Here is a 57,671-nt window from a genome sequence, read left to right on the forward strand (position 1 = left end):
ATCTGCTCGACCGTATATTCGCTGCCCTTGAGGGTGGGGTTATTTTCCACGACATGCGCCCATAGTTGCAGCAAGCTTTCGGCGTTAGCCGGAGACGTCGTAGCTAGCGGCAGCGCAAGCGCTATCAGTAATTGAAGAAAATATTTGTTCATAACTGGATTAATCCTCGATAAAGGAACGCGAGAACGAATCGCTAAGCGGGTCGGCTAGATATTGAAACAGTGTACGTTTGCCGGTGCGGATCAGTACTTCAGCCGGCATGCCTGGCAGCAGTTCCAGATTTAATCGGGTAAGCGTTTCCAGACCTTCGGCGTTTACCTCCACGCGCGCCAGGTAATAGGGGGTGTGCTGTGGATCTTCCGACACCAGGCTATCGGCCGACAACGCCAGCACCTTGCCTTCAATGCGCGGCAAATCCTTGGATCTGAACACGCTGAAGCGAATTTCTGCGCCTTGGCCTATTTTCACTCGGTCGATATCCATCGGAGAAACATGGGCTTCGACCAGCAGTTTTTCGTTTTGAGGCACAATTTCAAGTATGCGCGATCCCGGAGCAATTACACCGCCCAGGGTATGCACTGCCAACCCCAATACCTTGCCTGCATCGGGCGCCTTGATAACGCTGCGCTCAACGGTTTGTTCAAGGGCGTGTATTTTTTCATGCAGTTCGAAAAGATTCATTTGCACTTCCGCAAGTTCCTTGACAACTTCGCTTTGCAATGATTTTTTCAACTGCAGCACCTTGAGTTGGATTTCACTCATCTGCAAATTTACGGCCGCCAGATTAGACTGCAATTCGCCGTTTTCACCTTGACTGCTGGCAAATTTACGCTCGAGATCGCGCACTGTCTGCTTTTCACTATAGCCTTCCTTCAGCAGGGTTTGAAAATCATTCAGCTCAGCTTCGTACGAGCGCATCAGCTGCTCGCGTCCGGTTTTCTGTGCCTGTAAGCCGCGTTCCTTGGCGCGCAGTTGTCCGATTTGTTCCTGGTACAAATGCACTTCGTTGTCCAGCGACTGGCGGCGCGCCTGAAAAGTCTGGTTCTGTACGCGCATGGCTTCGGCTGCACGCGGGTCTCCGCGCGCCTCTAGCAGCTCGGGTGGGTACTTAATGCGGGATTGATCGTCACGTAACGCAACCAAGCGCGCTTCACGCGCCATTGTAATTAAATATTGACCGCGCAATACTTCGAGCTGGGCGCGGGGCTGGGTGTCGTTAAGCGTGACCATGATCTGGCCCTTTTCCACCCAGTCGCCGTCGCGTACTCGTATAGAGTCGATGATGCCGCCCTCCAGGTGTTGTACGGTTTTCCGATAGTTCTCGACGGTAACCTGCCCCGGCGCATGCGCGGCGCTACTTAGCGGCGCGAGTGCAGCCCAGCCGCCCAAACCGCCGAAGATGGCTATTACTAAAAAAATACCCACACGGCGCAGAGTGCTGTCATCGGTTAAGGGTGCGATACTTATTAGATGTTTTTTCATGCAGGCTATGCCCCCTTACTGCTCGGTATGGCTATGGTTGTGGTGCGCGGGAGTTGTTGCTGCCGGGCTGGCTGGGCTGTTGATGGCACCGGGGAGCTGGCGCGCTGCAATGATTGCAGTACTTCATCGCGCGGACCATAGGCGGCCAGCTGGCCATCGCGCATAAAGGCAATCGTATCGACCTGCTCCAGAATGCTGGGTCGGTGAGTTACCATCACCACGGTACATCCTTGCTCGCGCAATCCGTTCAAGGCGCCGGCCAGCGCGGCTTCGCCGTCCTGATCCAGGTTCGAGTTGGGTTCGTCAAGGATGATGATGCGCGGCGAACCGTAAAGTGCGCGCGCCAAGCCAAGGCGCTGGCGCTGTCCTGCGGACAGTTGTGCGCCTTGTCCCTGAATCACTGTGTCGTAGCCGTCGGGTAATTGCAGCAGCATGTCGTGGATGCCTGCCAGACGGGCCGCCTTAACTACCTGTTCGGCGTCGACAGGCCCAAACCGTGCGATATTCTCACTGATGCTGCCGTCCAGCAACTCGACATCCTGAGGGAGATAGCCAATATATGGTCCCAGCATTTCGCGATCCCAATGGCTGATCTCAGCGCCATCCAGGCGTACGCTACCGATGGTGGGCTTGTATAGACCAAGCATCGTGCGTATGAGCGTAGATTTTCCCGCGGCGCTGGGGCCGATAACCGCTACCTGCTGACCAGCTTCTATCTGCAGGTTGATTCCAGCTATCACAGGTTTTTTAGATCCGGGCGGTACGATAGTAACGTTATCCATGCGTATCTGGCCTGTGGGCGCAGGCAGCGGCATGGGCGTTCCGCGCAACGGCGCCGCTTCCAGCAGTTTTTCCAGGCGGCTATAGGCATCGCGCGCGCTGACGAAACCCTTCCAGCTGCCGATCAACAGATCCAGCGGAGCCAGCGCGCGTCCGAGCAGCATGGAGCCGGCGATCATCGCTCCGGGCGAAATTTCCTTTTCTATGGCAAGGTAGGCGCCCAAGCCTAAAATGAGTGACTGAATCACCGTGCGGTAGAGTTTGGAAAGCGCCATGATCAGTCCGGCCTTGCCGCTGGCCTTGCCCTGCATGGTAAGCAGAGTGTCCTGTTTGAGCTTCCAGCGAGCGCGCAGACGGGGCAGCATGCCCATCGCCTCGATTACTTCGATATTACGCAGATTGCGCTGGGTATGCTGGCTGGAGTCCATGGCGGCGTCATTGGCTTTCTTGAGCAGGTCGCGCGTTGCCAACTCGTTCCACAGGTTAAGCCCCATCAACAGAAACGAGGATATCACGGCGACTACGCCGAATGTCCAATGAAACCACCACATGACGATGATATTGAGCGGCAGCCACGGCGCGTCGAAAAACGCAAACAGGCCGTTACCGGTCAAAAACTGGCGCAGCTGCAATAGATCGTTGAGCGGCTGCGCGCTGGCGCTACGGCCGACACTGGGCAGCGCGATGGTGAACATGGCGTCGAAAACACGGGAATTCAACATTTGATCGAAGCGGTTGCTGGTGACCACCAGTATTTGCGAGCGCACCCATTCCAGCGCGCCCATCACCGTCAGCAAAAATACCAGCAGCACGGTTAGCATGGTCAGGGTGGAGACGCTGCTGCTGGCCATGACGCGATCGTAGATCTGCATCATGTAGATCATCGGCGCCAGTATCAGGATATTGATGAAGAAACTGAGAAACCCCGCAGAGAGAAACGATTGTTTGCAGCGCAACAAGGCTACGCGCAGATTGGCGACCTGCTCGCTGGTCTGTTGTGTATTTATCATGGTCATCCGTAGTTTTGATCTTCATGGTTGGGGATAAGGATTCAGATCCTCATGCTTTCTCTTTGTCTTCGCGTATGGAATGAAAAAGGGGCAATCGCTCGCAATGCGTTTTATGTCGAATCCGGACTGAAGATGGGGGTGGAAAAAAAAATTTCAACCAACGTAACCCTTGATCTGCTGGGGTTGATGCTAACCGACTATAACAACAGAAAATTTTAACATGAATACAGGCTGCAAATGTTAAAAATCGTTGCCAGGGAAGCACTGATTTAATCGGTTCGCGGCACGAAACCGTATGATAAATAATTGATATTATGTGGTATTTGTCAGAATATGTCGATTAAATCAGCGGTTGCCTAAGGAGTTACGATTAAACGCGGACTATGGAATTCGTCATGCGGTAACATTATATTGAGCGCCGGGCGTGCCTGGCTACTTATAGAAGTAAAGTTCTTGCCACTGGGTTCCTGCAACCCCCGGATCAAGTCCGGGAATTGCAGGAAGGACGTTTTTTTCCTACCGCAGTGCTCTATAGGCGCGGTTGCTGAGATAAAATATAGCTAAAGCCAGCAGCAATTGTGAGCTGCGTGTTGACCGGATAGATATTATGCAGGAGTAATTAACCATGCTGAATGCCAGTTTCTTCTATAAAGTCAATACCAATCAAGGATACGAGCTGATTGGCTATACCAGCAACGGCTGGCTTGTGGAAAACTTTTACAACGCATCAGGGGCGTTGCTGGAGCAGGACGTGTTTGCCGGCAATAGCGAAGCAAAATTTATAACCAATGCGCAGGGCGGTTATACCGAAAGTATCTTCGTCAATGGCGTGCTGACCGCAAGCGGCACATTTAATGCCAATAACGTTTTGTTGTCTCAGACGCAGTATGCTGCGAACGGACATACCGTAATTGAAACCGATACCTTCAGTTACAATAGCCGGAACCAGCTGACCTCTGAGATTCGCGCCAACGCCAACGGCGTCTTCGAGACCGAAACCTTTACTTATAGCAATAATCAGTTGAGCTCCGTCATCCATAGCAACGCAGGCGGGGTGGTAACGGAAATCGATTATTATTCGAACGGGCATCTGACCCAGGTCATCCACCCGGTTACGCCCACGAAAAGCCCTACGACCGCGCCGACTACAAATCCGTCTACGCCCGTATCAACCGGTTGGAGCAGTACAAGCGGCCTCGGCGAAATCAGCGTGCTGAAAGCTCTGGATCTGGCGACAGGGCAAACGCTTGCCGACGCCGCGCCGGCGCAGCCGGTGGAATGGGGCATCAGTTCGGCGAAATTTCAGGACGCCTGGGCGGCGGGTTTTACCGGCAAGGGTGTGGTAATCGCCGACATCGATACCGGCGTCGACCTGAATAACGCCGCGCTGACGCACAACCTGAGCCAATATGACTGGAACTTCGTCGGCGACAACGCCAATGTACAGGACGACAACGGCCACGGTTCATTTACCGCCAGCGAACTGGCTGCGGCCGCGAATTCGAGCAATAACGTGGTTGGGGGAGCTTACGGCGCGCAGATGATGATATTGAAGGCGCTGGACGCTTCCGGTAGCGGTAGCGACGGCACTATCGCCACCGCGATCACCTATGCGGTAAATCATGGCGCCAATGTCATCAATATGTCGCTGGGCGGCGCATCTCCCGACGCGACGCTGCAAGCAGCCCTGCAATATGCCGCCAGCCAGGGCGTAGTGGTTGCGATTGCCGCCGGCAACAGCGGCGCGAGCTCTCCCGCCTATCCTGCCGCTTACGCGCAAACGGTGAGCGATGTGATTGCGGTAGGCGCCACCCAGCAATCGGGTTCGTCGCTGAGTCTTGCCGGCTTCAGCAATCACGCGGGCAGCGCCACGCCATACAATTTTGTCGATGCGCCTGGCGTTAACCTGCAGGGCTACAACAACAACGGCCAGGTAGTAACGGATTCAGGCACCTCCATGGCGACTCCGCTGGTTGCGGCGGAAGCGGCGGTTGTTGAACAGGCGATCGCGACCGTGCATCCTGAGTATAGCGCTGCCCAGATAGCAGCCCTGGCTGTCAGTGATATTACTCAGTCTGCAACTGCCTTGAGTTTGATCGGCGTCGCTTCGACCACGGCGCACGCCTGATTGTAAACGTTGATCTGCCGGGTTAGGCCCTTATCGGGCTAACCCGGCCTGCGAATCTTATGAGTTTCAGCACAATGACCGCTTCATACACAAGAGCGCAAAATATCGCGGCAGTTTCGGGCAATATTTATGCGCCGGGGGATTATCTGACGATCTACGCGGGCGTCGCGCAAAATAATGCGAACACTTTTGTAATCGGTACGCTGGGCGATGTCAATATCAGCAACGCCGCTTACGGCAACGATACGGCTAGCGGCAATCACACTTTGTATTCGCTGCAAGTAGCCGGTTCGTATAAATCATATACGGTATCCGGATACTACGGCCTGGTCACGCTGGCCAATACGCAAAATAATCAGATCATTCAATTTCAACTGACGCGTCCGATGGACGGCGCGAATAATTCCGGGGTCGATGTGAAATTTGCGGATGGAGATCTGGCATTCACCTCCAACGTCAGCAACGGCTCATGGACGGCCTGGGTCACTCATGGCGGAGGCGCCGGTCAGTGGGGGGTTGGGTCGCAAGCACTGCCGGCGACCCAAATACAAACTCCGCTCAGCTTGAACACGCTCGACGCCGGCACGCTGAATTTATCCGCCGGCAACGCTTCCTGGAGCAGCACTACCGGTTTTGGCGCAATCAACCTGAATAGCGCACTGAGTCTGGCGACAGGGCAAGCCGTTACCCACATCGCCACACCCTCTCCGCAAACGCTTAACTGGGGCGTAGGTGCAGCGAACTTTCAGGATGCCTGGCATGCCGGCTATACCGGAAAAGGAATTACCATTGCCGACATTGATACCGGCATAGACTTGAACAATCCCGCGCTGACACTGCATCTCAGCCCGCTGAGCACCAATATCGCCAACCCGGGCGCAAGCATACAAAACCTCGATAGCGGATCGCATGGTTCATTAGTCGCGAGCCAGATGATCGCAGCCCCGGCCAGCGCCGGTGTCGCCGGCAGCGCCGCCGTGACCGGCGGAGCCTATGAAGCGACACTAATGGAATTACAAACGTCACATTACGACGCGGCATCCAACAGTGCTGTTTTCAATAATGCGGATATAGCCACTGCCATCAATTATGCCGTGCAAAACGGAGCCAATATCATCAATCTGTCGCTTGGAGGCTCCACGCTGGATAGTTCAGTATACGCTGCGATGCAGAACGCATCTAAACAAGGCGTGATTATAACAGTGGCGGCAGGCAACAATGCCCAAAACTCGCCGGACTTTCCCGCCTATTTGGCAAAAAGCATGGGTAATGTCATTGCCGCCGGTGCAACGCAATACTCCGCTAACAATACATCGGGTATCACGCAAGCCAGTTTCAGTAATCAGGCCGGCATGAGCACCGCTTATGATTATGTGGATGCGCCTGGCGCCTATCTGCTGGGTTATGGAACCATGACCTCCGCAGGGCAAACGGCGCCGGTAAAGGTTGCATCCGGCACCTCGTTAGCTGCGCCCCTGGTGGCGGCCGAAGCGGCGATTCTGGAGCAGGCGATCAAGGCGATAACCCCCGGCATCGACCCGCTGGAGCTCGCCGCTGAAGTGATACATGACATTACCGTGGGCCTGGTAGGCGTCGCCGCCAATATGGGAACTGCGGCAACGAACCCCTATGCGTAAACGGCGATACTTCGCGTGCTCGGGTTTGATGTAAGGCGTTGTCCACGAAAAACACGAAAAACACGAACAAATGGTCAGGTTCTGTTGATATAACGCAATCTGGAATCAATGGGGTAGCGTCATGCCGTCAGGGAATGACGACGGCATCAGGTCGACAGCGATGTTGCTCTGGCCTCTTCTTCCCAGGCGTCCGGGTTCCGGCAATCCATGCCAGAATGACGGTTTTTCTTTTAATCCCCTCTCCCTATGGAGAAGGGCAGGGGTGAGGGTGTAAAGCGCTTGTTGCATGCGTCAAAGCTTTTGATAACTCAAACGCTTTTACCCTCACTCTAGCTCAGTGTTTCCGGGCTATTCCGCCCGGAACCCTGCGGGCGAGCTGCGCTCGACCAAATACGTTCCTGACGTATTTGTCCCACAGGAGAGGGCATCTGTGTGGATACCTATGCCTGGCGGGAGAGATGAGGGTTGCTGTTCGCTACGCAATTTACACGGTAACGGCTACTGTTGCGAACTATCTTCGTGTCTTCGTGCACATGTGTCTAATCGCTGTACGAACCTTTCAAAAAGCCCTGTATATACCCAGCAGGAAGGGTAAATGGCGCTGACGCGGCGCTTGACGGGCCATACAAACGCATGGTGATGCCGGTATGGGCGTGGTCGTCTAGATATTTCCTGCTCAGCTCGATATCCAGCATTTCGTCGTACCCGCAGAACAAGGTGCAGTTGACATTATGCATTACCGCCAACGCATGGAATTTTTCCCCGGCCAGGTCGAAAGCCTGATCGAAACCGCGCCAATCGCCGTCGTAGTAGTCGGTGATACGCAGAAAATAACGCGTAGGCCGATTCTGCTCGGTGCGGGCATGTAACTCAATATCTTCCACTTCCGGCGCGTCGCTGCCGTTATCCGCAGCGTTGCTTATTACCGGTCCATGGAAATACATGATATTCTTGAATGGGTCGCGTTCGACCGCCACCTCTTCGTTTACCTCGAGCGGGTCGTTAGGGTCCACTCTGAACACCGAGGAGCAACTTGCCGTAGTCAGCAGCAAAATTCCACACAATAAAACATTCAAACTGGAGTCTATGCGCATTAAATATCCCTGATCCGGTAAATACATAAAGTATAACAAGCCCGCAATCACGAGGCAAAGTCACAAGCGCCGCATGCGCGAAAGCAGAACCCAAAGCTTTACCTCAACCGTTCTGGTTCACGCTCCTCCCGCTAAACAGCCATACAGGACCTCAACCACTCGATCCTGCTGCGTCTGTGTTAAACCTATCCATAACGGCAAACGAATCAGACGTTCCGCGACTGAACAGGTAACGGGTAAAGCGCCCGTGGCTCTGCCATAACGTAAACCCGCAGGCGAGTTATGTAGTGGAACGTAATGAAACACCACGCCAATACCTGCGCTGCCAAAAACCTGCAGTGCCGTCTGCCGGTCAGCGCCGGGATTCAGCAGAATGGGGTACATGTGCGCGTTATGCCGGCAATCTTCCGGCACGAAAGGGCGTCGGAGCAAACCGCAAGCTTCCAGCGGCTGCAAGCGCTGGTGATAATACTGCCAGCACGCCAAACGGCTCTCGGTAATGCATGCCGCGTGTTGCAACTGCGTCAAAAGAAAAGCAGCAATCAGCTCGCCCGGAAGAAAAGATGAGCCATGATCCTGCCAGGTATACTTGTCGATCTCGCCACGGAAAAAACGGCTGCGATCCGTGCCTTTTTCACGAATGATTTCGGCGCGCTGAACCAGCGCGGGATCGTTGATCAGCAAAGCTCCGCCTTCACCGGAAATCAGGTTCTTGGTTTCGTGAAAACTGTAACAGCCCAGATCCCCTATACTGCCGAGCGCCTTCCCGCGATAGTCGGTCATAACTCCCTGGGCGGCATCTTCAACCACCTTGAGGGCATGACGACGGGCAATTTCCATAATGGCGTCCATATCGCAGCTCACGCCGGCATAATGCACCGGCACAATCACGCGGGTTTTCGGGGTTATCGCAGCTTCAATCAAGCGTTCATCGAGATTAAGCGTATCTTCGCGAATATCGACAAACACCGGCACGCCGCCGCGCAGCACGAAGGCGTTGGCGGTAGACACGAAAGTCCAGGAGGGCAGGATCACTTCGTCGCCGGGCTGAATATCCAGCAACAATGCAGCCATCTCCAGCGCTGCGGTACAGGAATGCGTCAGCAGTGCCTTGACGCAGCCGCTGCGCTGCTCCAGCCACTCATGACAGCGCCGCGTAAAAGGGCCGTCGCCGGCCAGGTGCATATTGGCGTGCGCCTCGGCTATATTGGACAGCTCCTTGCCGGTCATCCACGGACGGTTAAATGGGATAAACTCAGCGCTCAACGGAGCGCACCTTTACTGGCTTGCGGGCAATCAGCAAACGCGAGCCGCCGACTGGTAAATCCAGCCCTGCACGTATCAAGGCGCGTTCGCACGCGAGTATCCCTTCGAAAAGCCGGTTCAGCAACGGATTGAGACGCAACTCATCGCGTGGATCGAACGCAGTATCGCGGCGCGCGCGCAAACGCGACAGCAGCATAAGCGGCAACAGCAAACTCACGAACGAAGTGCTGCGCTCAATTTCAAAGCCGGCTGCATTCAGTTGTCGATGTAAATCCGGCGCATGATAGCGACGCTGATGGCAAGCGTGATCATCCACGCTGCTCCATAGCCAGCGGTGTTGCGGCACGGTAATTAAAACGCCGCCGCCCGGCTTAACCGCCCGGTACATGGCGTGTAACACGGCATCGTCTTCCTTGATGTGCTCGATAACATCGAATGCCGCCACTACATCGAATGCTTCATTGTAGGGTATCGCGCGGGCATCCATCTGTACCAGCATGGCGGATGGAACCCGTTCAGCTGCAACGGAAAGGCCTGCGGAAAATACTTCGCTGCCAACCATGCGCGCGCGCGGAAACGCGTCAGCGACGGCGGAAAACACAAAACCGGTCCCGCACCCCACTTCAAGATACGATTTCAATTGGGAGAAATAGCGGTGCAAAGCCCACAATATCAATGCGTTTCTGGCGCGAAACCAAAAACTTCCGGCTTCTAGTAGCGCCAATGTCTCGAAATACTCGGCCTTGAAGCCTTCCGATTGTTGAGCCAAAGCGGGTGCCCAAGCAGGAAAGCCCGCCAGTTGCGGCACTGTAAACCCGCAATGCGGGCATGATGGCTCGGTGGCAGGGTAAAGCTGGTTGCATGTGGGGCACTGAATCATGGATCGGTATCCAATTTTCTTTCATTCTGCGGAAAAACAAAATAACGGAAACAGACAAACAAAAAAACCGCCACAACAGGTATGGCCGCCGCTTGCACCAGCTGATGCGGATAATTCAGACGGTCGGTGAATACCAGCAATAACGACAGGTTGATGCCATAGCCCATCAGGTGCGCGGAAGTATAGCGCACGGCGCTGGCAAGCGGGTTGCCGCGATGAGTAAAAGCCCATTGCCGGTTCCCGATATAGCCGATGCTGGCCGCCAGCAGATACAAGACCGACATCGTAGCCTTGGGAGCAAAACCCAGCGAGGTAATCAACAGGTAAACACAGTATCCGGCACTATTGCTGAATAGGCCGACCAGAGCATAGCGCAGAATCTGTTTACCGACGATATTAATCAACCCAGCACCACCAGCCAAAATCCGCTATGTCCATAATTTTTCCGTGGTATGTCAGAAGTCGCTGTCCTGCATGGTTGAAAACATGAAGATCTTCCGTCGCCAAAAACTCCCGGTTTTTAGCGAACAGCAACGGTGTTAAACATAATGTTGGCGTGCTATCTATCCGTGGTCGATTTTCGGAATAGTCCTAGAATTCATAGGGATGCTGCGCTTTTGCTTCACCTAAAATGAACGTGAGTTTCTTATGAAATCATACTGTTGATTCTAGCTCAGCACGGATTCAGGTAGATGCCAAGCACGCACGCGCAAAGTCCTGTGATGGATATTGATATTGGCTGGGTTATATTGGAATATACCATCAATCTATCCATTATACGCGATGTTACAGGCTCATGCCAACCCCTGGTCAGATACCGCCCCGCCAGGACAATGCATGAACGCCTTTATTTGTCTATGCGTAATTCATTAAGCCATCCAAAACCTAATCTCCAATGACATTCTGGTTTGGTTGTCATTCAAGTTGTATCCGCCACCATGGATCAAGTAGGGTGAAAAAATCATAACTTCGTTTTCCTTGGGGTCGGGCCTTGTCAATTTCGGGATCTCGTTTTTAACAAAAATAACCCCGGGTACCGTGTATTGGGTTTCATTTATAAATGCGCCATCGGCGGTTCTTGTTATGTCGGATTCCTTAAGAAAATGGCTGCCCGCAACTAAAGGTAAAGAGCTTCTAATGGTGCTGCCGCAAAGAGGCGCATATATATTGACTGCATTTCTCAAACGATCCAGCCAAACATCTCGATGAGGCGGGTTGTTGTCTTTCATTTTGTTTGGACGAACTATTCTCATGAAATAATGATTAAAATTGTCGTGTTTCGCCTGGGCGGATACCTTATTTCCCAGAATTTCTGAAATCCTGTCGTTCACAATGTCGAAGTTTATGGGGAAATCAGAAACGTGCCATCCATGATGAATCAAGCTTGCTACCTTAAGGTGCAACTCGTCATCGACATAGGCGTGATATGATTCCAGCTCGAAATTATCGTCTATTTTTCCACCGGCCCTTACTATAAGCCTGGCAAGCTTGCCTTGTATACCTTTTTTTATTAAGGCAAAACTTTCCTGGTCAAGGAAGGGTTGGATGGTATATCCCAAGCTGTTCCAAGGCGTATCAAGAAGAAGGTTGATATCATTTTCTAATAAAACATCATTATCTCCTTGAAAAGTGTCGCCCTGAAATTCAAATGAGAGAGTATGATCTTCTATTTGATAAGTAACCTGGCTATTTGTTTTCATAATGACTTAATATCCTGAATATCCATAACTAAACTGACGAGGAAGATCGCCGAGGGCGAGGTGCCTTCCGTTATTCCGGAGATAACAGCCTTCGAAGGCGTGAGCCGCTTTCGTTCGGCGATGGGTTGGACAGACACAGATGCTTAGCATCGGGGAAAAGGCCGCTTACAAGAAATTCTACCACGATTTGTGGTGCGCTCTATGAATTAAGAGTACCCCGTATCGGGAGAGGTTTCGTGAAAATCGGGTTTTTCTCCGCCCTGTTGGATCAGCGCGAACACTGACAGTGCTTATTTAAAAAGTGATTCTATTTCAGTTGTTAATTCCTGGTTCATGTTAATGCTTAAAAAACCCAGATTCTCCACTAATTGTTCTATTTTGCTGACATCCGAAAGAACACTGCTCACAATGGAGTTGCTTAGGCACCATTTTAATGCCAAAGCTGATGGAGAGTAATTGAGCTTTTTTGCAAGGTTGGAAAATTCTTTTGCCTTGTTTAGCTTTTCCTCGTTAAAGTCCCACATTTTCTGTTTTAAAAATTCGTTGCTTGCTCTGCTTTCCCTGTCAATGCTTTTTGTATTGTATTTGCCGGAAAGTATCCCCTGACTTAACGGGTAATATCCAATAATGCCTATATTAAGTTTCGAGATTGTTTCTTTTAGATTTTTGATATCGTCGTTAAATAAATTATAGGCATACTGGCCTGCAATAGGTAGGTCGCACCCTAGCTCTCTTGCCTTGAAATAAAATTCGCACAATTGATAAGCTGAAAATGAGCTTATGCCCCAATATAATATTTTACCATTGTTAATCAGGTTCTGGATTGTAGTGATTGTTTCTTCGGCTGGGGTTGAGTCATCATACCGATGGCAATAGAAAATATCCAAATAGTCGGTATTCAGTCTTGAGAGAGAGGTGTTTACCGAGTGGATAATGTTTTTTCTGCTTAAGCCCTTTTCGAGAACTGAATCCCCTTTTTTAAAAAATGCTTTTGACCCGATTATTAATTTGCTTCTTTCCTTGCTGGATAAAAACTTGCCTAAAAATATTTCTGATTCACCGTTTTCATATACGTCAGCCGTATCAAAATAATTTACACCGGATTCGTAAGCGCAATCAAAAATCTTAAGTTTTTCTCCGGCTGAGCTGGTATTCATTGCTCCCATGGAAAGCAAGCTAATGGTAAGTCCGCTGTTTCCTAATTTTGTATATTGCATTTTTACAGCATATAATGGAGTTAATATTTTGTCGGCTTCATAATAAATGCATCCACCGTAAAGCTGTTCAGCTCCTCTTGTAGTTCGGGGTAGGGCTTCCAGGATACAATGTACTCGCTCAGCGCCTCAAAAAAAACCGGTCACTTAATTAAACGCGGAATAAAGCGTTTCCGTTCATGGTTCGATAAGCTCTCCAGCCGCATGCGCCGCGCTACGCCCACGAACGGAAACAACCACTTGCCGTTCGTCCTGAGCCTGTCGAAGGACTCGATCAGCGCTTCCCTAAAGGGATGGGCTGCCTTTTGCCTGCGTTTGATGCGGTCAATCCAGCACCGCCAGTCCAAATCCGCTGCGTCCGTAGCCGTTGCCATTGTACAGCATGAACCGCTGCCCCTCATGATCGAAAACATGGGGGTATTCGATCATTTCCGCATCCCAGCCGGACAGCGAGACATCAATACCTGAGCGATGATCCTGGCGCAGCCAGTGCCTGCCGTCGGCGGACTCGGCATAGCCGATACGGTAACTGCCCTTCCCCCGGTGCGAATACCACATTTTCCAGGCGTCAGCGTCGTGCAGCACTGAAGGGCGAGAAATGGCAACTTCATTCTCGTTTGCATAATCAATGGCAATATGTCCGTTGCGCTGCCAATGAATGCCGTCATCCGACGTCGCGTATTTAATATGATAACGATGCACAGGGCCACCCAGGTGCGGTTCCCAGCCGGTACACGAGACATACCAGATGTGCCACTCTTCACCTTCCTTGATCACACAGCAGCTGGCGCAAAAATGCGGTTCGTGCAGGCTGCGGTCAACGACCGCGCCTGGTGCGTAACGAACAAACGGCGCATTGCCGTCGCTGATTGCCACTCCTATGGCGTTGCGAAAGGGTACTGTCACTCCCAGGTTCCAGCCGACGTAATACAGGTAACGCCGCGCTCCGGCCTGGGTGAGCCAAGTCGCCATCGTACCGCTGTCGTCGAACATGCCCAAACCGCCTGGGGCTAATACCGGGCGTTCCGAAACTTCGAGCACGGTTTGCGGCTGCTGCAAATCGATTACGACGAATCCGGTATGGGCGCGGTTGGAAGCGTCGCGGGCGCTGAAATAGATACGGTAAAAATCGTCTGCAATATGTTCGCCAATGGGGACGGATGCGTGCGTTTGCAGCCAGGGACGCTGGCCTTCCGCACAGAATAGCAGGCCAAATTTACGCCACTTCATGGTTATATTTTTTTCAGGCGGTTGCTGGGTACTCGGGAGCGCTCAGTTGCGTTGCCCATATACACGCCGTATGGCTCGGCATCGGACAACAGCAATGCACCCGCGCCAATAACGCACTTTTCTCCTATCTTGATATGTCCGCGTAGGGTGGCGTTAATACCGATAAAGCAGGACTCGCCGATCTCGACTCCTCCGGCAATCACGATATGCGAAGCCAAAAAACAATGATCGCGAATAATGCTATGGTGACCGATATGGTTGCCGCTCCAGAGCGTTACGTTACTTCCTATCCGGACAAAAGGCTGCACGGTATTATCTTCCAGGATAAAGCAATTGTCGCCGAAGCGGCCTTCATTGAGCAGGCTTGCGCGCGAACTCAGGTAGCTGGCCAGCCGGTAGCCCTGCTCTTTTGAGGCGAGATACTTCTCTCGCCTCAACTGATTCAAACCGCTGTAACCCGTAGCGATAAAAAGATCATGCGTTTGTGGCGGATATTCGGCGGGTAGTTGCTCGAAGGCCACCAGAGGCAAACCGCAAAAAGATGCGCTGTTGACCCATGCGCCATCCACGGCAAACGCAGCAACGGTATAAGGGGAGTCGTGAGTAAAGTAGTAATGCGCAATTTCCGCGCTTTCGCCTGCGCCAAAAATGACCAGCGGGTTGCTCACAGCGCCTTCCTTACCAATAGGGTAAAATCGTACAGTCCATAGTCGTGCAACAGAGCGACATTGCGCGAATAATGACGCTTGCAATAGTCGAACAGAAAGCAAGGGTCGGCATAATAGAGATCGGGACGCATTTTTTCGCGATCCGAATAGATTGTCAGGCAATTGAAGGCAAACCCGCGCGTACTGCAACGGTCGAGCGCCGCCAAAGTCCGCAGAATATAATCGCGCCACGCGTCGTCGGGGCATGCGAGCCTGATATTAAAAATACCGCTGGTGACGCTGTAATCGGCAATCCGGTCGGGTTCGGAGGCGAGAACGAAGCTCGCGCCGATAGCTGCGGCATGACTGGCTCGCGCGCTCTCGATCATTCCGGCAGCAATATCATAACCCCGGTACCGGATATCCGGGTATTGCGGCGTCAGGTAGTCGAGGAGCGCGCCATAGCCGCAACCGAGATCATTGACGGAAAATGCGCCCGGCAAGTCAAACAACCTGCACAGCTGGGCAAAACGCAGTTTTTGGCTGTCTTCTCCATTCCAGTCCACTCCGCGCGGGGTCGCTCCATGACGATTTAGTGCGTCGCTGTAATAATCGGACAGTTCGGCGAGCGACACATCGCCGCTCGGCAGCCTACCCATTTCTACGTTGTCCATATATTTTTCTGATGATGGTATAAGGGCGGCGCTTGGTTTCCGAATAAATGCGTGACAGGTAAATGCCGATGACGCCGATGAAGAAAATCGTGAGTCCTCCCAGCAGCCAGATGGATGCCATGACCGAAGTCCAGCCGCTCAACGGGCGTGCAAAAAACTGCCAAAGGATTATCAGGTAGGCGAAATAAACGGCTGCACATAGCGAAATAAAAAGGCCGAGGTTAAAAATGGCAATTAACGGAGCGCTGCTGAACGAGGTTACCGAGTTGACCAGCATGGCAAGTTTATGTCGCAGACTGTAAGTGGTCGCGCTGGTGCTATGCTTGACTACGGCATAAGGCTGCTGATCGAACCCGGTAATGTACCATAGACCGGCTATAAACACTTCACGTTCGTCATGCCGCACCAAGGCTTCGACGTAACGGTTGCGCATCAGGCGCGCGGTGATAACGTTTTCAGGCAAATCCATCCCGGTAAGCAGTTGAACCAAACGATAGAACCACCGGCCGCTCCAGCGTTCGAACCAGCCTCCCCGCCGTTGGCTCTGCACGCCGTATACTACATCGCATGAGCATTGCGCCATGTATTCGGCAAAAACGGGCAGCCATTCCGGTTCTTCCTCCAGATCGCTGTCTATTAAAAACACATACTCGCCTTGAGCATGGGCCAAACCGGTCATCATGGCCTTGTGGTGGCCGAAGTTACGAGATAAATCAACCACGACAATATGCGGGTCGAGCCCGGCCTGGCGAACGGCCAGTTCGAGACTGTTATCAGGCGATCCATCGTTGACCAATATGATCTCGTAGTCGTCTCCTGCCCATTCCCTTGCGCTCTGTGTGACCCTGTGGTGAAAAGCCAGCAGATAGGGCGCGGACTGATATAATGTGGCAACAACAGAAAGTTTCATAGTGCGGTTGTAAGCGCTTCAGGTAACGAGCAGAGCAGACTATGTCCGCGTACTATGACCTAAGTCTGGTTTCAAGGATATCTTATTTTGCCAGGTATCGTCAATATCGTTCGCCATTCAATCGGAACTGCGATTGCCTGTTCGAGTATACACTGATTTAATTAGTGTCGGCAGATTTCCAGTTTAATGGGCTGGAAAACAAACAACGGGAAACATCGATTGACAGGGTGGTGAAAAACTCGATTTTCATACCACCCATTGTGTTTTTATCAAGTACAGGGACACAAGGCATAGTGGGTTATGGGGGGCTTCACCACCCTGTTAAACCAGCGCCAATTTCAATTTCCTGAAGCTTTTATTTCATCGACGCAACGGTTTTTTCCCACACAAGCGCTTGATTCTTTGGAATCCATTGCCCCGTGCGAATATTGCCAACGTCCCAGTCAGGTAGTTTTCTAATGGCGCCGCACATGTTGCCCGCTTTAAAACCATGGGCGCGCAAATTTAAATCCAAATTGCCCTGGATAAGAAAATTAAAATCCAGGTTTGCATATCCATTGGTTTTTTCCTTTGAAGATAGAGAGTCGGGATTCGAAGGAAAAACATGTAAGTAAAATGGCGTCGCAATGCTTTCTGATGAGCAATTATTGTTCAAGTATGCGACGTAATCCTTATTTATATATATATCGTAACCTTTGCCGCTATCAGCCCTGGCAAGACCGTTTTTCTGTAAAAAGTTATTAAACAAAAATGCAATGGCATTCTCGTTGCTTTTTCCATCGCTGAAACCGGTCAGTAAGAACATGTCAAAATCTCTGGTTGGACTTTTCGCGAAAATGGATTTCGTCTTTTCCAATTGCCCGTTGACTCTTAATTCCGGCAGGAATCTATAAGCCGCCCGCGCAACATAAGTGCAGTTGGAATCAGTGGCGAGACACTGATCCAGCTCACTGGAAATTCTTTCAACGTTCAGGTTTTTGGCAAGATCATTCATGAGCATTCTTTCCGGCGCGGTGGATGATTTTATAATATCCTTCCGTATCCAAACCCCGACTGGCAGGGTTTTGCGGCCGCAAGGCTCATATGTAACCAGACTTTCACGAATTGGCTGATATTTTTCTTTGAATCTCGCATCAGCAAAGATGGATTCGTAGTACACGCATGACCAGTACTCATGGCTTTCTATCATATCGGGCGCCGCAAAATCAAAAAAATAATCCGCAACCAATGGGCCGTTTTTTAATTTTGCCATAATCTGGGAGCCCAGCATGCCCAGGTCGACTATATTGAACTGCTTATACCAGCTCATCAAGCCAAGGTCAGGATTTGAAATGGTGGGTCTCGGTATAGCTTCCCTGTCTGCAACTTCCTTGAGTTCTTTTCTAATGGAATTAAATTCCTCTAATTTCCAGCAACAATCGTATGGCTGAACGTAATTGTTTTTGTGAGCAACAACGGCAAGAAGCACCAGTAACGGAGTGAAATAAAAAAATATTTTTGTTTTAATTGAATAGAACATGCAGAAAATGGCTGTAAAAACAAAAATCGCCATTTGCGTTGTTGAACGGGTTATATCAAGTCTCGTCGGTCCCAAAAAAACTGGGTTAAGCACCGCGGTAAGTATGATGGATAAGGACAATAAAAAAACCAGTGCCCGCTCTTTCTCTTTCTTCCATTCAAGGCAAACAAAAAATGGGGCGGCACTTAAAAGGTAGTAGCCGCCATGATAAGAAAATATTGATTTTGAAAGGGTAAGCGACTCGGCAAGAAAATCCTGGTTGAGGCTGATTAATGCTGAAAGTCTTGTGCCTATGGATATTCCCTGGGCATAAGCGGTATTCGGCGATAAATCACCAAAATAAAGGAAACGCCACGAATTGTATCCTGCCCATACTGTCATCGTAGCAACCAGAAATATGAAACCCCTGTAACTCTTCTCGACAACAAGCCAGTAGGCAGAGAAAATGACCAGTAAAGGGAATATGTGATAAATCCCGTCCAGTCTTGATATGCTGGCCAAAAAGGGAATGGCCATGAAAATATAATTTATCCTTTTTTTTCTTGCAAAATCGTAAAATAAATATACTGTCAACAAAAAAAGGAGATGAGTAATCGCATTTTCCATCCCCGAACCTTGCCACTGAATAAAAGAAGTCAGTTGCGTCAACCCTGTTGCACATACAAGAGCAGCAAGCAAAGAAAAATATTTTCTTTCTGAAAAAAACAGAGTAAATATAATGCCCAAAGCCACTGTGCATACAAAGGTCTGCTTTTGAGCATACTCCAGGATTCCTATATCTGAAACCAGATATAAAAACGCATAAACAAAAAACTGCACCGGGGCGGAATATCCCTCCACCCTTTCACCAGACGGTCCAACCCCAATAAATCCATAATCAACAAGATTCCTTGCATGACTCATTGTAATAATGCCGTCGTCAAGCAAGTTAAGCCCCCCAGGATATATCTGGGAGTAGCGTAGATAGAACGCAGCGAAAAAAATGGTCCCGCCCATTGCAGGCACCAACCATTCTGCCGCCCTGCTTCCCGGTATATTTTTGTTGTTCATTGAGCCTCGTTATCTCAAGTCAAACTGCCTGACGCTGACACGGCAGAATCAGAATTTCCGCGTATATTATATGTTAATCCTGTTGAAAATTAATGCAGGAAGGTGCCTGATCATCCACATAATGAGTTGCCATTTTCCTGGCACATAAGCAACCGCCTGGCCGCGATCTACCGCACTCACAATCTGTTGTGCGACATCTTCAACCGCAGCCAGTTTGATGCCTTTGTCTTTCAGGTGGGCCGTCATCGGGGTGTCCGTCGGCCCCGGCTTGATCAGCACTACCTTGACGCCTGTGCCGGCGAAGCGGTGCTGCAATCCCTGCGCATAACGAGTAACCAAACCCTTTGCCGCGCCATAGACGTAGTTGGATTTGCGTCCACGGTCGCCGGCAACCGATCCGATCAACGCCAGACTGCCTCGATTCTCGCGGGCCATATGTCCGGCAAAAGCCTCAGCGTAAAGCACAGGCGAGATTCCATTGATTTCCAACGCCTCACGGCAGGCCTCCAGGTCTGTTTGACAGACGCTCTGCTCGGGCAGGAAGCCTTGAGCGATCAGAACGGTATCGACCGGACCCGGCTCGACAATACTGTCTACTGCCAGTTGAATCGATATCGGGTTAAGGAGTTCTGCCTGCACGGCGCGAATATTCGACTGCGGGCTACGGACCCGCAGATCGACCGCTACCCGTTCGACTCGGTTGACGTCGCGGCCCAGGAGAGTGAGATCAATTGCCTTGTCCTGCACCCAGAGCCGGGCGCAGTGCTCGGCAATCGCAGAGGTGGCCCCAATAATTACAATTCGCTTGATTGGCTGCATATTCGTATAAAGTCAGAAAAGACAAAAAATACAGATGTAATTTCACCCCCACCCGGAATGAGGTCGGCCCGCAGGCATTTTACAAAACCGGAAATCTCTTCATAATCGGGTTTACGCGGAATGGCGCCGTCAAAATATACCGGTTGCTGCGCAACCGGGACAACGGCATAGCGTCCAGTCGGCGGCCAATAGTATCCGCCCCATGGCGAAATAAAAAAACAAAGAAAAAACCTGCTGTTTCCTTTTTTGCTTTGCTTAATCGTATTGTTACGGAGGATATCGTTATAATGCTCTGTATTGCCGACAAAATAGGATAGTCATATTTCAGATATTGCAGTATGGAGCCAGGCAACGAGCGCCTGTAAAATCCATCCTGAATGCTTACCTGGTAGTAATTCCGGCTCCAGGTATTCGGATACCTGAAACCTGTATAAAAGGACAAAAAAATTGCGATGCAGAGAGCCGCCTTTTGGAAAGCCGGAAGCCCTCTTTGCGGCATGGCCGGAACATTGTTCACCCCTTAGCTCCCCATTAACCGGCGCGACAAGCCCGAGCTAATGCCGGGGTCGCGGTATTTCAAAAAATCATTGAGGAGGGGATATCCCGCTTCAAAGAGCTCACGCGGTATACGGGCATCCTTGGCGAGGTAAACGCGACCGTTTGCACCGCGCACGATGGCGTCCAGGCGTTCGAACAGTTTCAGCGTTCGTGCGCCGTTATTGGGAAAATCCAGCGCCAAGGTAACCCCATGCTGCGGAAAGCTCATCATGCCCACCGGTTGACGGCTGCCAAAGGTTTTCAAAACGGCAAGGAAGGAGCCGTCTCCTGATCTGGCAATTTCAGCCAGCGTGGACTGGACTGCATCTTGTCCGGCCTCTCGCGGCACCACGAACTGGTACTGAAAGAAGCCCCTGGGGCCGTACATCCGGTTCCATCCGAGGATATTGTCCAGCGGGTAGAAAAATGATTCGTAATGCGCAACGGCGCAACCGGCTCGCCGCTTTTTGAAATGGAAATAGGCCATGTTGAAGAGCCGTAGCGAAAGCCGGTTCACCAGAGAAACCGGGGGCTCCAGCGGCATCCTTAATGTATGGAAGCGCGGTTCTCGACGGTCATCGGTGTCAGCGGGACGGCCTCGCATGAATATCCCGCGCTCCCCGGCGCCGGAGATGCAATCGATCCACGACACAGTGTGCTCCCATTCGGCTTCGGAGTCATCGGCCAGCCGGAAGAACTCATCCAGGTTGGCATAGGGCGCCGTCTCGATATCCAGCCATGGCCCCGCGACGCTGCGCAACTGTATTTCAGCCTCGACGATGACTCCGGTTAGTCCCAGCCCTCCGACTGTTGCAGCAAACCAATCCGCTCGAAGCTGTGGACTGCATTCAATGACATTTCCATCGGTTCGCACGAGGCGGATTCGTCGCAGGTGATCGCCGAAGGAGCCGAGCATATGGTGATTCTTGCCATGCACATCATTGGCAATGGCGCCGCCCACCGTGACAAGCTGCGTTCCAGGGGTAACCGGCAGAATCCAGCCGCGAGGAATAACCAAACGCTGAATATCCCGCAGCAGCAAGCCGGCCTCGCACGCCAGCAGGCCTGACTGCTCATCGAACCGGATGAAGCGATCCAGTCCTGTGGTATGCCAGATTACGCCTTCCGGGTTCATGCATGCGTCACCATAGCTGCGCCCCATGCCATGGGCGATGCCAATACCGTGCGCGGCGAGCACGCTGGAAACCCGGTCACGGTCATTCAGGCCGACCACATGATGAAGATCGGCATTCAAACGCCCCCAGGAAGAAACCCGCCTCATACGCCCCCGGGGCGGAAGACGTAACGTCTGTCGAGGCGATACTTTGTCAGGTAACCGATTGTCAGTCCGATAACGCCGCCAAGATAGCGCATCTCATTCGTTTCGAAGAGGCGGTGGAAGCCAAACTCGAATCCCCAGAAAATCACTGTCGTCGCAAGTCCCATCAAAGTGTAAAGCGCAAAAATCCGGACGTCGTGCACGGCGTTGCGGGCGCGAAAGCGAAAGATGTACCGCTTGTCGAGAATGTATTTGACAATAAGCCCCACACCGGTACCGGCTGCCACCGAAATCAGGATGTCCAACGCGCCGCTGTTGTAGCTGCGGATCACGCTATTCTGAGCACCGATGTTTGCTGCGCCTATCAGAATGAGATGGTTTACATGGGGTAAAACGCAAACAACCAGGTACTGAACGCCGATGTTTGCTAGCATCGCGATTAATGAGAGAATTGCATAGATAATTGTCAGCTTCATCAAGCAAAAAATTCTGGGTAGCATCAAGGCTAAAAACTCATGCATGATACCGTAGTACGCTGTTCGTCTCTAGCGCAACTGCGCGGCTTGGTCGCGCTAATGCGCCCAAAGCAATGGATTAAAAACGGTTTTGTGCTTGGCCCGCTGGTTTTTTCCGGGGAGTTTCTGGATGTCGGCGCAATCGGTTGCGCACTGTCGGCGGCCTTGCTCTTCTGTCTGGCGTCGTCGGCGAGCTATATCGTCAACGACATCCGCGATATTGAAAGGGATCGCCGCCACCCGAGGAAATCCCAAACCCGGCCACTGGCTGCCGGCGTCATATCGGTACAAATAGCGCTGGCCCTGTTGTTCGCGATCTATGGCGCGTTGATTTGGGGCTGGTTTGCCGCGCCGGACGCGGCGCTGGTAATCGTTTGCTACATGCTGCTGAATCTCGCTTACACCTTTGTGCTCAAGCACCAGCCGGTGGTGGATATTTTCACCATCGCGATTGGCTTCGTGCTGCGCGTCTACGCAGGGGCTACGGCCTTGGCTGTGCCGGTATCCGCCTGGATGTTCGTGACAACCCTGTGTCTTGCGCTCTACCTCGCAGCAGTCAAACGCCGGCAGGAGCTGATTCAGAGCGGAGCCGAAGGGCGTAAGGTGCTGGAGAAGTACTCGGTGTCGCTGATCGAGCGCTACGCGGAGATGTCGGCCACAGCTGCGTTGGTGTTTTATGGCATGTTCGTGATGTCCGCCAAACCGCAGCTGGTGATCACTGTGCCCTTGGTGCTGTTTGGCCTGTTTCGTTATTGGTACGTGGTCGAAGAGCTGGATAGCGGCGAGTCGCCTACGGATTCGCTGCTGGCCGACTGGCAGTTGCTGTTAACGATAGTGTTGTGGGTGGGCGCATGCTGCTGGGCGCTATGGCCGGTTCGGGGGTGAGCATGGATTTCTGCTATGCATGGACCCCTTTCCTGGCCTGGTTCGCGGCTGGGGCGTTGAAATTCACGATTAACAGCATCAAGGCTAAACGGATGGCCTTTGGCCTGATTGGCTATGGCGGCTTGCCGAGCAACCACGCCGCAATCGTCAGCAGCATGGCGGCGCTTATCGGATTCAGGGAGGGTGCCGATCATCCGGCATTTGGCGTGGCGATCACATTGGCCTTTATTGTAATACTGGATGCGAACAGCCTGCGCCGCCAGGTAGGCATGCATGCCGCGGCAATTAACCGTTTGACGGCATCCGCGCCGCTGCGCGAAACCTTGCGCGAACGAATGGGACACACCCGGAACGAAATCGCCGCCGGTATTCTGGTGGGCATAGGCGTGGCGGCCGCCGTTTTCTTCATGGCGCCGAGGCTATGATAATTTCTCGACTACGGTCTGGTTCGGCGTGTGGCTGCAGATATGATTTTTTGCATCGGGTCCGCAATTGGCAATCAGATCGAGCACGGTGACCCCGCCTTCGAACGCCCCCCATAGCTGGGGGTAGGGTGTATAGTCATAGCTCTTGTATTCCAGACCAATTCCGTGTTTACGAAAAGCTTCTTTGTCAAGATAAGCATCCGCATTGGGACCGCTAAGGTAAGTTGTTGCATTCAGTTTTTGCAGCAGGTCAATCAAGCGGTCGGTTTTGCTGCCGGTCAGGGACAGTTCACTGGAGAGCAGCGAGGGGGTGGCGATAGCCAGGTATTCGCAAATGCGGCCGGTCAATTTCAGGTTCAGTTGAGAAATCGTCCGCTCCTGGCAGTGGTCAAGGCCATCAAGCAACGCCAGCACATCACGCAGGTAGGGCGCCTGTCGATAGTGTGCCTGCCATAGGCGAATATGCTTTTTTCCCCATGCGGTTGCGCAATCGATTTCCGTATCGGAAATCGATTGCGCCGTTTTGTTGTAACGCACGGGCACGGTAAGCCACTCGGTTCCCTTGACGGTTTTGATCTTGTTGCGGTTGCGCCAATCGCCTTTGGTATATTGAATATCGTCATGGAAAACGAAGGTATCCACGCTGGCGATGAAGTCGAAATAACCGCGCCAGGGAATGAAAGATGACTGAATTACGCCTACCCGCATACCAAAAACGCTGAGTTGAGTATCATGGCAACGCGAACCGCCTGCCGATCGGTGACCGGTTGCGGCCGGTCCGTGCAAATCCTAACAAATAATATCAGTCATGGCAGCCATTGGGAATGTCTTTCGTCTTCGGTAGCATTATGCTCGCGGACAGCGGCGCTCTCCCTTTTTTAAGGCAACCGTTCAGACACCCCTTGGCCCTGGTTCCTGACCGGTCATGGCGCAAGCGTCGCTCCGTATCAGGCAACAGCTGCGCCACGCCCGGTTTCCCTCGCCCAGCCTCTCCCGGCGGCGGGCATAGGTATCTACGCAAGTTCTCTCTCCTGTGGGAGAAATACGTCAGGAACGCATTTGGTCGAGCGCGGCTCGCCCGCAGGGTTCCGGGCGGAATAGCCCGGAAACACAGGGCCAGGGCGAGGGCAACAGCGTTTGAGTTATCAAAAGCTTTGACGCAGGCAACAAGCGCTTTACAGCCTCACCCCTGCCTCTTTCTCCTGATAGGAGTTTAAAAACAATGACTTATTGGCTTGTGTGGATACCCCTGTCCGGCGGGAAGAGGGGGCAGGTGTTCGCTTCACTATCCATCTGACAGGTTATTCCAAACATCCTTCGACAGGCTCGGGGCGAGCGGAAAATCATGAAAATCGGGGGTGTCTGAACGGTGACTATTTTAACTGCTAAAATCTGTTTCCATCAGGCGGCCTTATGGCAATTTTGTTGCCAAAAGGTAAAAAACCGTTGCGAGGGTGTTGACATGGCGCTTGTCATCTCGCAGTATAGCCCTGTGACAGCCGCCGATGACGCTGTAAGGCTGCGGATGTTGACAAACGAAAGGCACTGAAATAACCTGATGCCGTATCGTGTTTCCTTAATCCTTGGCTGGGAAACCGCGAGCGCTTTGACTATTTTCGAGAGGGGTTAAAACCAGCAGAGTACAGATTCAAGCGTAAGAGGTTTTCGATCAGGGATTTAACAGCCTACCGGTCGAAAAAAATAGTGGCTGATTAGTTTTGGTTTCTAAAAGTTTATAAACTTATCTGGAGAGTTAGTATGCCAACATATACACCAAGTTATTATGCATTTCCGACTGGGGCAACAGCCGGAACAGTAACTGTTGCAAGCGGTTTCAACACCAATTACACCAATGGACCCATCGGCGAAGTTTACGCGATCGGCAATGCCTCGGCGGCAGTGATCAGCGCCCCGGTTACTCCTGCTACGACCGTAACCGGTTACCAGTTGTTGTACACGGTTTCCATTCAGGGCCTGGCTTCCGATTACACCGCGAGCGGTTATTACGGCAACATCACGCTGACCAGCAAGTCCACTGGTCAGGTTATCCAGTTCAAAATTCCGCAGCCGCCTGCAGGCGCCAATAACTACGGCGTCGATGTGCAGTTCACCAACGGCAGCCTTTCCTTCACCGGCAATACATCGGCCAGCGGCGCATGGACCATGTGGATGACCCAGGGCGGCACCACCAGCAACTGGGGCAACAGTTCCGTCGCGGTTCCGGCAACCGGCACATCCACGATTGATATCGGCAACTACGTTACTTCGACCCCTGCAGTGCTGAATGCGAGCGATACTTCGTCCGCCAACTTCCCGACCACTTACACCTTGACCACCGGCACCGACACCAACTCCAGCCTGGGTATTCCGTCCACGCTGACCAACGGTATCATCAGCGGTGCGCTGTCCAGCGGTGCTCAGACGCTGACTACGGGCGACAGCATTGTTGTAACCGGGACCGGCAACGTGCTTAATGCGACGCTGGCAGGTGGCGTTAGCCCGACCTTGGGTACATGGTCTGGCGTGCAAACATTCAATTTGACGCCTAATGCGACAGGATCGGTAATTACTGCAACGGGCGTCACTGGTTTGACTACTTTGAATTTTACCAGTTCAGCGCTTACAGCGGGTCAGACCGTTTCTGTTCAGGGATTGGCTACCGCCCCAACAACAATTGGTTTGTCCAGTGACTCAGCGGGTACCTACCTTGTAGGTTCTACAATCGCAGCCTCTACAAATCTTGCGCTTAATGTTGCTACTGTTGGTGTTGGCACAGCAGCCGTTATACTCAACCTGACGCCCTACAACAGCAGCACGGTGGGATATACAGGCATCACCATCAACTCGACCGGCAGTACCAATTATCTGCAAGTGAATACTGGCGCAAGCACTGAAACAAGTCTAACGGTTACAGGTAGTAGTTCTCTTTATTTGCAGAGTGGCGCGGTAGCAAATCAAAATAACATTACAACCATTGATGCGTCACAAATGACCGCTGGCGGATTAGTGGTAGAAGGTTTGTCGACGATAACGACGGCAAATGGTGGTGGTACCCCTGCAACAAATGCATACCTTGGATCGGGTTCGACACTATCAACATTCAAAGGCGGTTCTGCTGGGACCTATATTTTGGACTTAAGCGGTGTTACTACGGCATCTACGGTCACCGGGTTAACCGTAACGGATCTGTCTACTGCTACCAATACAGTAATTCTGAACAATTCAATTGTGGGTGTTGCGGGTGTGCTGACCGCTAATCTTACGAAGTTTGTCAATGTGCAGAATATTGGCGTTTACAATGGTACGGCCAGTGGCACAGCATCAACGATAAACGATGCTTATCTAAACGGGGCCACTACATTAAAACTGTATAACGACGCAACGAATGCGTTTTTATTTGGCAACGTTACTGTTAATAATGCAATAAGTGGCTTGACCGTTGATTTCGGAGCGCTATTGCGGACAGCATCGGGAGATACGGTTGCGGTAAATTCAGCGGCAACTACAGGTGCAAGCACTTTAACGTTAAAGTTTAACGGTCAAACAACAAATGATACATTTAACATTGGGTCGACAGGTGCTGGAGAGTCTAATGTTACCCTTAATGTAACCGGTACTGATGTGCTAAGTGGGGCAATTACATTTGTTGCCAACTCAGGTAATTCGGAAACAGTTAATATTACAGGGACTGGTAATTTGACATTAGGTGCAGCTGGTAACGCAGTTACGCTGACAGGCAATGGAACATCAATAATCGATTCTGGTACAGGTACATTGAATATTGCTGGTACAGGCGCAAATGGAACCAATGCATCAGTGATTAATGCAGCGACTACAGCCGGTTTGACTATGGGTGGATTAGATACCTCTGCGTCAGGAGTAACAGTTACGGGTTCGACAAGCGTTTTGAATACCATCTTTGGTAGTGCGCAGTCCGATAATATAACCGCTAGCCTTGTTGGTGGAGATATTATTCGCGGTGGTGCAAAAGGTGACGTAATCAACCTGAATGCATCACATTCCGCTGGTGATACACTTAATTATGCTGTTGCGGATGTAGCCCTTGGAGGCGGTGGTGTAAACGCAATAACCATCACTAATGCTGATACAATTAATAACTTTATTGGCGGAGCAAGTAAAGATGTGTTGCAGGTATCAGTTGCTTTCGGTACATTGACAGCACCTAGTAGTGCTACAGGTGTAGCATTTGTTGGTTCTGCAACTAATATTGGGACGACTCAATATGTTAATACTGTTGCTGGTGCCAATGGCACTAAGACTGTAGTTGATTTCACGACGGCCGATAGTAATCTGACGAGTGGTGCCAGTACATTATTAACGACTCAAGCCGGTGTTACACAGGCTGTAGCAGATCTTACTACCAATACATTGTTTACTACTACAACTGCTAGTAATCAGATTTTCCTGATACATGATGCAAGTAACAATGTTGCTGTAGTAGATGTAAACCACGCGAACGCCGCGAATACCGCAATCCAGGCTGGTGAAGTTTCATTGCTCGGCGTTCTTGTTGGTGAAACCGGAACTTTTGTTGCTGGAAACTTTGCTTAATAATGTTAAGGAGAATCTGAAAAGACTCCAAGCTTTAAATTTTAGTTTAAATATATAATAAAGAACCCTGCCGAATCCAATTTGGCGGGGTTTTTTCTGTTTTAAGCCTTTTAGAAATAAGGAGTTGATAGGGAACAGACCACTGTTTTCAAGTCTCTGCCAAACTAAGTTTCTAAAGCAATCCACGCAAGGAGCAGTTATGCCACGCCGCGCCCGGCTCACGCTTCCGAATGTTCCGCTTCATCTGATCCAGCGCGGCAATAACCGACAAGCCTGTTTTTTCACTGACGAAGACTACCGCATGTACCTGGATTGGTTGACTCTGTATGCTGACCAGTACGGTTGCCGGATACATGCTTATGAAAATAATAGGGGACAGACCACTGTTTTATCAATCGATGATGTGCATAATAGTTGTTATGTTAAGTCGCATGGGCAAGCGGACGGTGATTACCCTCCAGGTAAGTCTCTGTTAAAATGATAAACAGATAAAGTGGAGGTTCCCCATGTCCGCAGTAGCAGATGATATTTGGGCGATATTACGCGAATTAGCCCAGTCGCAAAAAGAGACTGATCGTAAGTTCCAGGACACAGACAAGAAGTTCCAGGATACAGATCGCAAAATCAAGGAAGTAACAGCGAGTATTGGCCGACTGGGAAATCGCCTGGGCGACTTTATTGAGGATGCAGTGCGTCCGGCAGCCGTGCGTCTGTTTCAGAAACGAGGAATTGATGTGCATGAAGTTCATCAAAGCGTCAGTTCCCAGCGGGGTAATGAAGGCATCGAGATAGATTTGCTGGTGGTTAACAACAGCGAGATTGTAGCAATTGAATGCAAAAGCAATTTGAGCGTTGATGATGTCAATGAGCATTTGGTGCGGCTGGCTAAACTGAAAAAGCTGCTGCCGGCTTACGCGGATAAGCAGGTAATCGGAGCGGTGGCTTCAATGGTAATAGAAGACAACGTAGCGCAGTACGCTTATCGGAAGGGGTTGTATGTAATCGGACAAAGCGGCGATCACCTGGAGATTCGAAATATTGAGCCATTTGATGCGACTGTTTGGTAAGGAGTTGATGGGGGACAGACCACTGTTTTCGAGTCTCTGCCAAACTAAGTTTCTAAAGCAATCCACGCAAGGAGCAGTTATGCCACGCCGCGCCCGGCTCACGCTTCCGAATGTTCCGCTTCATCTGATCCAGCGCGGCAATAACCGACAAGCCTGTTTTTTCACTGACGAAGACTACCGCATGTACCTGGATTGGCTGACTCTGTATGCTGACCAGTACGGTTGCCGGATACATGCTTATGTGCTGATGACCAACCATGTGCATTTGCTGCTATCGGCTGACCGGGCAGACGCTCCGGGATTTTTGATGAAAGCGCTCGGCCAGCGTTATGTGCAGTATGTGAATCGCACCTATCGACGTAGCGGCACGCTCTGGGAAGGACGTTATCGGTCTTGTCCAACACAAGAAGAAACGTATCTATTGGCTTGCCGGCGCTACATCGAACTCAATCCGCTACGCGCGGAAATGGTGGCTCATCCCGCGGAATATCGCTGGTCAAGTTACCGGGCGAACGCGCAAGGCGAATTTAATACGCTATTGAAGCGCCATCCCTTATATGAGGCATTGGGAGCGGATATGGCGGAAAGACAGAGGGCATACCGGGAAATATTTCGTTACCAACTCGATCAAGGATTGGTCGATGAAATTCGGCATGCGACCAATGGAAATTATGCGTTGGGCAATGAGCATTTCGCCGCACAAATTTCGTCTGCCCTTGGAAGAAGAGCTTTTCCCGGCAAATCGGGACGCCCATGTAAAACAGTGGCCTGTCCCTGAAGATTCTTCGAAAGGCTGTCCTTTAGTTTGCCGCATAAGAATTCTTATGTCAGGTTATGGATGTTGGATGGTGGTAGACTCCGTTGGTTTTTAAGACGAAAGGTGAAGGGGCGGAATGCGGGTTGTCCCTATTTTGTTTGCAAGCCAGAACGATGTCTATTCATTTACGGAGATCAGGTCATGCCCACAATCAGCATGTTCTACGGAATTATCATTGCGATGTTTTTTGAAATCAAGGAAAAGCATCATCTGCCGCATATTCATGTTCGTTATCAGGGTTACAAGGCATCAATATCCATTGAGGATGCCACGCTGCTTGCCGGCGAGTTTCCGCCTCGACAGTTGCGCATGGTGCAAGTGTGGATTGATTTGCATAGAGAGGAATTGTTGGCGGATTGGGAGCTTACAAAAGAGGGCGCCGAGCCTTTCAGAATCGAGCCGCTTAGGTGAAGGAGATTGCAATGTTGCTTGATGTGACCAATGTAACGGTGAAGTCGGATTTCATCCTTGTTCTTGAATTTGAAAATGGAGAAAGGCGCTCATTTAATATGGCTGCCTACCTAGGTGAGGAACCATGGGTGCGGCTCAAGTCTGGGAGTGCATTTCAGGGTGCTTACGTAGAAAATGGCACAGTAGCCTGGCCGGGAAATATTGATATCGATCCGGAAACACTCTATGAATACTCAACCCCATTGTCAATCTGATTCTGATAGTTGATCAGGGCAATCGCGCTATGTTGCAGCGCTAACGTATTGATTTTTAGAAACTGGTAGCAATCATTGCGCTTGTAATGTTTCGCTATTTATGATGAGTAAACCGAATTTTTAGATTTAATCTCAAAAATTACGACGTTTTAAGCTCAATTAGAATGCAAAGTCATTCCGTAGCAAGCAAATTAAAAATTTCATTATCGTAAGTTATTGATTTTTGATCGACATAGCGCGATTGCCCTGGATAGTTGATAGGGGACAAACCACTGTTTTCAAGTCTCTGCCAAACTAAATTTCTAAAGCAATCCACGCAAGGAGCAGTTATGCCACGCCGCGCCCGGCTCACGCTTCCGAATGTTCCGCTGCATCTGATCCAGCGCGGCAATAACCGTCAAGCCTGTTTTTTCACTGACGAAGACTACCTCATGAAAATAAATAGGGGACAGACCACTGTTTTATCAATCGATGATGTGCATAATTTTTGTTATGTTAAGTCGCATGGGCAAGCGGACGGTGATTACCCTCCGGGTAAGTCTCTGTTAAGATGATAAACAGATAAAGTGGAGGTTCCCCATGTCCGCAGTTGCAGATGATATTTGGGCGATATTACGCGAATTAGCCCAGTCGCAAAAAGAGACTGATCGTAAGTTCCAGGACACAGACAAGAAGTTCCAGGATACAGACAAGAAGTTCCAGGATACAGATCGCAAAATCAAGGAAGTAACAGCGAGTATTGGCCGACTGGGAAATCGCCTGGGCGACTTTATTGAGGATGCAGTGCGTCCGGCAGCCGTGCGTCTGTTTCAGAAACGAGGAATTGATGTGCATGAAGTTCATCAAAGCGTCAGTTCCCAGCGGGGTAATGAAGGCATCGAGATAGATTTGCTGGTGGTTAACAACAGCGAGATTGTAGCAATTGAATGCAAAAGCAATTTGAGCGTTGATGATGTCAATGAGCATTTGGTGCGGCTGGCTAAACTGAAAAAGCTGCTGCCGGCTTACGCGGATAAGCAGGTAATCGGAGCGGTGGCTTCAATGGTAATAGAAGACAACGTAGCGCAGTACGCTTATCGGAAGGGGTTGTATGTAATCGGACAAAGTGGCGATCACCTGGAGATTCGAAATATTGAGCCATTTGATGCGACTGTTTGGTAAGGAGTTCCTGAATCCGTGTTGGTTAGAGTCAACAGAATAAAAGGGGTCAGATACCGTCTTGTAAGTCAAGCCTGAGACTTGAATGATTGACATCAAACGGCTGCCCCGATTTGATCCTGCCCAGTTTCAGCAGACACATTGCCAAGCGACATTTTTAAGCTCAAAGGCCTCAGGGGACAAATAGCCCAGTTTCGAATGAAGCCGTTTCCTATTGTAATACGCTTCGATGTAATCGAAGACGTGTTGTTTGGCATCGTTCCTGGTCGGGAATCGCTCTGCGTGGATCGCCTCGACTTTAAAGCTGTGATTGCAACTTTCCATGGCGGCATTATCGTAGCAATCACCTTTCTTGCTCATGCTGCAAATCAGTTGGTGTTTGGCCAGCAAAGCCTGATAGGCATTTCAACAATACTGACTACCTCGATCCGAATGGACGATAACCCCTTTCGGTCAATGCCGGGCGAACGCGCAAGGCGAATTTAATACGCAATTGAAGCGCTATCCCTTATATGAGGCATTGGGAGCGGATATGGCGGAAAGACAGAGGGCATACCGGGAAATATTTCGTTACCAACTCGATCAAGGATTGGTCGATGAAATTCGGCATGCGACCAATGGAAATTATGCGTTGGGCAATGAGCATTTCGCCGCACAAATTTCGTCTGCCCTTGGAAGAAGAGCTTTTCCCGGCAAATCGGGACGCCCATGTAAAACAGTGGCCTGTCCCTGAATGATTCTTATCAGTAAAAAAGGAAGGCTGGGCATAGGTATTTTTTCGGAGAAAATCCATGAGTGTTGCGTTGCGGCTATATGAACAGCTAACCGAGGCTCCCGATGAGAGGACCAAGGCGCGTTTGATCGCAGAGGCGTTTGAGCAACTTGAAGAGCGTTATCCTCAGTTGAAGGATGTCGCGACGCAAAGCCAGGTGCGTGAAACCGAATTGCGGCTGCAAAAGGAAATCAAGGAGGTTGAAGCCAGGCTGGCCATGGAGATCAAGGAGGTTGAAGCCAGGCTGGTCACGGAGATCAACAAGCTGGCAGTGGAGATTAAGTCTGTCGATGCGTCCCTGCGCCTGGAGATCAGGAGCGTAGAAGTCAAGATAGCGGAAACCAGGGCTGATCTTATCCGCTGGGTGGTTGCGGTAGGTATTCTTCAAACAACGTTGTTGACAGGCGTATTACTGAAAATCGCACACCTGATTTAAAGAATATCAAAGTAAAGAAGAAAAAGGGATAGACCACTGTTTTAAAGCCTCTACTACACTTGATTTTTTAACGCAACTTACGCAAAGAACAATTATGCCTTATGTTAAGGACCCCCACTTAATTATTGATGACCGGTAACTTATCGCGGAATGAAGGGGGTATTTATTGGAAAAAGGGGCAGATTTTATGTTTGCATCCTCCGATAGGCTTGCCTTTCGCTATGCATAGTTTGTCATGTTAAATCATTGGTGTGGGTGGTAACACATTGAATGTTGATGGCCTATTTAATCTAAACTTTAAAAATTACAGTCCTGCCGGAGATTTCTCTATGCCATCTATCAGTATGTTCTATGGGATTCTCATCCAAATGTTCTGGGATGACCATGCTCCCCCGCACTTTCATGCGACTTATGGGGAATATAAGGCGACTGTTAATATCAGGGAATTATGTGTTAACGAGGGTGAGTTGCCCGCGTCGGGCAAACCAGTTGGTTCTTGACTGGGCCGAGTTGCACCAGGCAGAGTTGTTGGCCGATTGGGATCTGTGTCAAGCCAACCAGCTTCCACGTCCGATTGCTCCATTAAAATAGTATAGGTGCCATGATGTACTGGGATATCATTGAGGTTCGTTCTATCGCTCCGCGTGAATTGGCTGTTCGGTTTGAAGATGGACTGAGCGGGGTGATATATATTGATTTGTCATTTTGCACGGGAGTGTTTGATCCTCTGCGAAATGATCAAATGGCAGGTAGTGCGCAGGTGAGTAATGGTGTGGTTGTCTGGCCAAATGGACTTGATTTGGCGCCCGACACCATGTATCGGGAAATCAAACGTAGTCCGGATCGTAGATATAATCTATTTAGGTAAAAGGGGGCAGGTTTATTTATCGACCAAAAGGGGACTGACCACTGTTTTAAAGCCTCTGCTATGATGGTCAGGCGGGCATACTTAAGTATCACAGGTAACTGACGTGGAAAATAACTCAAGCACTTTCCAGCCCCCCAAAAAGAACTCAGTAGTGGGACAAGAAGCATTTTTCCACGATGGTTAGGCTGATTCACTTAGCCAGGATATTCCGGCGGATCTGTTATCCATTCAGCTTTTCATATCAGAAATGATATACCCGGTAACCTTCACACTCGAAAACGGCGTGCTGCTGCATTGCCGATGCCCAGCGGGGGTGTTCTCCAGGGTTGAGGATGTACCATTTGATTGCATTGGATTTCATGAAAAACTCGGCATCGCCGCCATATTGTAAATCGGACAATTGCCGAAGCTGGCGCAAGCGGGATTGAATGCCGAGCGGAGCGCGAGAACCGCCTGCATCCACGGCAAAGGGTTGCCGGCCGGACAGCGTGGACAATATGAGGAAATGATCGTTCATTGAATCCTGCGCCACATCGTCTTTCGCGCTGTGATCCCGGATATAGAGGGCGGCGTTTACCTGGCAGGCCGGAAACTCGGGATAATTCATTCCCCAATTTTTCATTGCCTGCATGCCTCGTCCATAGCTGACGGGTGTAATAGCCGAAAAAAGAACAAGCATGGATATTATGTATTTTACTTGATTGCCGGCAGGAGGCGCATTGCCAAAAATAAGGCGGTAAACTGCTGCTCCGCACCAGATAACGAGAGTAAAGTAAGCCCATACGAAATGCCTGTGCAGTAATTCTTCAGGTTTGCCAATGCCTCGCTCATCGAATGCAAGGAAGCAGGCCATTACCAGATAGACGGCCACCACCAGCAATGGAAACATCCATATGGCTGTAGTAAAACAACGCTTCATTTGCCCAACCAGCGCAGCATAGATAAGCGAAAATGCGCCAAACGTGCAGATCATCAACATTAAAATAAAGGCAGCGGCCCTCAAGTAGACATTATTTTCAGAACTATCGAAAATGCTGGTAAATAGATGTTTTATGAAGCCGTTTTCCATGCTGGAGAGGATAAACGACGAGTATGGCATCAGACTTGAACCGTCCAGTTTTATTATCGGTACGCTGGGTATCGACTGCGATGCGGCAATAACGCCTGTAAAAACGGCGCTTAACAGTAATACCAAAAGCAGGCGGTATTTACGGGCTATCCCGGCTATAAACAGGGCAGGGAAGACAAAAGCAAGCCAGGAAATAGCTACAAAGATTTGTGCTTTATACAGCAGAGTAACAACTACAAATGCGTAACCCCAGCATATCAGACGAAATTGGTTTGTGCGGCAGGCTTCCAGCAACAACATGAACGCAAACGCTGCGCCGGCAATGCCATACGCGCTGGCCGGCGCTACCTGTTGCAGCCAGTGGTATCCTAAAAAAGCATTGATAAATCCTTGCTGTGACGCATCGGGTAATACCATTAACGCCAGGCCTGCCGCCAAAGCCGGCCACTGTCCGAATATCGAGCGGGCCAGCGCGTAAGCGGCCAGAAAGGAAATGAGGATACCCAGCGGCAACAGAAGACTGGCGTACGAAACCAATAGCGAGCTTCCGGTTGTATAAACCAGCGTTGCCGGAAGCAGATAGCTGGTCATATGGTAAGCCTGCGCGGTAGGACCGAACCCGGATGCAGTAAAAGTGCTGATTTGGCTGAGGTGAAAAGGTACGTCCTGCCAGGCGTGAAAGGTAGCCCGGCCCTCCGCGTCCATGACTATGGGGTGCAATATGTCCTGACACCAGGCGGTTACGGCTAATGGCGCGGCCAGCATGAAATACAGTTCCGGCCCGTTTCCTGCCGGCAAAAGCATATCCGTGCGGGTAGGTCTGGCGAAACACCACAGGATCAGGATCGCGCCCAGGAATAAAAGCCAGTTGGCGGTCAGGCCGCAAGGCAGGACCCAAATCATGAAGTATAAGCAAATATTGGTTAACAGCAGCCCTGCTACCAGTTTTGCCGGCAGGTTATTGAATTTCTGGTTATCCCTCAGCGCCCAGTTTAGAAAAATATCTCCGCACAGCAAACCGCCCAGGAGCAGGGATAATAGCCATGCCGCGGCAATAGCGGTCACGGAGCCGCCCGCCATGAAATGCCAGAGTAAAGTAAACAGGTACAGCCAAATAAAGCCTATCCAGGGCCGCGCTCCTTTGGCGATAAGCGGCGCTAATCGGTCTCTAATAAACACGGAAGTCTTCGCTCATGGGCAAAAGCTCATGAGTTTAGCATTTGGGCCGATTGCTGTTGATATTTTATTGAATTCGGGGAAAGGATGATTTGACCTCGAAGAGAGGCTGCTGCTATCCTCTGCGTTTATAATGCCGTGTTTTCGGTTTGGGCCGTAGCGTAGTTGCAGGCCTCCCGGGTTCTGTTGACGCTACCGTGAAAAGTGAAAACACTATATCAATGAGTTACGATTGACCAATAAAGAAAAACCGTCATTGCGGCAGGGATGGCCGGAATCAGGACGCCAGGGAGGGGGCAGAGCAGCATGCCCCGGATCAAGTCCGGGGCATGCGCTGACGGCATGACGCCAACTCATTGATTCAGCAGTTGCGTTATGTCGACAGAATCCTGCATCGCCCCGTTATTTCCTATAATCATCCTTTCATGAAACAATTACACCTAGAGCAGGCCGTCAGGTCAACGCACATCGAGCCGGATGCGCCATGCATCAATCCGGCGGCAAATAGCAGCAACGACCAAATCCTATGAGAAAAGGCATTATCCTCGCCGGGGGATCGGGCACCAGGCTCTACCCCGCTACGCAGGTTATTTCCAAACAGTTGCTGCCTGTTTACGACAAACCCATGGTGTATTATCCGCTGTCCACGCTGATGCTGGCCGGCATACGCGACATCCTGCTGATCTCGACGCCGCAGGATACGCATCGCTTCGAACTGTTGCTTGGCGATGGCCGGCAATGGGGTCTTAATGTGCAATATGCGGTACAGCCGTCACCGGGGGGGCTGGCCCAGGCATTCATTATCGGCCGCGATTTTGTCGGCAATTTCCCTAATGCTTTGGTATTGGGGGACAATATTTTTTATGGTCATGATCTGGGCACCCAGCTCGTGCGGGCGAGAGAGCGCGATTCGGGCGCAACGGTTTTTGCCTATCGCGTGCAAGACCCCGAGCGCTACGGCGTGGTAGCCTTCGACAGGGAAGGCCAGGCTACCAGTCTCGAGGAAAAACCTGAAAAGCCGAAGAGCGACTACGCGGTCACCGGGCTGTATTTCTACGACAATCAGGTGGCGGACTTCGCCGGCTCACTGGTGCCGTCGGCCCGGGGGGAGCTGGAGATTACCGACCTGAATCGCATTTATCTCGAGCGCGGCCAGCTCAACGTGGAAATCCTGGGGCGCGGTCATGCATGGCTCGACACCGGTACGCACGAAAGTTTGATCGAAGCCAGTAACTTCATACAAACCATCGAACACCGGCAGGGATTGAAGGTGGCCTGTCCGGAAGAAATTGCCTACCGTATGGGCTATATCGGAGCTGTCGAGCTGGAAGCGATAGCCGACAGATACAAGAAAAACAACTATGGCCAGTATCTTTTGCGCATATTACAAGAGCGGGAGCTTTAATGAATGTGATCCATACCGCCATCCCGGATGTATTGTTGCTGGAACCCAGGGTTTTCGGCGATGAGCGTGGTTTTTTTTTCGAAAGTTACAACGAAAGTGTTTTTGCCGCGGCTACTTCGCTGCGTCCCAGGTTTGTACAGGATAATCACTCCCGCTCCGCCAAAAATGTGCTTCGCGGCCTGCACTACCAAATAGTACAGCCACAGGGAAAATTGGTGCGCGTCGTGCTTGGCGAGGTTTACGATGTCGCGGTGGATATCCGCAGATCGTCCCCAACTTTCGGACGCTGGGTCGGCGAGTATCTGTCGATGGAAAATAAGCGGCTGTTATGGCTGCCGCCGGGCTTTGCTCACGGATTTCTGGTGCTGTCCGATGTGGCCGAATTCCTGTATAAAACCACCGATTTTTATGCGCCGGAGCATGAGCGTTGCATAGCCTGGAATGATCCGGATATCGGTATTCAATGGCCCATACAGGGAGAACCCGTTTTATCCGCAAAAGACCGGCAAGCGCCTCCTTTGGCTGAAGCGGAGCGTTTTGCATGACCTACTCCCGGATAGCGGTTAATCCGCACGCAGTCCAGCCTGCTTCCTTTGTTGCGCTGTTCAGGAGTCTTTGGCGTAACCGCCAGCTCATAATCCAAATGACAAAACGCGATGTAGTCGGCCGCTATAAAGGTTCGGTGCTGGGATTGGCCTGGTCTTTTTTTAATCCGCTGTTCATGCTGGCGATCTATACTTTTGTGTTTTCGGAGATTTTCAAGTCGCGATGGGGCGGCGGAGACGAAAGCAAAACACAGTTTGCCGTCGTGCTTTTTGTCGGCATGATCGTGCTTGGCTTGTTTGGCGAAGTGCTGAACCGGGCGCCAGGGTTGATCGTCACCAATGATAATTATGTTAAAAAGGTGGTTTTCCCGCTGGAAATACTTCCTGTCGTCAGTATGGGCACCGCGTTATTTCACAGCCTCATCAGTCTGGGGGTATTACTGGCTGCTTTTGGTCTGTTTAACGGCTACATGCCATGGACGGCGGTTTTTATTCCGCTGGTATTCCTGCCGCTGGTAATTTTCACGCTGGGATTGTCGTGGATGCTCGCATCCCTGGGCGTATTTCTGCGGGACGTAGGACAAACTATCGGCATAATTACCAACCTCATGATGTTTCTTTCTCCGGTGTTTTATCCGGTGAATGCGGTTCCTGAGTGGTTCCGCCCATTCATCATGGCCAACCCGCTTACCTATATTATCGAGCAGGCGCGCGAAGTGTTGATTTGGGGGCATCCTCCGGGATGGCTGGGGCTGGGTGTTTATACTCTGGTAGCCGCGTCTGTCGCCTGGGCAGGCTACGCCTGGTTCCAAAAAACCAGAAAGGGGTTTGCCGATGTCCTCTAGTGATATTGCGATCCGCATCAGCAATCTCAGTAAATGCTATTACATCTATGATCGGCCTCATGACCGGCTCAAGCAGTTTATTCTCCCCCGGTTAAGGCGCCTGTTCGGTCTGTCTCCCTCGAACCACTTTCGCGAATTCTGGGCGCTCAAGGATGTTTCGTTCGAGATTAAGCAAGGGGAAACCGTTGGCATTATCGGACGCAATGGGAGTGGAAAGTCCACGCTGTTGCAAATGATCTGCGGTACGCTTAACCCAACGGGCGGCAGCGTGGAAACGTATGGCCGGGTTGCCGCCTTACTGGAGCTGGGGTCCGGTTTCAATCCTGAGTTTACCGGGCGCGAGAATGTCTATATGAACGCCTCGGTGCTCGGGTTGAGCGAAGCGGAAATCGAGGAACGTTTTGAAAGTATCGTTGCCTTTGCCGATATCGGCGATTTTATCGAACAACTGGTTAAAACATATTCGAGCGGCATGATGCTGCGTTTGGCATTTGCCGTCATTGCTCATGTGGATGCCGATATTCTTGTGATTGACGAAGCGCTGGCTGTGGGCGATATCTTTTTTACCCAGAAATGCATGCGTTTTTTGCGCTCATTTATGAAAACGGGAACAGTGCTGTTTGTCAGTCATGATACCAGCGCGGTGAAAAACCTGTGCGACCGCGCCATCTGGCTGGAAAAGGGAGTGGTGCGAAGCGACGGCAGTTCAAAAAACGTATCTGAAGCATATCTGCAGGCGTTTTATGAAGCGCAGCAAGGTAAAAGCAGCACCACCAAACTGAAGGAAACAACCCGGCCTGATGCGGCAGATGTTCCAGGGAAGGATCAGCGTCTGGATTTCATTAACGCCAGTAACTTACGCAACGATATACAGCTATTCGCATTTGATCCCGAGGCAGCCTCTTTTGGCAAGGGCGGCGCTCAAATCGTTATGGTTGAGTTTCTCGATAAGGAAGGCGCGCCGCTGGCTTGGGTGGTTGGGGGTGAGTCGGTTACTTTGCGTATCCATGCAATGGCGCACGAAGCGTTGAGCGCCCCGATTATCGGTTTTGCAGTCAAAGATCGTCTGGGGCAAACGCTGTTTGGCGATAATACCTATCTCAGCTATAACAACGTGGTGTTGTTCTGCGGTAAGGGGGAGAAGATCCTGGCGGAATTTACTTTTCTTATGCCCATATTGCCTATTGGCAATTACAGCGTGAACGTGGCTGTTGCAGATGGAACGCAGGAGCAGCATGTTCAGCACCATTGGATACATGACGCAGTGCTGTTTAAATCCGAGTCGAGTAGTGTTGCAACAGGACTGATAGGGATTCCGATGCAGTATATAAAACTTGATGTGTTGACAGAGATATGACGAATAAGACCGAACAACTGGAGTTTACCGGCGAACGGTTCGTACCTGGTGAGCATGGTGATATAGCGCTTGAACATTTGCATCGATATGTACAAGCGTGCGGGATCGTTGCCGGGAAGATAGCGCTGGATATCGCCTGCGGCGAAGGTTACGGTTCTGCGATTCTTGCAAATAAGGCCAGCCAGGTAATTGGCGTTGATATTGCCCGGGATGCCGTGCAGCACGCCCGTAAGCGTTACAAAAAGGAAAACCTGAAATATATGGTGGGGAGCTGCGCGGAAATCCCGTTGCCGGATGCGAGCGTTGATGTCGTGGTAAGCTTCGAAACCATCGAGCATCATGACCAGCATGATCGGATGATACAGGAAATTAAACGGGTTTTGCGTCCTGATGGCGTCTTATTGATATCTAATCCGGATAAGTATTATTACTCGATTGAACGCGGCTATAGTAATCCACATCATATCAAAGAGCTTTATCATCACGAATTTAAACATTTGATTGAAACTTATTTCCGTAATTGTGCCTATTTTGGTCAGCGTATCGTGTATGGATCGGGAATATTTGCCGAGTCGATGTCGTCGCAACAGGCGCGCACGTATTGGCTTGAAGATGATGTTGTCAAGGAAAGCGACGGACTGCCAAACCCGTATTACCGGATTGCGGTCGCTTCGGATGGCCGGCTGCCATTGCTCCCCTCCGGTATTTTTGCGCAGCCGGTCGATGAGATAGCGGGCATAATCGAGCGTGACAAGCTGATCGCCGACCTTCAGGGTGAGGTGTTTCGCCGGGGCGAGTGGGGGACGAGTCTTGATGCGGTGATCGTAGGGCAATGCGAGCAGATTTCCAGGCTCAATGACGAACTGTTTCGCCGCGGCGATTGGGGGCTGAGTCTGGATGCAGTGATTGAGGAGCATCGCGGGCAGATTGGTTGCCTTCATCAGACTTTATCCGAGCGCGACGCGCAGATCTCAAGTCTGGCGGAACAAGTGCTGGCATTGGAAACGGCGCTTCGGGACGAAAGCGCCAGGTTTAACGCAATAGCCCGTAGCAGTTCCTGGCGCCTGACCGTGCCGCTGCGAGAAATGATGCGATGGGTAACAGCGCCTCGGCAACAGGGAAAACGCTATGCAAGGGGCATCCTGAGCTTGGGCAAACGCATTTATCATGCGCTGCCGTTGAATTTTACTCCATTCCGGTTGACGGTTGGTGCGGGGCCTCCCGAGACGGTTGCGGCACTGGTCCCTCCGCCGGCCGGCGATACGCAAGAGGATTTGATTGTACGGTATATCGACTTGCTGGCCGGTATTGATGCAATAGAAATTCGCGGCTCGTTGCATCCCGTGGTTTCAATCATCATCCCGGTATACGGTCAAATCGAATATACGTTACGGTGTCTGGCTTCGATAGCAAAACATACGCCCGTGGCCGCGTTCGAGGTCATCGTGGTGGACGATCGATCGCCGGATCTATCGGTCAGGGTGTTCAACCATGTAAAAGGCATACGCCTGATACGGAATGAAGAAAATCAGGGATTCATCCGTTCATGCAACAAGGGCGCTGATGCGGCCAAGGGCCAATACCTGCTGTTTCTCAATAACGATACCGAAGTTACAGCAGGATGGATGGACGAATTGCTGCAAACCTTCCGCGAGTTTCCGGGAACAGGGTACGTGGGTTCCAAGCTGGTTTACCCTGACGGCACCTTGCAGGAAGCGGGCGGCATTATCTGGCAGGATGGCAGCGCCTGGAACTTCGGCCGTCACCAGAATCCGTTGCGGCCGGTTTTTAACTATGCGCGCGAGGTCGATTACTGCTCAGGGGCTTCGATTATGGTGCCGAAGCAGTTGTTTGCTGAATTGGGCGGGTTCGATGAATACTATTTGCCGGCATATTGCGAGGATTCGGATTTAGCGCTTAAAGTTCGAGATCGGGGATACAGGGTCATTTATCAGCCGTTGTCTGTCGCGGTGCATTACGAAGGCGTTACTTCCGGCACCGACCTGTCCTCCGGCACCAAAGCCTACCAGGTAGTAAACAGCCAGAAACTGTTTCAACGATGGAAGCATCGATTGCAGCACCATCAGGCCAACGGGGTCGACGCGGATAATGCGAAAGATCGCCGGGCCAGGCGCCGCGCGCTGGTGATCGATCATTGTACGCCTACCCCCGACCAGGACTCCGGGTCGATAGATACATACAATATCATGCTGCTGTTGCGGGAAATGGATTTTCAGGTGACCTTCATTCCTGAAGACAACTTCAGGTATATGCCCGAATACACCACGCTATTGCAGAGGCAGGGTATTGAGGCGTTGTATGGGCCTTATGTGATGTCGGTTGAGCAGCATCTGCAGGAACACGGCAGTCGATATCAACTGGTTTTCTTAATCAGGAAAGGGGTTGTCGATCGCAACCTCGATGTTGTTCGGCAATATTGTCCCAACGCAAAGGTATTATTTCATACCGTCGATTTGCACTTTTTACGCATGGCGCGAGAGGCGGCGTTGTTTGCCGATACGAAGAAGCAGAAAGCGGCGGAGCAAGTACGCGAGAGCGAGTTGGCTTTAATGAAGCGGGTCGACGTTACCACGGTCATTAGCGAGAAAGAGCTGGAGGAACTATCGCGGATTTTGCCTGACAGCAATGTCAGACTCCTGCCCTATGCAAGACATGTCAGAGGAACGGATTCGGTATTTAACAAGCGCCGCGATATTGTGTTTGTCGGGAGTTACCAGCACCCGCCGAATATCGATGCAATTCTATATTTTGCCGGGGAAATCATGCCTCTGTTGCGTGAAAGTCTGCCGGGTGTCTGTTTGCATGTCGTAGGCAGTAATCCGACCGATGAAGTACGGGAACTGGCGGCAAACGATATCATCGTGCATGGGTTCGTCGAGGATCTGGAATCCTTGCTGGATAAAATGCGTGTTAACGTGGCGCCGTTGCGCTATGGCGCGGGAATCAAGGGAAAAATCGGCTCGGCGATGGCGCAAGGGTTGCCTACGGTGGCTACGGCAATAGCAGCGGAAGGCATGTCGTTAACCAATGGCGAAAACATTCTGATAGCGGATGATGCACGAGAGTACTGCGACGCTATTTCCGGACTTTATAACGATGAGGCGCTCTGGAACCGGCTCAGTCAAAACGGGTTGCAATTTGCGGAGCATGCCTGGGGCGCTGAGGCGGTGTGGAAAATTTTGGCCGGGATACTGGGCGGTGTGGGATTTGATATCTTGCGTGGTCCCAATGCCCTTACGCTTTATTCGCCCCCGGTTACCGAGGTTATCGAAATTCACGGCTCATCGACGCCCTGCGTATCGGTAATAATCCCTATATACGGCCAGATCGAATATACGCTGCGCTGTCTGGCCTCCATCGCCAAACATACAGCCCCCGACGCCGCTTTCGAGGTGATCGTGGTGGACGATTGTTCGCCGGATAATTCGCTTAAAGCGCTGGGAGCGGTAAGAGGCATACGCCTGATACGGAACGAAGACAACCAGGGGTTCATTCGCTCCTGCAACAAGGGAGCCCATGCGGCCAAGGGAGAATACCTGCTGTTTTTGAATAATGATACTGAGGTTACTCCGGGATGGATGGACGAACTGCTGCATACCTTCAGCGAATTTCCGGGGACGGGGTTTGCGGGTTCCAAGCTGATTTATCCCGACGGTACTTTGCAGGAAGCGGGCGGCATTATCTGGCGGGATGGCAGCGCCTGGAATTTCGGCCGCAACCAGGACCCATCGTTACCCGTATACAACTATGCGCGAGAAGTCGATTACTGCTCCGGCGCTTCCATCATGGTGCCAAAGCAGTTGTTTACTGAATTAGGCGGTTTCGACGAGCAATATCTGCCGGCATACTGCGAGGATTCGGATTTGGCGCTTAAAATCCGGGACCTCGGCTATCGGGTTATTTACCAGCCGATGTCTGTTGTAGTGCATTATGAAGGGGCAACTTCGGGCACCGACCTGGCTACCGGCGCCAAGGCCTATCAGGTTGTTAACGGCCAAAAGCTGTTCCAGCGCTGGGAGCGGCGGCTGAAACGGCATCAAGCCAATGGCGTAGACGTCGATAATGCAAAAGACCGGCAGGCCAAACGGCGCGTACTGGTTATGAATCACCATGTTCCGGCACCTGACCAGGATTCCGGATCGTTGGACGCTTACAATATCATGCTGCTGCTGCGAGAGATGGGCTTTCAGGTCACGTTTATGCCCGGCAGCTTATCCTACGCGCCGAAATACACAAGGGAGCTGCAACGAGCGGGGATTGAAGTGATTTATGCGCCTTATGTAACGACGTTTGAACAGCATCTGGAAGAGTATGGCGATCGCTATCAACTGGCTTTTTTGTTCAGAATAGGCATTGTTGAGGGCTGCCTTGAATTAATTCGCAAATACTGTTCGAAAGCGAAAGTAATTTTTTATACCGGTGATCTGCACTTTTTACGCTTGCTTCGCGAAGCGGCGTTATTCTCTGATCCGAAAATGCAGGAAGCCGCCGAGCAAATGCGCCGGAAGGAATTGGCGTTAATAAAAGAGGCGGATGTAACGACCGTAGTCAGCGCGCAGGAACTGGCCGAGCTGTCGCGGGTTATACCCGGCGTCAATGTCAAGCTTTTACCTTATGCAAGGAATATCAGAGGAACCGATTGCGTATTTAACGAGCGACGGGATATCGTGTTTGTCGGGAGCTATCAGCATCCGCCGAACGTTGATGCGGTTCATTATTTCGCGGGCGAGATAATGCCTTTATTGCGTGAAACTCTGCCGGGAGTTTGTTTTCATGTCGTGGGAAGTAATCCGACCGATGCAATATGGAAACTGGCGGCAAAAGATATCGTGGTTCATGGGTATGTCGAAGATCTGGAATCCTTGCTGGATAAAGTGCGCGTTAACATTGCGCCATTACGATATGGAGCGGGCATCAAGGGAAAAATAGGGTCGGCGATGGCGGCTGGACTACCCACGGTTGCTACTGCCATAGCGGCGGAAGGGATGTCGTTAACGAATGGCGAAAACATTCTGATTGCTGATGGCGCGCGGGAATATTGCGATGCAATTGCAAGACTCTATAATGATGAGGCGCTTTGGAACAGGCTCAGCCAAAACGGATTGCAATTTGCCGAGCATGCATGGGGGGCTGAGGCGGCCTGGAATGTACTGGCGCAAATTATTAACGGGTTGGGTCTGGATGTGACGCGCGGTTTGTATGCGCTTACGCTTTATGCGCAGCAAGGCAATCCGATACTTCCGTTTACCCCGGCGCGAGAGCATGATGCTGCCTTGCGGGAGTCTGGAGATACTTATACCGGTACTGTCGAAAGCCACCATTCATTTATTCAGGGCGGCGATCAATTTTCCGGCAAAAGCGCTGTAATAAAGGCGAAGGTTCAAGCCGGACCTGGCGCCATGGTTTTGGTGATCGATCACCATGTGCCGCAGCCCGACCGCGATGCCGGCTCACGCACCATGATGCAATGGATGGCGCTTCTGCTGGATCATGGCATGAATGTTAAGTTCTGGTCGGCCAGTCAACAATATGTTCCGGGCTATACCGAGCGCCTTCAGGGGATGGGGGTAGAAATTATTTCCGGCGGTCAGTCCCTATTCGAAAATTGGCTCAAGGAGAACGGAAGTAGTTTGAGGCATGTTTTGCTTAGCCGTCCTCACATTGCGGTGGCTTATCTCCCCTCGATAAAAACATTTACCAAGGCAGTGATCCATTTCTACGGGCATGATATTCATTATCTTCGCATTCAGGAAGAGAGAAAAATCAAGCCCAAAGAAAATAAACTGGCTGAAGAAGAGGTCTACTGGCGGGCTTTGGAACACCGGGTCTGGAAAGAGGCGGATAATATTTATTATTTGTCTTCCAGCGAGAAAGAACATGTGCGAAGCTGGCTTGAGGCGAACGAGTGTCACGCAAATGTGCGCACTATCCCTTGTTTTGCTTTTGATCGTTTTTGTGAGAATGTGGCTCAAGGTCTTGCAATGCGTAAGGATATTCTAATGGTTGCAGGGTTTGGCCATCCGCCCAACGTGGATGGAGCCGTTTGGTTTGTGAGTGAAATCGTTCCGTTTATTCACTCGAAACATCCTGATGCGCACATTTATCTGGTCGGCTCCAATCCTTCGAATGAGGTCCTGAAACTTGCATCGCCAGGGATTACGGTTACCGGCTTTGTTTCCGACGAAGAACTTGCCGGTTACTATGAGCGAGCGCGGGTCGCTGTCGCTCCGCTCAGGTATGGCGCGGGAGTAAAAGGCAAGGTTATAGAGTCGTTGCGTTTCGGCGTGCCTATGATTACCACGAGTACGGGTGGTCAGGGGCTTATGGATATCCCGAATGCCATAATGGTTACGGATGACCCCCGGTCTTTTGCCGAGCATGTTCTGCGTCTTCTTGATGATGATGATGCCTGGCTCAAACAGGCGGCTGAGGCGGTAAAAGCGGCGAAAAGCTATTTTTCCCGGGAAGCGATGCTGAACGCCATAGCGAAAGAATTTGATCTCGCGACTGATGTTCCGAGTAAGCGTTCTGAAGATGAAACTGCCCAGTTGGGCGTTTAAGCGGCTTGGGGCGGCGCCGATTAAAGTATTTCCGTCAAGGGTTCGATAAGTTCATCCTGAAGGAAACCGTGATTCAGCGTTCGTTGCGGTTCGTTACCGGACTGAATCAACGGTTTTCGGGTCACATACGTTCTGAAAATAATGTAGCAGAAAAACTAATGAGAGTTTTTATTACCGGTGCAGGCGGCTTCATGGGGCCGCATTTGGCGAGATACCTGCACGAAAAGGAATGCGATATATTGGCGAGCTACTATGGCTCGGCATCGGATGTCAAAAACCTGAACCGGTTCGGTAATGCGGTTGAGCTTGATGTGCGCGATCGGCCCAGGTTCATGCGCCTCCTGAAAGAATTCAGGCCGGAGAAGATATTTCACCTTGCAGCGCAAAGTTATCCGACGGTTTCCTGGGCGGAACCCAATTATACGATGCAGGCAAATGTCGAAGGCACCATTAATCTTTTTGAATCGTTGAAGGAGCTTAATATCAATCCGACTGTTTTGGTAGCCTGCTCGTCGGCGGAGTACGGATTTGTCGCGCCTGAGGAAGTCCCGGTCAAGGAAACGCATCCGCTTCTTCCTTTGCATCCCTACGGAGTAAGCAAGGTTGCACAGGACTTTTTGACGTACCAGTATTTCAAGAATTTCGATTTAAGGGGGATCAGGGTACGGATATTTAATACGACAGGTCCTGGAAAAATCAATGACGTATGTTCAGATTTCACAAAACAGGCTGTTTTGATAAAAAATGGCATGCAGGAGCCTGTGTTCAATGTCGGTAATTTAAACACAAGACGAGCAATAACCGATGTAAGAGATATAATCAATGCGCTGTGTTTGCTCAGTGAAAGCGGCAGATACGGAGAAGTATATAATGCTTCAGGGGGGGAGGCCTATCTGGTTAAAGAGATACTGGATGCGGTTATAAAAATATCGGGAATAAGTGTGGAAGTAAGAATAGACCCTGAACTTTTAAGGCCGTCCGATGAGCCGATTATCTTTGGCGACTCAACAAGGCTGAAAAAAGATACGGAATGGAAGCAAATGATTCCTATTGAAAAAACGCTTGAGGACATGATGGATTTCTGGCATTCGGCGCTCTTGGAAAAAAGTGCTTTTAACCTGGATGCGTCCTTTTCCCATGTTTTATAAATAAATTATATGAGTATAATTATTCGTGCGCGGGCTCCTCTTCGTCTTGGGCTTGCAGGCGGAGGAACGGATGTCGCGCCATATTGCGACATACACGGAGGCTATGTACTGAATGCGACTATAGACCGTTACGCTTACGCCGTGATCAGGACGCTGGATGATCCGGTAGTGCGATTTGTCGCAACAGATCAGCAGTCGGAAAAGGTAAAAAATATCGCGGAACCGCTGGAGTTGAACGGCAAGCTCGATTTGCACAAGGCTGTTTACAAGCACATGATTCAGCACTACAACCGCGGACAGCCAATTTCTCTGGAGCTTAGCACGTTCTGCGATGCTCAGGCCGGTTCAGGTCTGGGTTCGTCCTCGACATTGGTAGTCGTGATGATCCGGGCCTTTTCGGAACTGTTGAATCTCCCTTTGGATGATTACACCATAGCACATTTGGCTTTTAAAATAGAGCGCGAGGATTGCGGCATGCTGGGTGGAAGGCAGGATCAGTATTCTGCGGCCTTTGGCGGTTTCAATTTCATGGAGTTCTATGCAAACGAACGCGCTGTTATAAACCCCCTGCGTATTAAAAACTGGATTATCTGCGAACTGGAAGCATCGTTGTTGTTGTTTTATAGTGGTATTTCGCGCGAGTCGGCCAGAATTATCGAAGATCAGCGCAGTAATGTTGAAGCTGGAGAGGTAGATGCAATTCAAGCCATGCATGGGATCAAGCATGAGGCGCTTGTCATGAAGGAGTGTTTGCTGCGCGGCGACTTTGATGGAATAGTGGATTCCATGCGTTTGGGGTGGGAAAATAAAAAGCGTTCGGCAAAAACAGTATCGAATATGCACCTGGAGAAAATTTATAGCGCCGCGATAGACGCCGGCGCTTTGGCCGGGAAAGTTTCAGGAGCGGGTGGAGGAGGCTTCATGATGTTTTTTACGCCGCCCGACAAGCGTATGGACGTAGTGAGGGCGCTGGAAACCTTTAAAGGCAATGTGAGTAATTGCCACTTCACCAAACATGGTACGCAGGCATGGAGAGTTATATGAAAAACGCTTCACTGACCGCTTTTTTCGGCAAGGAAGCTGAGATATCAACGACGCCGAATGGTTGACGGTAATCGGAATGAACTATATATTCGGACCGGTTTTCAGCGACGCGTCGTGTTATATCAGAAATGCTTGCAGACCATAAACCGATTTCAACGCAGGCTACTGCCGATGCGTGCATTAAATGTCTGAAGGAAGGCGGAAAAGTATTTCCTGCCGGCAACGTAGGCAGTTCGGCACACAGCCGGCGAGCGGGTAGGCCGCTTTGCTTTCGATCGTCCAGGGTTGCCCGCGATGGCGCCGGCGACTGATCGCTCCATCCCAACCGCTCACGGCGCAAGCGCCGACTCCTAATCATGAAAAATACTTGCATCGAACGCTTTCCCCCACCCTGCGCGCTCCGCGCCCCACGGACCCTGCTGGTGTTCGGGCAAATTTTGTGCGCATCGGCTGAGCAATCGCTATTTGGAGCTGCCGGCTGATGGAGGCGATTGTTCTTGCCGGAGGCCTCGGCACTCGACTGCGACAGACGGTTCCTGATCTGCCCAAGCCGATGGCGCCTATAGCCGGGCGCCCTTTTCTGGAAATACTTCTTTCCATGCTGGCCGGGAAACGCTTTGCCCGGGTTGTGATTTCGCTGGGGTATATGTCCGAAAAAATCATTTCGCATTTCGGCGCCAGCTATCGCGGCATGGAGCTGGTTTACGAAATCGATCCCCTGCCGCTGGGTACAGGCGGCGCAATTCGTGCGGCATTAGCTCGTTGTACGGCCGATCATGCTTTTGTATTCAATGGGGACACTTATATTGATCTCGATACCGAAGCGCTCGAGCGTTATTGGCAAATAAAAAAAAATCCGCTGATCGTTGTGCGAAAGGTTAAGGAGACGGCCCGTTTCGGTTGTGTGGAGTTGCGTGACGGGCGGGTCACCGCCTTTCTTGAAAAGGGGAGGGATGGCTGCGGTCTTATCAATGCCGGTTGCTATGTGCTCCCCACGGACGCACTGGACGAATTTCCCATGGGAAAACCCTTCTCCATCGAAAGCGACTACTTCGTCAGGAATGCGCAGAGTATAAGGTTCGACGGATTTGTCTATAGCGGACGTTTTATAGATATTGGCGTGCCTGATGACTACGCACTTGCCCAGAGCGAACTTGCCGGTCTATGACGGTATAAGCGGAGAGTACTCTTGTCCGGCGTATCGAAGTAACTAACCTATAGACACAGCACGTAGAGATCATCTTTTTCACCGTTCATTCCGGATACATTACAGAGAAATCCGAACCTACGCTAATAATGAAACCACAGAAACCAACAAAAAAACAGGGAATATTGATTGGCGTTGCCTTGATAACAGGCTTGGGTTTAACGCTGATCGGGCTGGAAAGCCTTACATGGTCCGAGTCCGTTTTATGGGAGGATAGCCGGTCATGGGGCGGTTTTCTTGGCTTTCTGGCTGTTGCAGCCATAGTTATCGGGTTATTGGCGCAACAGCTTAAGCTGACCGCCGGTCTGGCCGTACTGATGGCCGCAACCCTTCTTGCATTGCTTGCCGGAGCAATCGGATCTCTTCTGGTGGCAGCCTGGTTTGCCGGGGCCTGTTCTATGGTGGGTTATTGGTGTCTTGGGAAATTAAGGGTAAAAGACAGAACTTTCCTTGATTGCTTCCTGGCTGGAGCAGGAATTTACGGCTCTGCCGTTGGCATACTGGCGCATTTTCCTGTGAACTATCCCGGCGTCTATGCCGTTGCGCTTACCTTGCCCTTTCTGGCCGGGTGGCGGACGGTTGTAGACGAGGGCGGAAGACTTCTTCAGCTTGTTGATCGCGACAGCCGCAATCGTGCAGAAACGGAGTTTAAATGGCTTGATGTGGCGATTGGGGTCGTCGCATTGGTGTACTTCGTTTTTGCCATGATGCCGGAAGTCGGCTACGACGCTCTGGTGACGCACCTGTTTGTCCCGGCGCATATGGCGTTGCGTCATCAATGGGGTTTCGACGTGACTACCTATGTATGGGCAGTTGTGCCGATGCTGGGCGACTGGATATTCAGCATGGGTTATATGCTGGGCGGAGAAACAGCGGCGAGATTCATCAATGTCGGCTTTATCTTTGTTTTAGGCTGGCTGGTGCGGGACTGTGTGCAGTGGGCGGGAGGTTCGCTTGTGGGCGCAAGATGGGCGGTTCTGGTTTTTCTCTCTACGCCTTTGACGTTTACGGTAGGTTGCAGCCTGTACATTGAATCGATTTGGGCGTCGTTTGTAGTCGCCGGATGTCTGGCAGTCCTGCGAGCCTGCTCATCATCTCCTTCTTTCGGCAAGCCCGGAAGGAATGAGTTGCTGCTTTCAGGGCTGCTGCTTGGGTGCGGAGCGGCTGTAAAAGCCATTACTTTTACTGTCCTGCCCGGAATCATGCTGCTGCTGATATGGCGATTCAGGACATGGTTTAAAACTGTCGGTTTGCAGTCACTGGCCGGAGGGATCGGTTTATTCCTGGCAACAGGAGGTATCCCTTACGCCACCGCCTGGTGGCTGACGGGAAGCCCCGTTTTCCCTTTGTTTAACAGGATATTTAAATCGCCTTACTTCGGCAGCTCAGAGAATTTTACGAATTCGAACTATAACGGAGGCTTAACCTGGGATGTTCTGTATCGTGTGACATTCGATACGGTTAAATACCTGGAGGCTTATGCGGGGGCATCCGGATTTCAGTGGTTGTTGTTATTCATTCCCGCGTTGATTACGCTTTTCCTTTACCGCCGGATCAGGGGCGGTGCTATGTTTCTGGTTGCGGTGATCGCTATAGCCGTATTGTTTCATTGGCAAAGTTATTTGAGGTACGCCTTTCCATCATGGGTCATATTGACGGCTGTCATTGGGGTAGGGCTCGGAACGGTAATTACGACGCAGGGCCACTTAAGCAAATTGTGTTGTTTTTCATTGGTGATTACCGTCATGCTGAATCTATTATTTATTAACGTAGGCCGCCAGACCCCCAGGGATTTTCCGCTGCTATCGATGTTTCAGTCATATAAGGATAATTATCTGCAGACTCGCCTGCCAATAAGAAATGCAGTCGAGTTGGTTAATCGCCTTAATGTCGAACGTACTCCGGTTGCCGTTTTTGCCGAGCCGTTAACGGCGGGGCTGTCAGGGGATGCGCTTTATCCCAACTGGTATAACATTCCATTTCTACAGGAAGTTAACTCGATTCATGATGAAAAGGATATTGCTGCTGTTTTTAAGAAACACGGGGTCAATTTTATCATTCTGGATGAAAACTGGAGCGGGGGGAGCTGCGGTCCCAAATCGGAAAGGCAGGCGCTTATTGAAAAGGCAAGCGAGCCGGTTGCAATGTATGATTACGTTAGCGTGCGTAAAATAAAAGATGGGAACCGGCATGTTGTCAGCCGATCGATGCGGCTGGTTGTCGATCAGGAAACGGATGCAGATACCTGGTATCCGCTGTGGACTACCGGCGTACCCGGAAATGCCAACCTGGTTACGGTAAAATTTGCGAAAACGGGAACGCAGTTTCGTTATGACAAGTGGGGCTGCCCCGCCGTTATTATTGAACCGGGAGCGTCATGCGCAGGCATGGATCGCCGGGTTGATATTACCGTAGATCATATCGACACTCAGTGGAAAATGGCAATCAACTGTAATGGGGCCGTTTCGGCGGCTGATACCGCATCAAATAAAATCGACATGAAAGATCAATTGGGAGTTAATGGCATTACATCAACACTGGAAGGTAAGTATCCCTTGGCAAAACTCTTTCCAGGAAAGTTGGAGGAGACTCAGCCAGCGCGCAAAGAATAGTATGATAAAACTGAATGATGGTTTTCTGCGCTATCCAAATATTTTTATCGCGGTTGGTTTGATTGCCGGCATTACGCTGACTTTTGCAGGGCTCTCTAGCCTTGCATGGCCGCAATCAATCCCATGGGAGGGGGCAGGGTCGCTGGGCGGATTTCTGGGTTTTTTAGCATTCACAGCTATCGCCATCAGTCTGATAGCGAGAAAGTTTGGTTTGAATGCCAGTCAGTCTACAGTGGCGGTGTTGTTGTTGCTGTCTATAGTGATAGGCGCGGGTGCGCTATGGCCGTTGCTGGTTGCGCTGTGGTTTGCCGTGGCGTGTACGATACTGGGTTACTGGCTTCTCGAAAAGCTGAAGATCAAAACAAGTGTGTGGCATAACTGTTTTCTGGTGGGAGCGGGTATTTATGGCGCTTCGGTCGGTTTGATTGCTTATTTTCCAGTGAATTATTCCGGAATATATGCTGCTGCACTGGCTTTGCCTGTTGCTTTGGCATGGCGTCCGATTGTAGAAAAAGGCGGTGCCTTGCTTGAGTCCGTTAATCACGGCAATACAAATGAACGTCCTGGGTTTGGCGTAAATTATCTGGAAGCGGCAATCGGGGTTCTCGCAGTAGTGTACTTTGTCGTTGCCCTGAAACCGGAGGTTGGATTCGATGCACTGGTGACGCACTTGTTCGTACCCGCGCATATGTCGTTACGCCACCGCTGGGCGTTCGATGTGACGACCTATGTGTGGGCCGTGGCGCCGATGCTGGGAGACTGGATCTTCACCATCGGATACATGCTGGGCGGAGAAGCCGCCGCCAGACTTATCAACGTCGGATTTATTTTCGTATTAGGTCGGTTGGTGCTGGATTGCGTGCTATGGGCAGGCGGCTCGGCTGTGGGCGCTCGGTGGGCGGTTCTTGTATTCCTGTCGACACCGTTGACTTATATGGTTGGCAACAGCCTGTTTATCGACTCGATCTGGGCGTCGTTTGTCGTTGCAGGTACTTTGGCGATGCTGCGCACCTGTTTTTCATCCGCAATAGCGGAAAATGAATTGCCGATATCGGGATTTCTACTAGGGTGCGGACTGGCGGTAAAAGCCGTAACGTTTACCGTTTTACCCGGACTATTGCTGTTGCTGGCATGGCGGTTCCAATCATGGCGTAAGACTGCAGGATTGCGGTCTTTTGCGCTGGGATTCGGTTTTTTCTCGGCGATAGGCGGAATTCCATACGCAACAGCCTGGTGGTTGACTGGGAATCCGGTATTTCCTTTGTTTAACAAGGTATTCAAATCGGCCTATTCCGTCACTACCGAAAATTTTTCGGATCAGCGGTGGGGTAGAGGTTTTACATGGGATTTTCCCTATCGCATAACATTCGAAACAGGCAAATACCTGGAAGCCTATACAGGCGGGTCCGGGTTTCAGTGGCTGTTGTTATTCATTCCCTCGGCCATTGCGTTAATTGTATTTAAAAAAACCAGAGGCGTTGCACTGCTTCTTATTGGCGCGGTTGCAATTGTTGTTGTATTTTGCTGGGTTGGCTATTTGAGGTACGCCTTGCCGTCCTGGGCAATCCTGACGGCTGTCACCGGGGTTGGGCTCAGTGCGGTAATAACCTCAAGGTGGTTTCTAAGCCGTATATACCTTGCTGCCGCTGTTCTGACGGTAGCATTAAATTTACTATTCTTCGCCGGGCCGTCTGCCAGAGAGTTCACGCTGAAACCGGTTTTTGATCAGTTCGGCAAGGAAGAGTATTTACGGGCGCGCTTGCCGGTCAGGAGCGCGGTCGAACTGGTTAATCGCTTGAATCCCGATCGGAACCCTGTTGCCGTATTCGCTCAGCCGTTAATGGCCGGACTATCCTCCGATGCGCTTTACCTGAATTGGTATAACATCACGTTTAGAAGCGAAATCAATTCGAAAAGCGATGAAAAGGGTATTGCTGATGTGCTTATGAAGCGCGGTGTTAATTTTATCATTCTCGATGCGGGCGGAAATGGCGAGGTCTGCTGTGGCGCATGGGCCGAAAAACAGGCGCTTATTGAAAAAATAAGCGACAAAATAGCAGCGTTCGGTGCGGTGAGTGTCAGAAAATTAAAAACCGAATACCTGTTTAAAACTGAATTGCTGATCAATGCCGGCCTTGAATCAATAGAAGGATGGTCAGTACCTGAGGGAGCAAAATATAATCCAGAGACAGGCATTATTCAAACAAATGTCGATTTTCCCGCGACCCAGAATGTTTCCGTATATTCCGGCCGCTATTATTTGAATACGGTTGTGGCAAGATGCGCCGAAGAACCTACTTCCGGTCGCGTACAGATTACCTGGCTTGATGCCAAAAGGCAGTTTGTAAGAGCGGATATAAAACCATTTGACTGTATCGGTACGGAATGGGCCGAGCACACCATGGAGGTGATGGCGCCGCTTGATGCCGTGTATGCCATTGTCTATATTTCCGGACACACGCAAATCCCGTTGGAGTTTAAACGTAACTCGCTACGGCAATGAAAATGCCAATGATACGGTTGATGCTTCTCGAGTAAAAAGAAAGCGGGTTTCAATTTGATCCGCCTTAAACACCGTCAATACAACAAGTTAGCCGCAAACGTAAGGTTGTTGCCACACGAACGGAGCGCTCAAATAGGAGGGTTGCGCAGTTTCTTCAGGGATTGCCGGAATCCGGCCAGTAAAACGTTCAGTGCGTTTCAGCCTGATCAAGCAAAGATCAAGCTCCGGAAGCTGCCTTATTATGCGCTGAGAACTGGCTCTGCAAGCCGGGCCCGGAGTCAGGGAGCATTTCATACTGTGGGCATGTCCTGGAACACGCGACTGGATATGTGTCGACATAAAGTGTCGTTCCCGCTTGACGGATCAGATATCGACTGAAAACCGACTTAATGTACGTGAAACCGGCGTTTGTCGGTGGTATGTGCAAAGCGTTATAATATATGAAAGTTCATCAAGGCTGCCGGCGCGGGAAGGTTGGACGGCGTTCCCATCCGCGTTGCCGGGCGGCTTTGTCCGGCGGCGTCCGGCACCATCACTGTTGCCTTGTGAGGGCGGGAATAGTTATAGATACTGTGCCGCTTGTCGGGTTGAAGCCTGAAAATCAGAGAAATATTGTATTTATGTAATCTCCAGCCATTCATACAGAGCCTGCCAAAGGGGCGCGGATTCCATGTTTATGGATAAAGCTCTAACGGGTCGACAGACTCACCATGAACAGATCGATTCAATGGACATGGAGAGTGTGAAGCGCTTGCTGATTGGCTGGATATATTAAAATAACCAGGTGCATTTTTAATGCTGAATGCAAAAATAATGACGAATTTATCCAATACAAATAATGCTTGGCGATATACTTCGATGGGAAACGCGCTGGCTCTGCTGTGCCTGACGCTGCTGGCCGCGTTGTTGGCCTATATAAGAGTAAGTAACGGGGATTTTTTATTCAGCGATACGGGGCAACTCTACTCGATGCTGGAAAATATCCATGCCGGCAGGGGGCCGATCAATCAAATCCTGCCGACCCTGTCGGCTTTTCAGTTTTATCCTGACCTGGGGGCAATGGAGCCGTCTATTCTTTGCGGCATGGATTATACGAGTCCGCATTATGAAGCCGAACAGTACAATCATTTCAGATTCCATTTGTACTCGATACTGTATCCGGCATCGCTGCTCCTTTTCCTGTTTAAAACGCCATTTGCCGCGCATGGGCTCAACATATTTTCTTTCCTGCTGTTTCTGTTCATTGCATATAAAATCTGCAGGAAGAACAGGATCCCGGTTTTCGCATCATTAATAACAATTATGGTCATAAGCCTGCATCCCGCATGGATGTGGGCTATTGCGGGGCAGCCGTATGTAGATCGGCTGTTTTTGCCGGTTGGGTTGTTATTGTTTTACTATACTGATGATCGTGAAAAGCCGCTCGCAGCGGTGCTGGCTGTACTTGCGATAGCCGCGCTTATTGTTGAAAAGACCATGCTTTATTCGGGCGGATTTCTGGTTGTCTACACGCTTCTTCATTACAAGGGGTATGCCGATAAAAGGGATTGCATCGCGAGAATGATGGTGGGCGTTGCGACCGTGATGATTTCTTTTATAGTGGTCAAGTATTATCTTGACAACCCGTATTGGAAGGGCGGGAATATGCCGTATTCGCCGGCGGCTATAGTCCAAACCATAAAGAGCATCGTCTCCAATGAGCGCTCCTTTAATGGCGTCAATTCTTTATTGATGGTTAATGCTCCGTTACTGCTGATTGCGCTGATATTCAAGCCCAGGCTGTTTTTGATTGGATTTATCATGATGATTCCTAATCTTTTGGGAACCATAGGAGGAGCGGAAAAGACAGGTTTTGTTTCCCATTACCATAGTTTATATTTCCCGTTTGTTGTATATGCTTTCATTCTGGGCGTGAGCGGGGTATTCCAGCGCTTTTCTACGTTATTTGTTGGCGTGTGCATATTTTTGGGATACATGGTTCCAACCTCTGCTTTTTATCTGCTGGTTGGGTTTGCGGATAATCAAAAAATCAGCTTTGTCAATACAACAAGCTCGGCGAACTATTATGTGAAATATTTTTATAATTTAAGCAAGGACCTGACTAATTATAAGAGAATTACTGATCTAATCGAAGAAAATATTC

General features: G+C 50.7%; 45 protein-coding genes and 1 pseudogene (2 of these 46 cut by a window edge). 25 read left to right on the forward strand and 21 right to left on the reverse strand.

What is annotated here, in order from left to right; all coding sequences use genetic code 11:
* The 3 genes in view from F6R98_RS01080 to F6R98_RS01090 are tightly spaced (at most 7 nt apart) and all read right to left on the reverse strand, a layout consistent with a single transcriptional unit that may run on beyond the window.
* Positions 1–152: the 5' portion of a TolC family protein gene (locus F6R98_RS01080; protein ID WP_153247367.1), read on the reverse strand. Its footprint begins 1,237 nt before the window's first position; 152 of the gene's 1,389 nt are visible here — the first part of the coding sequence; the start codon lies at positions 150–152; its stop codon lies beyond the left edge, outside the window.
* Positions 153–159: 7 nt separating this feature from the next.
* Entirely contained in the window at positions 160–1,482 is a 1,323-nt protein-coding gene (locus F6R98_RS01085) for an HlyD family type I secretion periplasmic adaptor subunit (RefSeq protein WP_153247368.1), read from the reverse strand.
* A 5-nt stretch (positions 1,483–1,487) separates the two neighbouring features.
* Positions 1,488–3,272: a type I secretion system permease/ATPase gene (locus F6R98_RS01090; protein WP_153247369.1), complete on the reverse strand. Its 1,785-nt coding sequence runs from the start codon at positions 3,270–3,272 to the stop codon at positions 1,488–1,490.
* Positions 3,273–3,323: 51 nt separating this feature from the next.
* On the opposite strand from F6R98_RS01090, the gene F6R98_RS21780 reads away from it, so the two are divergent.
* The 3 genes from F6R98_RS21780 (at position 3,324) to F6R98_RS01105 (ending at position 7,037) form a co-directional block, all read left to right on the forward strand.
* Positions 3,324–3,491, forward strand: coding sequence for a hypothetical protein (locus F6R98_RS21780; RefSeq protein ID WP_153247370.1), 168 nt, complete (start codon positions 3,324–3,326; stop codon positions 3,489–3,491).
* Between the two features lie 406 nt (positions 3,492–3,897).
* Positions 3,898–5,400, forward strand: coding sequence for a S8 family serine peptidase (locus F6R98_RS01100; protein ID WP_153247371.1), 1,503 nt, complete (start codon positions 3,898–3,900; stop codon positions 5,398–5,400).
* A 74-nt stretch (positions 5,401–5,474) separates the two neighbouring features.
* Entirely contained in the window at positions 5,475–7,037 is a 1,563-nt protein-coding gene (locus F6R98_RS01105; RefSeq protein ID WP_194270083.1) for a S8 family peptidase, read from the forward strand.
* Between the two features lie 539 nt (positions 7,038–7,576).
* Here F6R98_RS01105 and F6R98_RS01110 read toward each other — a convergent pair.
* The 14 genes from F6R98_RS01110 to F6R98_RS01175 form a co-directional block, all read right to left on the reverse strand.
* Positions 7,577–8,131, reverse strand: a complete 555-nt coding sequence (locus F6R98_RS01110; protein WP_153247373.1) for a hypothetical protein — start codon at positions 8,129–8,131, stop codon at positions 7,577–7,579.
* Positions 8,132–8,248: 117 nt separating this feature from the next.
* Positions 8,249–9,397, reverse strand: a complete 1,149-nt coding sequence (rffA, locus tag F6R98_RS01115) for a dTDP-4-amino-4,6-dideoxygalactose transaminase (protein ID WP_153247374.1) — start codon at positions 9,395–9,397, stop codon at positions 8,249–8,251.
* Positions 9,387–10,205, reverse strand: a complete 819-nt coding sequence (locus tag F6R98_RS01120) for a class I SAM-dependent methyltransferase (protein WP_228125018.1) — start codon at positions 10,203–10,205, stop codon at positions 9,387–9,389. Before F6R98_RS01120 ends, rffA begins: the two co-directional genes overlap by 11 nt.
* A 68-nt stretch (positions 10,206–10,273) precedes the next feature.
* Positions 10,274–10,681, reverse strand: coding sequence for a GtrA family protein (locus F6R98_RS01125; RefSeq protein ID WP_153247376.1), 408 nt, complete (start codon positions 10,679–10,681; stop codon positions 10,274–10,276).
* Between the two features lie 465 nt (positions 10,682–11,146).
* Complete coding sequence (locus F6R98_RS01130; protein WP_153247377.1) at positions 11,147–11,977, reverse strand: hypothetical protein; 831 nt, start codon at positions 11,975–11,977, stop codon at positions 11,147–11,149.
* Positions 11,978–12,267: 290 nt separating this feature from the next.
* Positions 12,268–13,194 carry an aldo/keto reductase gene (locus tag F6R98_RS01135; protein ID WP_153247378.1) on the reverse strand — a complete coding sequence of 309 codons (927 nt, stop codon included), beginning with the start codon at positions 13,192–13,194 and terminating at the stop codon, positions 12,268–12,270.
* Between the two features lie 321 nt (positions 13,195–13,515).
* A complete protein-coding gene (locus F6R98_RS01140; protein WP_228125019.1) occupies positions 13,516–14,421 on the reverse strand; it encodes a glycoside hydrolase family protein in 906 nt (301 codons plus the stop codon).
* Positions 14,422–14,423: 2 nt separating this feature from the next.
* A complete protein-coding gene (locus F6R98_RS01145) occupies positions 14,424–15,089 on the reverse strand; it encodes an acetyltransferase (RefSeq protein ID WP_153247380.1) in 666 nt (221 codons plus the stop codon).
* On the reverse strand, positions 15,086–15,742 hold the full coding sequence (locus tag F6R98_RS01150) for a class I SAM-dependent methyltransferase (RefSeq protein WP_228125020.1): 657 nt from the start codon (positions 15,740–15,742) through the stop codon (positions 15,086–15,088). The genes F6R98_RS01145 and F6R98_RS01150 overlap by 4 nt, the downstream gene beginning before the upstream one ends.
* A complete protein-coding gene (locus F6R98_RS01155) occupies positions 15,720–16,652 on the reverse strand; it encodes a glycosyltransferase family 2 protein (RefSeq protein WP_153247381.1) in 933 nt (310 codons plus the stop codon). The genes F6R98_RS01150 and F6R98_RS01155 overlap by 23 nt, the downstream gene beginning before the upstream one ends.
* Before the next feature lie 355 nt (positions 16,653–17,007).
* The gene (locus F6R98_RS01160) at positions 17,008–19,221 is read right to left on the reverse strand and encodes a hypothetical protein (protein ID WP_153247382.1); all 2,214 of its coding nucleotides are present in this window, start codon (positions 19,219–19,221) and stop codon (positions 17,008–17,010) included.
* A 66-nt stretch (positions 19,222–19,287) separates the two neighbouring features.
* The gene (locus F6R98_RS01165; RefSeq protein WP_153247383.1) at positions 19,288–20,040 is read right to left on the reverse strand and encodes an SDR family NAD(P)-dependent oxidoreductase; all 753 of its coding nucleotides are present in this window, start codon (positions 20,038–20,040) and stop codon (positions 19,288–19,290) included.
* A 520-nt stretch (positions 20,041–20,560) separates the two neighbouring features.
* The gene (locus F6R98_RS01170) at positions 20,561–21,859 is read right to left on the reverse strand and encodes an FAD-binding oxidoreductase (RefSeq protein ID WP_153247384.1); all 1,299 of its coding nucleotides are present in this window, start codon (positions 21,857–21,859) and stop codon (positions 20,561–20,563) included.
* Entirely contained in the window at positions 21,856–22,332 is a 477-nt protein-coding gene (locus F6R98_RS01175; protein WP_228125021.1) for a GtrA family protein, read from the reverse strand. The genes F6R98_RS01170 and F6R98_RS01175 overlap by 4 nt, the downstream gene beginning before the upstream one ends.
* Positions 22,333–22,371: 39 nt before the next feature.
* Between F6R98_RS01175 and F6R98_RS01180 the strand changes: the two genes are divergently transcribed.
* Positions 22,372–23,256, forward strand: coding sequence for a decaprenyl-phosphate phosphoribosyltransferase (locus tag F6R98_RS01180; protein WP_228125022.1), 885 nt, complete (start codon positions 22,372–22,374; stop codon positions 23,254–23,256).
* Complete coding sequence (locus F6R98_RS01185; protein ID WP_228125023.1) at positions 23,223–23,681, forward strand: divergent PAP2 family protein; 459 nt, start codon at positions 23,223–23,225, stop codon at positions 23,679–23,681. The genes F6R98_RS01180 and F6R98_RS01185 overlap by 34 nt, the downstream gene beginning before the upstream one ends.
* Here F6R98_RS01185 and F6R98_RS01190 read toward each other — a convergent pair.
* Entirely contained in the window at positions 23,676–24,389 is a 714-nt protein-coding gene (locus F6R98_RS01190) for a WbqC family protein (protein WP_153247385.1), read from the reverse strand. The two genes, F6R98_RS01185 and F6R98_RS01190, sit on opposite strands and share 6 nt — an antisense overlap.
* 1,050 nt (positions 24,390–25,439) lie before the next feature.
* Between F6R98_RS01190 and F6R98_RS01195 the strand changes: the two genes are divergently transcribed.
* A complete protein-coding gene (locus F6R98_RS01195; protein WP_153247386.1) occupies positions 25,440–28,253 on the forward strand; it encodes a beta strand repeat-containing protein in 2,814 nt (937 codons plus the stop codon).
* A gap of 172 nt (positions 28,254–28,425) precedes the next feature.
* On the opposite strand, the gene F6R98_RS21455 is transcribed toward F6R98_RS01195, so the two are convergent.
* Complete coding sequence (locus F6R98_RS21455) at positions 28,426–28,608, reverse strand: hypothetical protein (protein WP_194270084.1); 183 nt, start codon at positions 28,606–28,608, stop codon at positions 28,426–28,428.
* Between the two features lie 151 nt (positions 28,609–28,759).
* Here F6R98_RS21455 and F6R98_RS01200 point away from each other — a divergent pair, with 151 nt between their 5' ends.
* The 5 genes from F6R98_RS01200 (at position 28,760) to F6R98_RS01220 (ending at position 31,963) form a co-directional block, all read left to right on the forward strand.
* On the forward strand, positions 28,760–29,320 hold the full coding sequence (locus F6R98_RS01200) for a DUF3782 domain-containing protein (RefSeq protein ID WP_153247387.1): 561 nt from the start codon (positions 28,760–28,762) through the stop codon (positions 29,318–29,320).
* A gap of 79 nt (positions 29,321–29,399) precedes the next feature.
* On the forward strand, positions 29,400–30,098 hold the full coding sequence (locus tag F6R98_RS01205; RefSeq protein WP_153247388.1) for a transposase: 699 nt from the start codon (positions 29,400–29,402) through the stop codon (positions 30,096–30,098).
* Between the two features lie 180 nt (positions 30,099–30,278).
* On the forward strand, positions 30,279–30,548 hold the full coding sequence (locus F6R98_RS01210; RefSeq protein WP_153247389.1) for a DUF4160 domain-containing protein: 270 nt from the start codon (positions 30,279–30,281) through the stop codon (positions 30,546–30,548).
* A gap of 11 nt (positions 30,549–30,559) precedes the next feature.
* Positions 30,560–30,802 carry a DUF2442 domain-containing protein gene (locus F6R98_RS01215; RefSeq protein ID WP_194270085.1) on the forward strand — a complete coding sequence of 81 codons (243 nt, stop codon included), beginning with the start codon at positions 30,560–30,562 and terminating at the stop codon, positions 30,800–30,802.
* Positions 30,803–31,381: 579 nt separating this feature from the next.
* Positions 31,382–31,963 (forward strand): DUF3782 domain-containing protein, encoded by a 582-nt coding sequence (locus F6R98_RS01220; RefSeq protein ID WP_153247390.1) that lies wholly within the window; start codon positions 31,382–31,384, stop codon positions 31,961–31,963.
* Positions 31,964–32,089: 126 nt separating this feature from the next.
* Here F6R98_RS01220 and F6R98_RS01225 read toward each other — a convergent pair.
* Positions 32,090–32,413, reverse strand: a pseudogene (locus F6R98_RS01225) (IS3 family transposase); the annotation flags it as partial.
* 338 nt (positions 32,414–32,751) lie between these two features.
* Here F6R98_RS01225 and F6R98_RS01230 point away from each other — a divergent pair.
* The 3 genes from F6R98_RS01230 to F6R98_RS01240 all read left to right on the forward strand — a co-directional run bounded on the left by F6R98_RS01230 (position 32,752) and on the right by F6R98_RS01240 (position 34,036).
* Entirely contained in the window at positions 32,752–33,168 is a 417-nt protein-coding gene (locus F6R98_RS01230) for a DUF1640 domain-containing protein (protein ID WP_153247392.1), read from the forward strand.
* 368 nt (positions 33,169–33,536) lie between these two features.
* Positions 33,537–33,668: a DUF4160 domain-containing protein gene (locus F6R98_RS21785; RefSeq protein WP_228125212.1), complete on the forward strand. Its 132-nt coding sequence runs from the start codon at positions 33,537–33,539 to the stop codon at positions 33,666–33,668.
* A gap of 101 nt (positions 33,669–33,769) precedes the next feature.
* On the forward strand, positions 33,770–34,036 hold the full coding sequence (locus F6R98_RS01240) for a DUF2442 domain-containing protein (protein WP_153247393.1): 267 nt from the start codon (positions 33,770–33,772) through the stop codon (positions 34,034–34,036).
* A gap of 241 nt (positions 34,037–34,277) precedes the next feature.
* Here the strand turns inward: F6R98_RS01240 and F6R98_RS01245 are convergent, their stop codons facing one another.
* A complete protein-coding gene (locus F6R98_RS01245) occupies positions 34,278–36,284 on the reverse strand; it encodes a hypothetical protein (protein ID WP_153247394.1) in 2,007 nt (668 codons plus the stop codon).
* A gap of 523 nt (positions 36,285–36,807) precedes the next feature.
* On the opposite strand from F6R98_RS01245, the gene rfbA reads away from it, so the two are divergent.
* From rfbA to F6R98_RS01300, 11 genes are all read left to right on the forward strand, one after another.
* On the forward strand, positions 36,808–37,686 hold the full coding sequence (gene rfbA, locus F6R98_RS01250) for a glucose-1-phosphate thymidylyltransferase RfbA (RefSeq protein WP_153247395.1): 879 nt from the start codon (positions 36,808–36,810) through the stop codon (positions 37,684–37,686).
* Positions 37,686–38,231 carry a dTDP-4-dehydrorhamnose 3,5-epimerase gene (gene rfbC, locus F6R98_RS01255; RefSeq protein ID WP_153247396.1) on the forward strand — a complete coding sequence of 182 codons (546 nt, stop codon included), beginning with the start codon at positions 37,686–37,688 and terminating at the stop codon, positions 38,229–38,231. The genes rfbA and rfbC overlap by 1 nt, the downstream gene beginning before the upstream one ends.
* A 98-nt stretch (positions 38,232–38,329) precedes the next feature.
* The gene (locus tag F6R98_RS01260; protein WP_228125024.1) at positions 38,330–39,076 is read left to right on the forward strand and encodes an ABC transporter permease; all 747 of its coding nucleotides are present in this window, start codon (positions 38,330–38,332) and stop codon (positions 39,074–39,076) included.
* Positions 39,066–40,433: an ABC transporter ATP-binding protein gene (locus tag F6R98_RS01265; RefSeq protein WP_153247398.1), complete on the forward strand. Its 1,368-nt coding sequence runs from the start codon at positions 39,066–39,068 to the stop codon at positions 40,431–40,433. The genes F6R98_RS01260 and F6R98_RS01265 overlap by 11 nt, the downstream gene beginning before the upstream one ends.
* Complete coding sequence (locus F6R98_RS01270) at positions 40,430–47,014, forward strand: glycosyltransferase (RefSeq protein ID WP_153247399.1); 6,585 nt, start codon at positions 40,430–40,432, stop codon at positions 47,012–47,014. Before F6R98_RS01265 ends, F6R98_RS01270 begins: the two co-directional genes overlap by 4 nt.
* A gap of 158 nt (positions 47,015–47,172) precedes the next feature.
* Positions 47,173–48,162: a GDP-mannose 4,6-dehydratase gene (locus F6R98_RS01275; protein WP_153247400.1), complete on the forward strand. Its 990-nt coding sequence runs from the start codon at positions 47,173–47,175 to the stop codon at positions 48,160–48,162.
* Between the two features lie 9 nt (positions 48,163–48,171).
* Positions 48,172–49,206, forward strand: coding sequence for a GHMP family kinase ATP-binding protein (locus F6R98_RS01280; RefSeq protein WP_153247401.1), 1,035 nt, complete (start codon positions 48,172–48,174; stop codon positions 49,204–49,206).
* Between the two features lie 481 nt (positions 49,207–49,687).
* Entirely contained in the window at positions 49,688–50,374 is a 687-nt protein-coding gene (locus tag F6R98_RS01285) for a nucleotidyltransferase family protein (protein ID WP_228125025.1), read from the forward strand.
* Positions 50,375–50,502: 128 nt separating this feature from the next.
* Positions 50,503–53,025 (forward strand): hypothetical protein, encoded by a 2,523-nt coding sequence (locus F6R98_RS01290; protein WP_153247403.1) that lies wholly within the window; start codon positions 50,503–50,505, stop codon positions 53,023–53,025.
* 1 nt (position 53,026) lies between these two features.
* Positions 53,027–55,528: a glycosyl transferase gene (locus F6R98_RS01295; RefSeq protein ID WP_153247404.1), complete on the forward strand. Its 2,502-nt coding sequence runs from the start codon at positions 53,027–53,029 to the stop codon at positions 55,526–55,528.
* Positions 55,529–56,323: 795 nt separating this feature from the next.
* Positions 56,324–57,671, forward strand: partial view of a hypothetical protein gene (locus F6R98_RS01300; RefSeq protein WP_153247405.1) — the 5' portion only. Its footprint extends 284 nt past the window's final position; only the first 1,348 of its 1,632 coding nucleotides appear in the window; it begins with the start codon at positions 56,324–56,326; the stop codon falls past the right edge of the window.

This window comes from Candidatus Methylospira mobilis, from assembly GCF_009498235.1.
Lineage (GTDB): Bacteria > Pseudomonadota > Gammaproteobacteria > Methylococcales > Methylococcaceae > Methylospira > Methylospira mobilis.

Coding starts and splice junctions, on each gene's coding strand:
- F6R98_RS01085 (WP_153247368.1), bottom strand. CDS start 1,482: ATGAAAAAACATCTAATAAGTATCGCACCCTTAACCGATGACAGCACT.
- F6R98_RS01090 (WP_153247369.1), bottom strand. CDS start 3,272: ATGATAAATACACAACAGACCAGCGAGCAGGTCGCCAATCTGCGCGTA.
- F6R98_RS21780 (WP_153247370.1), top strand. CDS start 3,324: ATGCTTTCTCTTTGTCTTCGCGTATGGAATGAAAAAGGGGCAATCGCT.
- F6R98_RS01100 (WP_153247371.1), top strand. CDS start 3,898: ATGCTGAATGCCAGTTTCTTCTATAAAGTCAATACCAATCAAGGATAC.
- F6R98_RS01105 (WP_194270083.1), top strand. CDS start 5,475: ATGACCGCTTCATACACAAGAGCGCAAAATATCGCGGCAGTTTCGGGC.
- F6R98_RS01110 (WP_153247373.1), bottom strand. CDS start 8,131: ATGCGCATAGACTCCAGTTTGAATGTTTTATTGTGTGGAATTTTGCTG.
- F6R98_RS01130 (WP_153247377.1), bottom strand. CDS start 11,977: ATGAAAACAAATAGCCAGGTTACTTATCAAATAGAAGATCATACTCTC.
- F6R98_RS01135 (WP_153247378.1), bottom strand. CDS start 13,194: ATGCAATATACAAAATTAGGAAACAGCGGACTTACCATTAGCTTGCTT.
- F6R98_RS01140 (WP_228125019.1), bottom strand. CDS start 14,421: ATGAAGTGGCGTAAATTTGGCCTGCTATTCTGTGCGGAAGGCCAGCGT.
- F6R98_RS01150 (WP_228125020.1), bottom strand. CDS start 15,742: ATGGACAACGTAGAAATGGGTAGGCTGCCGAGCGGCGATGTGTCGCTC.
- F6R98_RS01155 (WP_153247381.1), bottom strand. CDS start 16,652: ATGAAACTTTCTGTTGTTGCCACATTATATCAGTCCGCGCCCTATCTG.
- F6R98_RS01160 (WP_153247382.1), bottom strand. CDS start 19,221: ATGAACAACAAAAATATACCGGGAAGCAGGGCGGCAGAATGGTTGGTG.
- F6R98_RS01165 (WP_153247383.1), bottom strand. CDS start 20,040: ATGCAGCCAATCAAGCGAATTGTAATTATTGGGGCCACCTCTGCGATT.
- F6R98_RS01170 (WP_153247384.1), bottom strand. CDS start 21,859: ATGAGGCGGGTTTCTTCCTGGGGGCGTTTGAATGCCGATCTTCATCAT.
- F6R98_RS01175 (WP_228125021.1), bottom strand. CDS start 22,332: ATGAAGCTGACAATTATCTATGCAATTCTCTCATTAATCGCGATGCTA.
- F6R98_RS01180 (WP_228125022.1), top strand. CDS start 22,372: ATGCATGATACCGTAGTACGCTGTTCGTCTCTAGCGCAACTGCGCGGC.
- F6R98_RS01185 (WP_228125023.1), top strand. CDS start 23,223: ATGCTGCTGGGCGCTATGGCCGGTTCGGGGGTGAGCATGGATTTCTGC.
- F6R98_RS01190 (WP_153247385.1), bottom strand. CDS start 24,389: ATGCGGGTAGGCGTAATTCAGTCATCTTTCATTCCCTGGCGCGGTTAT.
- F6R98_RS01195 (WP_153247386.1), top strand. CDS start 25,440: ATGCCAACATATACACCAAGTTATTATGCATTTCCGACTGGGGCAACA.
- F6R98_RS21455 (WP_194270084.1), bottom strand. CDS start 28,608: ATGTATCCGGCAACCGTACTGGTCAGCATACAGAGTCAACCAATCCAG.
- F6R98_RS01200 (WP_153247387.1), top strand. CDS start 28,760: ATGTCCGCAGTAGCAGATGATATTTGGGCGATATTACGCGAATTAGCC.
- F6R98_RS01205 (WP_153247388.1), top strand. CDS start 29,400: ATGCCACGCCGCGCCCGGCTCACGCTTCCGAATGTTCCGCTTCATCTG.
- F6R98_RS01210 (WP_153247389.1), top strand. CDS start 30,279: ATGCCCACAATCAGCATGTTCTACGGAATTATCATTGCGATGTTTTTT.
- F6R98_RS01215 (WP_194270085.1), top strand. CDS start 30,560: ATGTTGCTTGATGTGACCAATGTAACGGTGAAGTCGGATTTCATCCTT.
- F6R98_RS01220 (WP_153247390.1), top strand. CDS start 31,382: ATGTCCGCAGTTGCAGATGATATTTGGGCGATATTACGCGAATTAGCC.
- F6R98_RS01230 (WP_153247392.1), top strand. CDS start 32,752: ATGAGTGTTGCGTTGCGGCTATATGAACAGCTAACCGAGGCTCCCGAT.
- F6R98_RS21785 (WP_228125212.1), top strand. CDS start 33,537: ATGTTCTGGGATGACCATGCTCCCCCGCACTTTCATGCGACTTATGGG.
- F6R98_RS01240 (WP_153247393.1), top strand. CDS start 33,770: ATGATGTACTGGGATATCATTGAGGTTCGTTCTATCGCTCCGCGTGAA.
- rfbA (WP_153247395.1), top strand. CDS start 36,808: ATGAGAAAAGGCATTATCCTCGCCGGGGGATCGGGCACCAGGCTCTAC.
- rfbC (WP_153247396.1), top strand. CDS start 37,686: ATGAATGTGATCCATACCGCCATCCCGGATGTATTGTTGCTGGAACCC.
- F6R98_RS01260 (WP_228125024.1), top strand. CDS start 38,330: ATGACAAAACGCGATGTAGTCGGCCGCTATAAAGGTTCGGTGCTGGGA.
- F6R98_RS01265 (WP_153247398.1), top strand. CDS start 39,066: ATGTCCTCTAGTGATATTGCGATCCGCATCAGCAATCTCAGTAAATGC.
- F6R98_RS01270 (WP_153247399.1), top strand. CDS start 40,430: ATGACGAATAAGACCGAACAACTGGAGTTTACCGGCGAACGGTTCGTA.
- F6R98_RS01275 (WP_153247400.1), top strand. CDS start 47,173: ATGAGAGTTTTTATTACCGGTGCAGGCGGCTTCATGGGGCCGCATTTG.
- F6R98_RS01280 (WP_153247401.1), top strand. CDS start 48,172: ATGAGTATAATTATTCGTGCGCGGGCTCCTCTTCGTCTTGGGCTTGCA.
- F6R98_RS01285 (WP_228125025.1), top strand. CDS start 49,688: ATGGAGGCGATTGTTCTTGCCGGAGGCCTCGGCACTCGACTGCGACAG.
- F6R98_RS01290 (WP_153247403.1), top strand. CDS start 50,503: ATGAAACCACAGAAACCAACAAAAAAACAGGGAATATTGATTGGCGTT.
- F6R98_RS01295 (WP_153247404.1), top strand. CDS start 53,027: ATGATAAAACTGAATGATGGTTTTCTGCGCTATCCAAATATTTTTATC.